Annotated in this window: 44 protein-coding genes (1 of these 44 only partly in view); 28 read left to right on the top strand and 16 right to left on the bottom strand. The window is 57.8% G+C overall.

Annotation, left to right across the window (positions count from 1 at the left end):
- Window positions 1-962, bottom strand: partial view of a histidine kinase gene (locus tag HLUCCO03_RS12245; RefSeq protein WP_027833075.1) — the 5' portion only. It extends 898 nt beyond the left edge of the window; the window shows 962 of its 1,860 coding nt (coding positions 1-962); it begins with the start codon at window positions 960-962; the stop codon falls past the left edge of the window.
- A gap of 171 nt (window positions 963-1,133) precedes the next feature.
- Here HLUCCO03_RS12245 and HLUCCO03_RS12240 point away from each other — a divergent pair, with 171 nt between their 5' ends.
- From HLUCCO03_RS12240 to HLUCCO03_RS12175, 14 genes are all read left to right on the top strand, one after another.
- Entirely contained in the window at window positions 1,134-2,369 is a 1,236-nt protein-coding gene (locus HLUCCO03_RS12240) for a nitrate/nitrite transporter (protein WP_027833074.1), read from the top strand.
- Window positions 2,370-2,543: 174 nt separating this feature from the next.
- Window positions 2,544-6,287, top strand: a complete 3,744-nt coding sequence (locus HLUCCO03_RS12235; protein ID WP_027833073.1) for a nitrate reductase subunit alpha — start codon at window positions 2,544-2,546, stop codon at window positions 6,285-6,287.
- The gene (gene narH, locus HLUCCO03_RS12230; protein WP_027833072.1) at window positions 6,284-7,852 is read left to right on the top strand and encodes a nitrate reductase subunit beta; all 1,569 of its coding nucleotides are present in this window, start codon (window positions 6,284-6,286) and stop codon (window positions 7,850-7,852) included. The genes HLUCCO03_RS12235 and narH overlap by 4 nt, the downstream gene beginning before the upstream one ends.
- Window positions 7,853-7,862: 10 nt before the next feature.
- The gene (gene narJ / locus HLUCCO03_RS12225) at window positions 7,863-8,603 is read left to right on the top strand and encodes a nitrate reductase molybdenum cofactor assembly chaperone (RefSeq protein WP_027833071.1); all 741 of its coding nucleotides are present in this window, start codon (window positions 7,863-7,865) and stop codon (window positions 8,601-8,603) included.
- Between the two features lie 20 nt (window positions 8,604-8,623).
- Window positions 8,624-9,301, top strand: a complete 678-nt coding sequence (gene narI, locus HLUCCO03_RS12220) for a respiratory nitrate reductase subunit gamma (RefSeq protein WP_027833070.1) — start codon at window positions 8,624-8,626, stop codon at window positions 9,299-9,301.
- Window positions 9,302-9,499: 198 nt separating this feature from the next.
- The gene (locus tag HLUCCO03_RS12215; RefSeq protein WP_027833069.1) at window positions 9,500-10,306 is read left to right on the top strand and encodes a peptidylprolyl isomerase; all 807 of its coding nucleotides are present in this window, start codon (window positions 9,500-9,502) and stop codon (window positions 10,304-10,306) included.
- 373 nt (window positions 10,307-10,679) lie between these two features.
- Window positions 10,680-11,429, top strand: a complete 750-nt coding sequence (locus HLUCCO03_RS12210) for a Crp/Fnr family transcriptional regulator (protein ID WP_027833068.1) — start codon at window positions 10,680-10,682, stop codon at window positions 11,427-11,429.
- Window positions 11,430-11,452: 23 nt separating this feature from the next.
- A complete protein-coding gene (locus HLUCCO03_RS12205; protein WP_027833067.1) occupies window positions 11,453-11,854 on the top strand; it encodes a hypothetical protein in 402 nt (133 codons plus the stop codon).
- 158 nt (window positions 11,855-12,012) lie between these two features.
- Complete coding sequence (gene nosR / locus HLUCCO03_RS12200) at window positions 12,013-14,172, top strand: transcriptional regulator NosR (protein WP_027833066.1); 2,160 nt, start codon at window positions 12,013-12,015, stop codon at window positions 14,170-14,172.
- 55 nt (window positions 14,173-14,227) lie between these two features.
- Complete coding sequence (nosZ, locus tag HLUCCO03_RS12195) at window positions 14,228-16,117, top strand: TAT-dependent nitrous-oxide reductase (protein WP_027833065.1); 1,890 nt, start codon at window positions 14,228-14,230, stop codon at window positions 16,115-16,117.
- Window positions 16,118-16,333: 216 nt separating this feature from the next.
- Window positions 16,334-17,599 carry a nitrous oxide reductase family maturation protein NosD gene (locus HLUCCO03_RS12190; RefSeq protein WP_027833064.1) on the top strand — a complete coding sequence of 422 codons (1,266 nt, stop codon included), beginning with the start codon at window positions 16,334-16,336 and terminating at the stop codon, window positions 17,597-17,599.
- Complete coding sequence (locus HLUCCO03_RS12185) at window positions 17,599-18,531, top strand: ABC transporter ATP-binding protein (protein ID WP_027833063.1); 933 nt, start codon at window positions 17,599-17,601, stop codon at window positions 18,529-18,531. Before HLUCCO03_RS12190 ends, HLUCCO03_RS12185 begins: the two co-directional genes overlap by 1 nt.
- Window positions 18,528-19,358, top strand: coding sequence for an ABC transporter permease subunit (locus HLUCCO03_RS12180; RefSeq protein ID WP_027833062.1), 831 nt, complete (start codon window positions 18,528-18,530; stop codon window positions 19,356-19,358). Before HLUCCO03_RS12185 ends, HLUCCO03_RS12180 begins: the two co-directional genes overlap by 4 nt.
- Before the next feature lie 13 nt (window positions 19,359-19,371).
- Window positions 19,372-19,932 (top strand): nitrous oxide reductase accessory protein NosL, encoded by a 561-nt coding sequence (locus HLUCCO03_RS12175; protein ID WP_036197692.1) that lies wholly within the window; start codon window positions 19,372-19,374, stop codon window positions 19,930-19,932.
- Window positions 19,933-20,124: 192 nt separating this feature from the next.
- Here the strand turns inward: HLUCCO03_RS12175 and moaA are convergent, their stop codons facing one another.
- Entirely contained in the window at window positions 20,125-21,117 is a 993-nt protein-coding gene (gene moaA, locus HLUCCO03_RS12170) for a GTP 3',8-cyclase MoaA (protein WP_027833060.1), read from the bottom strand.
- Window positions 21,118-21,275: 158 nt separating this feature from the next.
- Window positions 21,276-23,558 (bottom strand): nitric-oxide reductase large subunit, encoded by a 2,283-nt coding sequence (locus tag HLUCCO03_RS12165; protein WP_027833059.1) that lies wholly within the window; start codon window positions 23,556-23,558, stop codon window positions 21,276-21,278.
- A 280-nt stretch (window positions 23,559-23,838) separates the two neighbouring features.
- On the opposite strand from HLUCCO03_RS12165, the gene HLUCCO03_RS12160 reads away from it, so the two are divergent.
- The 4 genes from HLUCCO03_RS12160 (at window position 23,839) to HLUCCO03_RS12145 (ending at window position 26,945) form a co-directional block, all read left to right on the top strand.
- A complete protein-coding gene (locus HLUCCO03_RS12160) occupies window positions 23,839-24,054 on the top strand; it encodes a hypothetical protein (RefSeq protein WP_027833058.1) in 216 nt (71 codons plus the stop codon).
- A gap of 52 nt (window positions 24,055-24,106) precedes the next feature.
- A complete protein-coding gene (locus tag HLUCCO03_RS12155) occupies window positions 24,107-24,475 on the top strand; it encodes a YbaN family protein (RefSeq protein ID WP_027833057.1) in 369 nt (122 codons plus the stop codon).
- A gap of 29 nt (window positions 24,476-24,504) precedes the next feature.
- Window positions 24,505-24,942, top strand: coding sequence for an Rrf2 family transcriptional regulator (locus HLUCCO03_RS12150; protein WP_027833056.1), 438 nt, complete (start codon window positions 24,505-24,507; stop codon window positions 24,940-24,942).
- Window positions 24,943-25,100: 158 nt separating this feature from the next.
- On the top strand, window positions 25,101-26,945 hold the full coding sequence (locus HLUCCO03_RS12145; RefSeq protein ID WP_027833055.1) for a diguanylate cyclase: 1,845 nt from the start codon (window positions 25,101-25,103) through the stop codon (window positions 26,943-26,945).
- On the opposite strand, the gene HLUCCO03_RS12140 is transcribed toward HLUCCO03_RS12145, so the two are convergent.
- Complete coding sequence (locus HLUCCO03_RS12140; protein ID WP_036197689.1) at window positions 26,936-28,033, bottom strand: acyl-CoA desaturase; 1,098 nt, start codon at window positions 28,031-28,033, stop codon at window positions 26,936-26,938. The two genes, HLUCCO03_RS12145 and HLUCCO03_RS12140, sit on opposite strands and share 10 nt — an antisense overlap.
- A 68-nt stretch (window positions 28,034-28,101) precedes the next feature.
- The gene (locus HLUCCO03_RS12135; RefSeq protein ID WP_027833054.1) at window positions 28,102-29,202 is read right to left on the bottom strand and encodes a ferredoxin reductase; all 1,101 of its coding nucleotides are present in this window, start codon (window positions 29,200-29,202) and stop codon (window positions 28,102-28,104) included.
- A gap of 182 nt (window positions 29,203-29,384) precedes the next feature.
- Here HLUCCO03_RS12135 and HLUCCO03_RS12130 point away from each other — a divergent pair, with 182 nt between their 5' ends.
- Complete coding sequence (locus HLUCCO03_RS12130; RefSeq protein WP_027833053.1) at window positions 29,385-30,011, top strand: TetR family transcriptional regulator; 627 nt, start codon at window positions 29,385-29,387, stop codon at window positions 30,009-30,011.
- Between the two features lie 57 nt (window positions 30,012-30,068).
- On the opposite strand, the gene HLUCCO03_RS12125 is transcribed toward HLUCCO03_RS12130, so the two are convergent.
- Window positions 30,069-31,538 carry a wax ester/triacylglycerol synthase family O-acyltransferase gene (locus tag HLUCCO03_RS12125; RefSeq protein ID WP_027833052.1) on the bottom strand — a complete coding sequence of 490 codons (1,470 nt, stop codon included), beginning with the start codon at window positions 31,536-31,538 and terminating at the stop codon, window positions 30,069-30,071.
- 269 nt (window positions 31,539-31,807) lie between these two features.
- Between HLUCCO03_RS12125 and HLUCCO03_RS12120 the strand changes: the two genes are divergently transcribed.
- The 5 genes from HLUCCO03_RS12120 (at window position 31,808) to HLUCCO03_RS12100 (ending at window position 37,421) form a co-directional block, all read left to right on the top strand.
- The gene (locus HLUCCO03_RS12120) at window positions 31,808-32,710 is read left to right on the top strand and encodes a bile acid:sodium symporter family protein (RefSeq protein ID WP_027833051.1); all 903 of its coding nucleotides are present in this window, start codon (window positions 31,808-31,810) and stop codon (window positions 32,708-32,710) included.
- Window positions 32,711-32,728: 18 nt separating this feature from the next.
- Window positions 32,729-33,109, top strand: coding sequence for a CidA/LrgA family protein (locus tag HLUCCO03_RS12115; protein WP_027833050.1), 381 nt, complete (start codon window positions 32,729-32,731; stop codon window positions 33,107-33,109).
- Window positions 33,102-33,827: an LrgB family protein gene (locus tag HLUCCO03_RS12110; RefSeq protein WP_027833049.1), complete on the top strand. Its 726-nt coding sequence runs from the start codon at window positions 33,102-33,104 to the stop codon at window positions 33,825-33,827. The genes HLUCCO03_RS12115 and HLUCCO03_RS12110 overlap by 8 nt, the downstream gene beginning before the upstream one ends.
- A gap of 148 nt (window positions 33,828-33,975) precedes the next feature.
- Complete coding sequence (locus tag HLUCCO03_RS12105) at window positions 33,976-36,024, top strand: TonB-dependent receptor (RefSeq protein ID WP_027833048.1); 2,049 nt, start codon at window positions 33,976-33,978, stop codon at window positions 36,022-36,024.
- A gap of 38 nt (window positions 36,025-36,062) precedes the next feature.
- The gene (locus HLUCCO03_RS12100; RefSeq protein ID WP_027833047.1) at window positions 36,063-37,421 is read left to right on the top strand and encodes a TrpB-like pyridoxal phosphate-dependent enzyme; all 1,359 of its coding nucleotides are present in this window, start codon (window positions 36,063-36,065) and stop codon (window positions 37,419-37,421) included.
- Here HLUCCO03_RS12100 and HLUCCO03_RS12095 read toward each other — a convergent pair whose 3' ends face one another.
- The 5 genes from HLUCCO03_RS12095 to tmpT form a co-directional block, all read right to left on the bottom strand.
- Window positions 37,422-39,353 (bottom strand): alkaline phosphatase D family protein, encoded by a 1,932-nt coding sequence (locus tag HLUCCO03_RS12095; protein WP_027833046.1) that lies wholly within the window; start codon window positions 39,351-39,353, stop codon window positions 37,422-37,424.
- Window positions 39,350-40,894, bottom strand: a complete 1,545-nt coding sequence (locus HLUCCO03_RS12090; protein WP_027833045.1) for a SpoVR family protein — start codon at window positions 40,892-40,894, stop codon at window positions 39,350-39,352. The genes HLUCCO03_RS12095 and HLUCCO03_RS12090 overlap by 4 nt, the downstream gene beginning before the upstream one ends.
- Window positions 40,891-42,180 carry a YeaH/YhbH family protein gene (locus HLUCCO03_RS12085; protein WP_292016708.1) on the bottom strand — a complete coding sequence of 430 codons (1,290 nt, stop codon included), beginning with the start codon at window positions 42,178-42,180 and terminating at the stop codon, window positions 40,891-40,893. Before HLUCCO03_RS12085 ends, HLUCCO03_RS12090 begins: the two co-directional genes overlap by 4 nt.
- 39 nt (window positions 42,181-42,219) lie before the next feature.
- Window positions 42,220-44,142 carry a PrkA family serine protein kinase gene (locus HLUCCO03_RS12080; protein WP_027833043.1) on the bottom strand — a complete coding sequence of 641 codons (1,923 nt, stop codon included), beginning with the start codon at window positions 44,140-44,142 and terminating at the stop codon, window positions 42,220-42,222.
- A 318-nt stretch (window positions 44,143-44,460) separates the two neighbouring features.
- A complete protein-coding gene (tmpT, locus tag HLUCCO03_RS12075; RefSeq protein WP_027833042.1) occupies window positions 44,461-45,114 on the bottom strand; it encodes a thiopurine S-methyltransferase in 654 nt (217 codons plus the stop codon).
- A 278-nt stretch (window positions 45,115-45,392) separates the two neighbouring features.
- Here tmpT and HLUCCO03_RS12070 point away from each other — a divergent pair, with 278 nt between their 5' ends.
- Both HLUCCO03_RS12070 and HLUCCO03_RS12065 read left to right on the top strand, forming a co-directional pair.
- Window positions 45,393-46,331, top strand: coding sequence for a D-2-hydroxyacid dehydrogenase (locus HLUCCO03_RS12070; RefSeq protein ID WP_027833041.1), 939 nt, complete (start codon window positions 45,393-45,395; stop codon window positions 46,329-46,331).
- A gap of 99 nt (window positions 46,332-46,430) precedes the next feature.
- Window positions 46,431-47,753, top strand: coding sequence for a YihY/virulence factor BrkB family protein (locus tag HLUCCO03_RS12065; protein WP_027833040.1), 1,323 nt, complete (start codon window positions 46,431-46,433; stop codon window positions 47,751-47,753).
- Here the strand turns inward: HLUCCO03_RS12065 and HLUCCO03_RS12060 are convergent.
- The 4 genes from HLUCCO03_RS12060 to HLUCCO03_RS12045 form a co-directional block, all read right to left on the bottom strand.
- On the bottom strand, window positions 47,750-48,790 hold the full coding sequence (locus HLUCCO03_RS12060) for an HDOD domain-containing protein (RefSeq protein WP_027833039.1): 1,041 nt from the start codon (window positions 48,788-48,790) through the stop codon (window positions 47,750-47,752). The genes HLUCCO03_RS12065 and HLUCCO03_RS12060 overlap by 4 nt on opposite strands.
- Before the next feature lie 124 nt (window positions 48,791-48,914).
- Entirely contained in the window at window positions 48,915-50,144 is a 1,230-nt protein-coding gene (locus tag HLUCCO03_RS12055; RefSeq protein ID WP_027833038.1) for a DUF445 domain-containing protein, read from the bottom strand.
- A 256-nt stretch (window positions 50,145-50,400) separates the two neighbouring features.
- Window positions 50,401-51,135 (bottom strand): 16S rRNA (uracil(1498)-N(3))-methyltransferase, encoded by a 735-nt coding sequence (locus HLUCCO03_RS12050; protein ID WP_027833037.1) that lies wholly within the window; start codon window positions 51,133-51,135, stop codon window positions 50,401-50,403.
- 11 nt (window positions 51,136-51,146) lie between these two features.
- A complete protein-coding gene (locus HLUCCO03_RS12045) occupies window positions 51,147-52,499 on the bottom strand; it encodes an adenosylmethionine--8-amino-7-oxononanoate transaminase (protein ID WP_027833036.1) in 1,353 nt (450 codons plus the stop codon).
- A gap of 170 nt (window positions 52,500-52,669) precedes the next feature.
- Between HLUCCO03_RS12045 and HLUCCO03_RS12040 the strand changes: the two genes are divergently transcribed.
- Window positions 52,670-53,158, top strand: coding sequence for a DUF2505 domain-containing protein (locus HLUCCO03_RS12040; RefSeq protein ID WP_027833035.1), 489 nt, complete (start codon window positions 52,670-52,672; stop codon window positions 53,156-53,158).
- Here the strand turns inward: HLUCCO03_RS12040 and HLUCCO03_RS12035 are convergent.
- Window positions 53,153-56,392: a type I restriction endonuclease subunit R gene (locus tag HLUCCO03_RS12035; protein ID WP_027833034.1), complete on the bottom strand. Its 3,240-nt coding sequence runs from the start codon at window positions 56,390-56,392 to the stop codon at window positions 53,153-53,155. The genes HLUCCO03_RS12040 and HLUCCO03_RS12035 overlap by 6 nt on opposite strands.
- Window positions 56,393-56,637: 245 nt before the next feature.
- On the opposite strand from HLUCCO03_RS12035, the gene HLUCCO03_RS12030 reads away from it, so the two are divergent.
- Entirely contained in the window at window positions 56,638-57,444 is an 807-nt protein-coding gene (locus HLUCCO03_RS12030; protein WP_027833033.1) for an AraC family transcriptional regulator, read from the top strand.
- Window positions 57,445-57,671 lie beyond the last annotated feature (227 nt).

Here is a 57,671-nt window from a genome sequence, read left to right as displayed (position 1 = left end):
CAATAGAAGGGCCGCTCTTTCGTGGAGGTGGTGATGGCTTCCACGGGCTCGCTGGAATTCCTGTCGTGGAGGAACAGCCGGATCGGGCCGATGCCCAGGAGCTGTTCCAGCTCCTGCAGCATGGGGATAGCCCCGCTGCAAAGATCGTGATTGGCGAACAGGGAACGGCTGGAAGAGTGGAGCAGTTCAAGGGCGGCGTGGCTTTTCTCCAGTTCACGGGTTTTTGCCATCGCATCTTCCCTCAGCTCGTGATAGCTGAGCGCTAACTGACTGGTCATCTGGTCAAAGGCGCTACCGAGCTGAGACAGCTCATCCGAACCTTTCAGATTGGCCTTGCGGGAGAAATCCCGCTCGCCGACCGCCACAGCGATATCCACCAGCTTGCGGAGTGGGCGCAGTACCCGCTTCTTGATGTCCAGAAACAGCCCGAAAATGATCAGTATCGAGAAAACCAGGCTGATTATCTGAATCAGGTGCAACAGGTCGACACGAGCCTCAGTCCGATGCTCCAGCATGTTGACCAGTTCGTCCACTTTCGTTACGTAGCGCTCTGTAGTCGTTATCAGGTCTTCCGTTACCCGTGTGCTGTCTGGTGCATGGGCAATCAGTGCCGGCCGGAGTTCCTCCTGCCACAGCGATTCCATGGCCGTATGTTGTTGCGTCAGCGGGTGGTCATCGGCAGCGGGGATTGCCCTGATAAACCCCGGATGAGCCATGCGTGCCTCATAGGCATCGAGCCTGGCCATAAACGTATCGGCATGGTTGTCTGCGGGGTCTGCGGCGGAGCGGGCAAGAAGCTCGTAAGCACCCATGCGCAGCGAACCGGCCACATTGATGGCTGTCGCATTACCCTCGATGCTGCGTGAAACACCAAGGGTAGTGGCCATGCTGACCATGGCCGTCAGGGCAACGGCGCCAACAACGATGGCGATACGCTTAACCAGGGGGCTATTACGTGTCATCTGATCTCTTAGCTGGGAGTAGCAAATGTGGCGGCAATTCTGACGGTTTTCCCCCGGAATGTACCTCCTTGAGGATAGTCAATTACCCCGATAGTCGATCTCCCATCATAGTCTTTGACCCTTTACAGGGCAAAGCTGGAAACTGGAAATTGGTTTCTGGTGGGCAATCCGATGCAGCTTTCTTCCATGGATGATAACGACAGACTGACATCTCTGGCAGTGGTGCTTCCACTGGCAGTGGTTGGCTTTGTTATTTCTGCCGGGTGCTGGACCATCTTTGCCGTGGCGGGCGCCCATCTGAGAAATGCCCTGGCTCTGGGTAGCCTGGAATTTGGCCTGTTATTGGCCATGCCCATGGCTGCGGGTGCCTTGTTGGCGGTACCAGCCGGCATCGCGGCCCAGAAATCAGGGGCCAGGCGAATCATGATTGCCTGCCTGTTCGGCCTCGCCGTCTGTATGGCGTTGTTGCTGGTAGTGGAAACCTTGACGGGGTATCTGCTTGTAGCCGCAGGCCTGGGCCTTGCTGGCGGATTCTACAGCGCTGGCCTTCAGTTTGTGACCTGCCACGCATCGGCCCGGCATATGGGGCTGGTATTGGGCATATTCGGCGCAGGGGTGACCGGTGCCGGATTGAACTACTATCTCGTTCCCCTGATCATGCAGGCCTTCTCCTGGGAGGGTGTGCCGCTTGCCTATCTTATTGTGCTTTTATTGGTGGCGTCCCTGTTGCTGTTACTGACCGAGGACTCGGATGCCCGCGGCGATCCCGATGTTGAAACCAGCGCCCGGGCATTATTGCGCCGCCTTGACAGCCCCCGGGTATGGCGACAGTATTTGTATTTCGGCGTCGTGGCGGGGAGCTTCTTCTCCCTGGCCCTGTGGTTACCCGACTTCATGTCTTCCCGCTTTCTGTTGACCATGGAGACCGGCGCCCGCCTGGCCCTGTGGTTTGTGATCCCTGGCGCCCTGGCCCAGATTGCGGGGGGAGGGCTGTCAGACCGTTACGGAGCTGGCCCGGTGGTAGTGCGGTCGCTGGGAGGCTCTCTGGTGGCCTTGTTTGTGCTGTCATATCCGCCGATGACACTGTTCGTTCAGGGAATCGAGTCTGTGATCGCGGTGGAGGTTGCACTGCCGCTCTTCCTGGAAGCTTTCTTCATCGTATTGCTTGGTATAGCTCTGGGCTCGGCCATGGGGGGGCTGCAACGGTTGGTGATCGGGGAAAACCGGGAGGCAGCTGCGTTCGCTGCCGGATTGTTGCTTTTCACTGCCTGCCTGGTGGCTTTCCTGCTGCCGGTGCTTTTTGGTGCCGTGATCCACTGGGTTGGTGTGGGTACGGCCATGTTCATGATTCTATTCCTGCTGCTGGCGGCCAGCCTGCTTTATTTCGCTCATGACAACCGTCGTTAGGAGCGTCAGGCCCTGTTACACAAGGGTGTATAGGCGCACTACCACCTCGGTGGTAGAACCCGGTTATGACGGGGTAACCACGCAGATTTCAGGGTTTTTCTCCCACACAATGGTCTCAAATCGGAGCCGTATCAGAACACCGATCCGGTAGACGGGCAGATGGAGAGAGAGACCATGAGTCATTTGATCGACAAACTGAATTACTTCAGGAAAACGCGTGAGCCGTTCGCCAACGGCCACGGCGAAACCCACGAAGTCAGCCGCGAGTGGGAAGACAGCTACCGCCAGCGCTGGCAGCACGACAAGGTTGTGCGTTCCACCCATGGCGTCAACTGCACCGGCTCCTGCAGCTGGAAGATCTACGTCAAGAACGGTCTGGTCACCTGGGAAACCCAGCAGACCGACTATCCCCGCACCCGTCCGGATCTGCCCAACCACGAGCCCCGCGGCTGCCCCCGTGGTGCCAGCTATTCCTGGTACATGTACAGCGCCAACCGCCTGAAGTATCCGCTTATGCGCAAGCATCTGATGAAGCTCTGGCGTTCCGCGAAGATGCAGCACAACGATCCGGTGGACGCCTGGGCTTCCATCGTGGAAGACCCCAAGAAAACCGCCGAGTACAAGCCTCGCCGTGGCATGGGCGGTTTTGTTCGCTCCAGCTGGGATGAAGTCAACGAGCTGATCGCGGCATCCAACGTCTACACCGCCAAGCAGTATGGCCCTGACCGCATCATCGGCTTCTCGCCGATTCCCGCCATGTCCATGGTGTCCTACGCCGCCGGCAGCCGTTACCTGTCCATGATCGGTGGCGTGTGCATGAGCTTCTACGACTGGTACTGCGACCTGCCACCGGCTTCCCCGCAGACCTGGGGCGAGCAGACCGACGTGCCCGAGTCCGCCGACTGGTACAACTCCGGCTACATCATCGCCTGGGGCTCCAACGTACCCCAGACCCGTACCCCGGACGCCCACTTCTTCACCGAAGTGCGTTACAAGGGCACCAAGACCGTTGCCATTACTCCGGACTACGCGGAAGTTTCCAAGCTGTCTGATGAGTGGCTGAACCCCAAGCAGGGCACCGACGCCGCTCTGGGCATGGCCATGGGCCACGTGATTCTGAAGGAATTCCACGTTGACAAGCCCAGCGAGTACTTTACCGACTACGTACGCCGCTACACCGACATGCCCTACCTGGTCATGCTGGAAGAGAAGGACGATGGCAGCTACGTGCCGGGCCGCTTCCTGCGTGCCAGTGACCTGGTGGATGGCCTCGGGGAAGAGAACAACCCCGAGTGGAAAACCATTGCCATCGACGAGAAAACCAACCAGCTGACCGCACCCAACGGCTCCATCGGCTATCGCTGGGGTGAGAAGGGCAAGTGGAACCTCAAGCAGACTGCAAGCAGCAACGATGTTGAGCTGCAGCTGTCCATGGTCGAAAAGCACGACGACGTCGTTGATGTGGCCTTCCCGTACTTTGGCGGTATCGAGCACGACCACTTCAAGCATGTCGAGATCAAGGACATCCTCAAGCACAAGCTGGGCTCCCGCAAGGTTCAGCTGGCGGATGGTTCCGAAGGTCGCGTGGTCACCGTTTATGACCTGATGGTTGCCAACTACGGCATCAGCCGTGGCCTGGGGGATGACGACGGCGCCACTTCCTACGACGAAGTGAAGCCCTACACCCCGGCCTGGCAGGAAAAAATCACCGGCGTCCCCGCCGACAAGGTAATCCGTATTGCCCGTGAATTCGCCGACAACGCCGACAAGACCAAAGGCCGTTCCATGGTCATCGTCGGTGCCGGTATGAACCACTGGTACCACATGGACATGAACTACCGTGGCCTGATCAACATGCTGATCCTATGTGGCTGTATCGGCCAGAGCGGTGGCGGCTGGGCCCACTATGTCGGCCAGGAGAAACTGCGCCCGCAGACCGGCTGGCAGCCCCTGGCCTTCGGCCTGGACTGGCAGCGCCCACCACGCCACATGAACTCCACCTCCTTCTTCTACGCCCACTCCGGCCAGTGGCGCTACGAGAAACTGGGTGTGGACGAGATCCTGTCGCCGCTGGCGGACAAGTCCAAATTCGGTGGCAGCCTGATTGACTACAACGTACGTGCCGAGCGCATGGGCTGGTTGCCGTCCGCACCGCAGCTGAACCGCAATCCGTTGGGTATTGCCGCGGAAGCCGAGAAAGCGGGTATGGAAGTCTCCGATTACGTGGCCCAGTCCATGAAAGACGGCTCCCTGGCGTTCGCCAGCGAAGACCCGGAAGCCAAGCAGAACTGCCCGCGCAACCTGTTTGTGTGGCGCTCAAACCTGCTGGGTTCCTCCGGCAAGGGCCACGAGTACATGCTCAAGTACCTGTTGGGTACCAAGAGCGGCCTGCAGGGCAAGGACCTTGGCGAACAGGGCGGTGCCAAACCCACCGAAGTGAAATGGCACGACGAGGCGCCGGAAGGCAAGCTCGACCTGCTGGTCACCCTGGACTTCCGCATGTCCACCACCTGTCTGTATTCCGACATCGTTCTGCCGACCGCCACCTGGTACGAGAAGAACGACCTGAATACCTCGGACATGCACCCGTTCATTCACCCGCTGACCGCCGCCACTGATCCGGCCTGGGAAGCGCGTAGCGACTGGGAAATCTACAAGGGCATTGCCAAGGCGTTCTCCAAAGCCACCGAGGGTCACCTGGGTGTCGAGAAAGACGTGGTCACCCTGCCGCTGCTCCACGATGCGCCGGCGGAACTGGGCCAGGCCTTTGATGTGAAGGACTGGAAGCGGGGCGAGTGCGAGCTGATTCCGGGCAAGACGGCGCCCAACTTCATCACCGTTGAGCGTGACTACCCGAATACCTATGCACGCTTTACCTCCCTTGGGCCGCTGATGGACAAGCTGGGTAACGGTGGCAAGGGCATCAACTGGAACACCGAGAAGGAAGTGAACTTCCTGAAGGAGCTGAACTACACCCATATCGGCGGTGCCAACGACGGCCGGCCGAAGATCGAATCCGCCATCGATGCGGCCGAGGTGATTCTGACCCTGGCGCCGGAAACCAACGGCCAGGTTGCCGTGAAAGCCTGGGCGGCGCTGTCGGAAATGACCGGCCTGGATCACACACACCTGGCGAAGAACAAGGAAGAGGAAAAGATCCGCTTCCGGGACATCGTGGCGCAGCCGCGCAAGATCATCTCCAGCCCGACCTGGTCTGGCCTGGAAGACGAGCATGTGTCCTACAACGCCGGCTACACCAACGTCCACGAGCTGATCCCCTGGCGCACCCTGACCGGCCGTCAGCAGTTCTACCAGGACCATGAGTGGATGCGCGCCTTCGGTGAGAGCCTGCTGGTGTACCGTCCGCCCATCAACACCAAGACGGTCAGCAGCATGCTGAACCAGCGCAGCAACGGTAACGCCGAGAAAGCGCTGAACTGGATCACGCCGCACCAGAAGTGGGGCATCCACAGCACCTACAGCGATAACCTGCTGATGCTGACCCTGTCCCGCGGTGGCCCGATTGTGTGGCTGAGTGAGGACGATGCCAAAGAGCTGGCTATCGAGGACAACGACTGGATCGAACTGTTCAACGCCAACGGCGCCATTGCGGCCCGGGCGGTGGTGAGCCAGCGGGTCATGCCCGGCATGGTGATGATGTACCACGCCCAGGAGCGGATTGTGAACATTCCGGGCTCGGAAATAACCGGTACTCGTGGCGGTATTCACAACTCGGTCACCCGGGTATGTCCGAAACCGACCCACATGATCGGCGGTTACGCCCAGTATTCCTACGGCTTCAACTACTACGGCACCGTAGGTTCCAACCGCGACGAGTTCGTGGTGGTGCGCAAGATGCACAACATCGACTGGCTCGATGGCGAAGGCAATGACACTGTTCAGGAGGCTGTAAAATGAAAATCCGTTCCCAAGTCGGCATGGTACTGAACCTGGACAAGTGCATTGGTTGTCACACCTGTTCAGTGACCTGCAAAAACGTATGGACCAGCCGTGAAGGCATGGAGTACGCCTGGTTCAACAACGTCGAAACCAAGCCCGGTATCGGCTACCCGAAAGAGTGGGAGAACCAGGACAAGTGGAAGGGCGGCTGGATGCGCGACAGCTCCGGCAAGATCCGTCCGAAAATCGGCGGGCGTTTCCGGGTGTTGGCGAACATCTTCGCCAACCCGGACCTGCCGGAAATCGATGACTATTACGAGCCGTTTGATTTCGATTATCAGCACCTGCACACCGCCGGCGACAGCAAGCACCAGCCGGTTGCACGGCCGCGCTCGCTGATTTCCGGCCAGCGCATGCAGAAAATCGAATGGGGCCCGAACTGGGAAGAGATTCTCGGTACCGAATTTGCCAAGCGCCGCAAGGACAAGAACTTTGACCAGGTGCAGGCAGATATCTACGGCCAGTTCGAGAACACCTTCATGATGTACCTGCCGCGCCTGTGCGAGCACTGCCTTAACCCGGCCTGTGTCGCCAGCTGCCCGAGTGGTGCCATCTACAAGCGTGAAGAAGACGGTATCGTCCTGATCGACCAGGACAAGTGCCGCGGCTGGCGGATGTGTGTCTCCGGCTGCCCGTACAAGAAGATCTACTTCAACTGGAAGACTGGCAAGTCCGAGAAGTGCATCTTCTGCTACCCGCGGATCGAAGCGGGGCTGCCGACCGTCTGCTCCGAGACCTGTGTTGGCCGGATTCGCTACCTGGGCGTGCTGCTGTATGACGCAGACCGCATCGAGGAAGTGGCCAGCACACCGGGCGAGCACGAGCTGTACGAAAAGCAGCTGGAAATCTTCCTGGACCCGTTCGACCCGAAAGTGATCGAGCAGGCGAAGAAAGACGGCATCCCGATGAACGTCATCGAAGCCGCCCAGCAAAGCCCGGTGTACAAGATGGCCGTGGACTGGAAACTGGCCCTGCCGCTGCACCCGGAATACCGCACCCTGCCCATGGTCTGGTACGTGCCGCCCCTGAGCCCGATCCAGTCTGCGGCGGAAGCCGGCAAGGTCGAATTTGACGGCATCCTGCCGAAGATCGAAAGCCTGCGGATTCCGGTCAAGTACCTGGCCAATCTGTTGACAGCTGGCGATGAGAAGCCGGTTGTTCGTGCCCTCAAGCGGATCATGGCCATGCGCCTGTACAAGCGCGCGGAAACCGTGGAAGGCAAGGAAGACCTGCGGGCACTGCAGGAAGCCGGGCTAACCAAAGCCCAGGCTGACGAAATGTACCGTTACCTGGCCATTGCCAACTACGAGGACCGCTTCGTGATCCCCACCAGCCATCGCGAGCTGGCGAAGGAAGCTTTTCCGGACGCCCACGGCGAGCGCGGCGGTTGCGGGTTCAGCTTCGGCGACGGTTGCAACGGCGACAGCGAGTTCAACATGTTCGGTGGCCGCAATCAGACCACCAGCATGGTTCAGAAACTGTCTACCGTGAAACAGGTTGACCCGAAGCAGCTACAGGAATAAGGAGGCCGACATGCAACTTTTAAAAGTAATAGCACGGGTGCTCGAGTACCCCACGGACGAACTTCAGGCCTCCAAAGACGCACTGGTAGCAACGGTTCTCGAAGACAACCGGCTGCCAAGGCAGAACAAGGAGCAACTGCTGCGGTGCATAGACCTGGTGTGCGACGGCGATCTGCTGGACATGCAGGAAAACTATGTGGGCACTTTCGACAAGGGCAGGGCAACGTCCCTGCTGCTGTTCGAGCACGTGCACGGTGAATCCCGTGACCGTGGCCAGGCGATGGTGGACCTGATGGAGCAATACCGCGCCAATGGTCTGGAGATCGATGCGAAGGAGCTGCCGGACTACCTGCCGCTGTTCCTGGAGTATCTCTCCACCCGGCCCTGGGAAGAGATCAGGAACTGGCTGGAAGATATTCATCACATCCTCGGGCTTCTGGGCGAAAGGCTGTACCAGCGTGAGAGTGTCTATCACGTGCTTATGGATTCCCTCCTGGTGCTGTCCGGTCGTGAGGCGAACCGCCAGGAGCTGGCACAGATCGTGGCCTCGGAAGAGCGCGATGACACGCCGGAGGCTCTGGACAAGGTGTGGGAAGAAGAAATGGTTAAGTTTGTGGACGATCAGGGCAGTTCCTGCGCAACCGGCGGCGTTGTAGGCCAGCGCCGCCGCGAGCTGGAACAGACCCAGACCATCCACCTGAGTGATCAGCTGATGACGGACGCAACACCCCGTCAGGCGGGGCGCGCCTGACGGCGCAGGAGGAAACGACAATGTCTTACCTGAACACACTGTTATTCGGAGTTTATCCATACATCGCCCTTGCCGTGCTGATCATCGGCACCTGGGCGCGGTACGACCATGGGCAATTCACCTGGAAGGCGCATTCCAGCCAGATGCTTCGCAAGAAAAACATGGTCATGGCCAGCGTGCTGTTCCACGTCGGCGTGCTGGTGATCTTCTTCGGTCACCTGGTGGGTCTGCTGACCCCGCATGCGTTCTATGAACCATTCATGACGCCCGGCACCAAGCAGATTCTTGCCATCGTCGTCGGTGGTATCGCAGGCATCATGGCCATCATCGGAGGCGGCATGCTGGCATGGCGCCGGCTGACTGATCCCCGTGTCAGTGCCAGCAGCACCTTTGCCGACAACATGATCATCATCATTCTGGTGGTACAACTGGTACTGGGCATGCTCACCATCCTGCCCACCATGGGACACCTGGATGGCAGCACCATGCTCAAGTTCTCCGCCTGGGCCCAGGGCATCTTCACCCTGCAGGGTGGTGTCGCGGACTATATCGCCGATGTGCACTGGATCTACAAGACCCACATCTTCCTGGGCCTGACCATCTTCGTGCTCTTCCCGTTCACCCGCCTGGTGCACATGCTCAGCGTGCCGGTGGAGTATTTCGGGCGGAAGTACCAGGTGGTGCGCAAGCGGGCCTGATGGTGTGAATTGAGGTGACGGTGAAGGTGTCGGATTACGCGTGGCGGGGCCACGCTAATCCGACCTACCCGGGCCCGAAACCCCAAGCGTAGGTCGGATTAGGCGCAGCCGTAATCCGACAAGCCCAGCACAATGCCCAAAAAAAGTAGGTCGGATTAGCGAAGCGTAATCCGACAACCAGATCAAAAGGTAACCATCATGCAACTTATCCCCGTCGGCAACGCCGAAAAACCCAGAAACCAGTTCCCGCCGGTGTACGTGGGTGAGACCCTCATCCACGAAGACGACATCGCCCGGGAGATGCAACACCACCCGGCCGAGGAAGTTGCAGAAGCCTGGCACGAAGCCGCCAAAAGCCTCGTCATCCGCGAGCTCCTCCTGCAACAGGCCAGCCGCCTGCAAATGGACGACATCGCCGACGAAGAAGACCGCATCGCCCGCGTACTGGAACAGGAACTCAACGTCCCCGACCCCAGCGAGCAGGACTGCGAGCGCTTCTACGCCGCCAACCCCGGCCGCTTCCGCAGCCCCACACTGATGGCCGTCAGCCACATCCTCCTCGCCGCCGCCCCGGACGACGTCCAGGAACGCATGCGCCAGGAAGAAGCAGGCCGACAGCTATTGACCTCCCTGCTCGACGGCCGCGCCCGCTTCACCGACCTGGCCAAACAATACTCCGCCTGCGAATCCCGCCACCAGGGCGGCAGCCTCGGCCAGATCAGCAAAGGCCAGACCGTCGAAGAATTCGAACGCCCGGTCCTCTCCCTCCAGGAAGGCCTCAACCCGGAACTCATCGAAACCCGCTACGGCTGGCACATTGTACGCGTTGACCAGCGAATCGACGGCGAACAACTGCCCTACGAGCACGTCAAGCCGCAGATACGTCAGTACCTGAGCGAAAGTGTTACCAGACGGGCGTTCCGCCAGTACCTGCAGGTTCTTGCTGCGGAAACTGGTGTGGAAGGCGTAGACCTCGAAATCCCGGACTCACCACTGATGCAGTAAAGCGGCCCCCCTAAACTCTGGAGGCTGGTGGAATCCCCCTTTCCAAAACTGTGCGGAGCCATGGGTGAAGAGCGAATAGCTCTTCACGGGCTGGCCATGGATGGCCAGCCCAGGACCCTCAGCGCGACGCAGGAGCAATAAGCGCTGAGGGGCGGAGCCCAAGCGCCCCATGGATGGGCTTGAGCGTGTTTTGGGAAGGAGGTACCCCATCAGCCTGTGCGCCAGAGCTCATGAAGAAAACCTCTTCTTTGAGGTAAATCAATTACTCCGTAATAACCCCCAAACTACCCCCAACGGGGGAGCGATTTCCTCCCCAACCCCCACTACTATAAAACCAGATATGAAATGCATTAATAATGCAGGGGGCAAAAAAATGGCATTACTACAAACCGCCGAAACACGCTACAGCAAGCCCGTACTGGTTGCCGTCAACAAACCCGTTGAAGACGATGATGCACTGGCACCCATGCGCCAGCATGCACTCTTCTCGTCACTGAGCGACGACGACCTCACCGAACTGTTGCACCAGTCCAGGCGCCTCAGGCTTGGCCATCACCAGTTGCTGTATCGCCAGGACATGCCCGCCCACCACTTCTTCTATGTGGTCTCCGGCAGGCTTCGTCTGTATCGCCTTGATGCCTCCGGTATTGACCGCACGCTGGACAGCATCGCCCCTGGCGACTGTTTTGCCGAAGTCATGATCTACGCCGACCCGGCCCGTTACGCCTGCTACGCCGAGGCACTCAAATCCAGCGAAGTATTGATGATCCCCGTCAAGGTTTACCAGGATCTGCTGGAAAGAAAGCCCGAGTATACCCAGGCGGCACTGCGCCACTATGCCAAGCGCGCCGTTGCACGTTTCCACGACCTGGAAATCATGACCGTACAGAGCGCCCGTGATCGCCTGATCCGTTACCTGATCGATCTGTTGCCCAGTGGTGCGGAGGAGGGCGGAGAAGTAGAGCTGCCACTGCCAAAGTGCCTCGTGGCCTCTCGCCTGGCCATGCAGCCGGAAACATTTTCGCGAATCCTGGCAGAGCTGAAATCCAACGGGCTTGTGCGGGTTAACCGCAGCCGCTTGTTCATCTCTGATCCGGCGCGACTCATCCAGATCAGCCAGTAAGCATGCAAGGCAGGAACCCTGAAATGATCTCCAGTTACACCGATTTACTCAAAGCCGCTGATGCGGAAGCCAATCCCCAGCGCCTGTTATTCGTGTTCTGCCGGGCAGAATTGCCGGACGACGCATCAGAAGCTGAAAAAGCCGCCTTTGCCAATGGGGAGGGGGGCGCCCTGACGCCGGTAGTCTGTGTTGACAAGGCGCTCGATGAAGTCAGTGATTTTGAGGCACTCGTGGAAGAGTCCCGGGAGACAGGGCAGGCCTGGGATGTGGTTTTTGTCGCAGCGATGTCCGGGCGTGGTGGTATGAAGCCATCGTCCGACGAAGCACAACAACCCCTCACCATGATGGTGGAGTCAATCCGCCTCGGCCACATTGGCAACTACCTGCCACTGGACCGGAGTGGCCAGGCCGTTGCTTTGGGGTAGTCCTCATTAAGGGGTATTTCAGACTTTTGTTACGTTGGCTGGTTTTTTATGTATCTGCCTGTTGCCAGTGAGAAATATCAAATCTCCGCAAGCATCGAAATACTAGTATTTCGCCGTTGTTACCGTTCCGTTCATGCAGGTGTCCCCAGGGGGGTGTCGTGAGTTCTCTTCAGCGTGCTGCCATATTGACTCTCGGAGTTTTATGCCTGGGCCTGATCCCGGTGACGGGTGTGCTGGCCGAATCCCCGGAGAAGTATGGGCCGCTGGCTGCCCGGCAGATAATCCAGAAAGCCTTCCCTTCGGTGGACGACATATCTCCCCGGGAGGATAACCGCGCAATCCAGGAGCTTCGCCGAGACGACGAGCTTCTGGGATACGCCTATCAGACCCTGGACTTTGTGCAGACGCCTGCCTATTCCGGCAAACCCCTGAACGCCATTGTGGTGCTGGATACCGAGGGCACCATCAAGGCAACCAGGGTCATTGCCCACGATGAGCCGATTCTTCTGATCGGCATTCCAGAGAGCAAGCTGGATGTATTTACCGATCAGTACACCGGGCTGGCGGCTGACCAGAGAGTCACCGTAGGTGGCCGCTCGTCAGACACGCGGGTATCTGTCGATGGCCTCTCGGGAGCCACGGTTACGGTCATGGTCATCAATGAAGTCATCATGAAAACGGCCCACCGGGTCGGCGCCGAGCTGGGTCTGGTTGAAGGAGGAAGCAGCTCCCGGCCGCCGATGGCGGAACTCCGCACCGGAGAATTCACGGAAAAAAGCTGGGAAGAGCTGACCGGTGACGGTTCAGTGCGTCGTTTATTGGTGACTCGGGGTCAGGCGGACGACGCGTTCAAAGGGACCGAAGCGGAAGGTGTTGATGAAGCCGCACCTGAGGAGCGCGACGATGCGCTGATTGACCTTTATACCGGCTACCTGAACGCCCCCACCATCGGCAAAAATCTGCTGGGCGAAAACCAGTACAAGTGGCTGATGTCCGAGCTGGAAGAGGGGGAGCACGCCATCGCAGTCATGGCCAGTGGCGACTATTCCTTCAAAGGATCCGGCTACGTACGCGGAGGAATTTTTGATCGCATACAGGTGCGTCAGTTTGGCGACACCTTCAACTTTCGCGACCTGGACCATCACCGCTTGAGCGACATCGCTGCCAGCGACATTCCGGAGTTTTCTGAAATGTCGATCTTCATTATTCGCCAGAAGTATGAGTTTGATCCAGGGACACCCTGGTCACTGGAATTGTCGGTCAAGCGCCAGACAGGCCCCCTGGACAGCGAGTTCGAAGTGTTTCCGCTGGAATACCAGTTGCCGGATCAGTATTACACCCGGGCAGAACCTGAAATGACAGAGGAAGAGTGGCTGGAAACCCAGCCCATGTGGGTGCAGGTCTGGTATCAGCGCCAGTTCCAGATCATTGTTCTGGGTATCGGTATTGGTGTGCTCATGTTCATCCTGTTCTTCCAGGACTGGCTGGTCAAGAAACCGAAGATAACCCGCTGGATACGTCATGCATTTCTGACCTATACCCTGTTTTTCATCGGTTGGTATGCCCTGGGCCAGCTGTCCATCGTGAATGTGCTGACCTTTGTGAACAGCCTGATCAGTGGATTCCAGTGGGAAACTTTCCTGGTTGACCCGGTGATATTCATTCTCTGGGCGACGGTCGCCGGTATCGTCCTGCTATGGGGACGGGCCGTCTACTGTGGCTGGCTCTGCCCGTTCGGCGCACTACAGGAACTGGTGAACGAAATTGCCCGCAAGCTCAAGGTGCCCCAGTACACCGTACCGTTTGCTGTTCATGAGCGGCTATGGGCCATCAAGTACATCGTCCTGCTGGTGCTGTTTGGCGTCTCACTGGATTCCCTCGCGACTGCCGAGAAAATGGCTGAAATAGAGCCCTTCAAGACGGCCATCACCCTGCGATTCGACCGCAGCTGGCCCTTCGTTACCTATGCAGTGCTGTTGATCGTGGTGAATCTGTTCACCCGCAAGGTCTTCTGCCGCTACATGTGTCCTCTGGGTGCGGCCCTGGCGCTGCCCACCAAACTGCGGGTATTTGACTGGCTGAAACGCCGCAAGGAATGCGGCCACCCCTGCCGCCTGTGCGAACACGAATGCGAGGTTCAGGCCATTCACCCTGACGGCACCATCAATTACCAGGAGTGTCATTACTGCCTGGACTGCCAGATGACCTACTTCGATGACAAGAAATGCCCACCGTTGATTGTAAAACGCCGTGGCAAACGCCGTGGCCATAACGCACCGGGCCATCCGGAACAGATACCGGTTACCCAGGTGACCTGAGAAAAAGCAGTAAAAAAATGCAATACCGCCATGACCAACAACGGAGTTGGACGCTATGAAAAAAAGAGAAGAACTTGAGAGCAGCGCACCGGAAGAGAGCGGCCTGAGCCGCCGTAAATTCCTTGGTGCAACCGCATTGGCTGGTGCCGTGGGCGCAACGGGCCTTGGTGGCGCCGTGATGACCCGGGAGTCCTGGGCCGCTGCGGTCAAGGACGCACAGAACAAGGTTCACGTGGGCCCCGGTGAACTGGATGAATATTATGGTTTCTGGAGTGGTGGCCACCAGGGCGAGGTTCGTGTCCTGGGCGTGCCCTCGATGCGTGAGCTGATGCGCATTCCGGTGTTCAACGTGGATTCTGCCACCGGCTGGGGTATTACCAATGAAAGCAAGGACGTATTGGGACACGACAACACCTACCTGAACGGTGACTGTCACCACCCTCATATTTCTATGGAAGACGGGCGTTACGACGGCAAGTACCTGTTTATTAACGATAAGGCTAATACCCGGGTAGCGCGTATCCGCCTCGACATCATGAAGACGGATAAAATCACCCATATCCCCAATGTCCAGGCCATTCACGGTCTGCGGTTACAGAAAGTGCCGCGCACCAAGTACGTGTTCTGCAATGCCGAATTCGTGATCCCGCATCCTAATGATGGCAGTGATTACAGCCTGGAAAACAGCTACACCATGTGGAACGCGATCGATGCAGATACCATGGAGATGGCTTGGCAGGTCATCGTTGATGGTAATCTGGATAACATGGATGCTGATTACACTGGCAAATACGCAGCCTCTACTTGCTATAACTCGGAGAAGTCAGCAACCCTCGAAGGCACCATGCGTAATGATCGAGACTGGGTGGTGGTGTTCAACGTTGAACGTATCGAGGCAGCTGTCAAGGCTGGTAAGTTCAAGACCATCGGCGATTCCGAGGTACCTGTCGTGGACGGCCGCGGTGATTCCGAGTTCACCCGCTACATTCCTGTGCCCAAGAACCCGCATGGTCTGAATACTTCTCCGGACGGCAAGTACTTCATCGCCAACGGCAAGCTGTCGCCGACCTGCTCCGTTATCCAGATCGACAAGCTGGATGATCTGTTTGATGACAAGATCGAATTGCGTGACACCATTGTCGCCGAGCCGGAGCTGGGCCTCGGGCCTCTGCACACCACCTTTGATGGCCGTGGCAACGCCTACACCACACTGTTTATCGACAGCCAGGTGTGTAAGTGGAACATCGCAGACGCTATCAAGGATTACAACGGTGAGAAGACCAATTACATCCGTCAGAAGCTGGATGTGCATTATCAGCCAGGGCACAACCATGCGTCACTGACTGAATCCCGCGATGCGGATGGCAAGTGGCTGGTGGTTCTGTCCAAGTTCTCCAAGGACCGCTTCCTGCCAGTAGGGCCTCTACATCCGGAGAATGATCAGCTGATTGATATTTCCGGCGAGGAGATGAAGCTGGTTCACGATGGCCCGGCGTTTGCGGAGCCTCACGACTGTATCCTGATTCGTCGTGATCAGATCAAGACCAAGAAGATCTACGATCGTGACGACCCGTCGTTCGCCAGCGCCCGTGCCCAGGCAGAGAAGGATGGTATCACTCTGGAAGGCGCCAATGAGGTGGTCCGTGACGGCAACAAAGTGCGTGTTTACATGACTTCTGTTGCGCCGCAGTACGGGACGACGGAGTTCAAGGTCAAGGAAGGGGATGAGGTTACGGTGTATGTGACCAACCTGGATTCCATTGAGGATGTGTCTCACGGGTTTGTTATGGTGAACCATGGTGTGAGTATGGAGATCAGTCCGCAGCAGACGGCGTCGGTGACCTTTACGGCGGGTAAGCCGGGGGTTTACTGGTACTACTGCAGTTGGTTCTGTCATGCGCTACACATGGAGATGGGTGGACGCATGTTGGTCGAGAAAGCCTGATTTGGGCTTGATTCTGAGCCGGGACTCCCTCTAAGGGAGTTCCGGCTTGGGAGAAGCAAACCAAGAGGAGACTGCTTTCCAAAACACGCTCAAGCCCGTCCATGGGGCGCTTGAGCTCCGCCATCCATGGCTCCGCACAGTTTTGGAAAGCAGTCTCCTCTTGGCTTGCCGGCCTTGGGTGCCGGCTTCTCACTTTTACCTCAGACAGAGATATTGATGTACCAACTTTTGCGTTATGGAGTGGCCCTGACAGTCGCCCTGTTATCGCTGACCGCGAATGCGGATCTGCAGGAACAGCTTGATGCACTGGAACCCGGTGCTGTCTTTGAGTTGCCTCCCGAGAAACTCTCGTCGCTGGATCTTCGCGTGCCCGATGTGACGGTGTCCTGTCATGCCGATACGGTGATCGACGGCGGGAATGAGGGTAACGCTGTGGATATTCTGGCGGAGAAGGTGACGTTTTCCGGTTGTGAGGTGCGTAACTGGGGGGATGACCTGAACACGCTGGATGCAGGAATTTTTGTGGCCAGGGAGGCTTCCGGGGCGGTGGTTGAAAGGAACCGTCTGTCGGGGCCTGCGTTCGGGATCTGGCTGGATGCAACGAAAGATGTGACGGTCAGGGATAACCGGGTACGGGGGGATGTGAGTATCCGGTCTCAGGATCGGGGTAATGGCATTCATCTTTTCAACACCACCGGAGCGTTGATTGAAGGCAATGACATCAGTCAGACCCGGGATGCGATTTATATTGAGACCGCCAATAACAATGAGATCCGCAACAATCTGATGACGGATCTGCGTTACGGCATTCATTACATGTATTCGATGCACAATCTGCTGGAAGGCAACGTCACCCGGGGCACGCGGACGGGGTATGCGTTGATGCAGAGCAAGTACCTGAAGGTGTTCAACAACCGCTCCGAGAATGACGAGAACTACGGCATTCTGATGAATTTCATCACCAATTCCGAGCTGCGGGGTAATGTGGTCACCGGGGTCTCCCAGGGCCAGACAGCGGGTATTTCGATTTCCGGGGCAGAGGGCAAGGCGGTGTTTATCTATAACTCGCTGCATAACACTTTTGAGAACAATGTGTTCAGGGACAGCAACATCGGGATTCATCTGACGGCGGGATCGGAAGAGAACGAGGTCTTCAGTAATGCGTTCGTGGATAACCAGCGCCAGGTGAAGTATGTGGCCACCCGTACCCAGGAGTGGTCGAAGGAGGGGCGGGGCAATTACTGGAGTGATTACCTGGGATGGGATCGCAACCAGGATGGTATCGGCGATGTGGCCTATGAGCCCAATGACAATGTGGACCGGCTGCTGTGGACCTATCCGGAAGCCAAGGTGCTGATGTTCAGCCCGGCGGTGGATACCCTGCGCTGGGTGCAGGATGCGTTTCCTGTGGTCAAGGCCGCCGGTGTCAGTGATTCACACCCGCTGATGAGCCAGCCTGAATCAATACGACCGGAGTCCTGATGAGCTGTTTCCGTCTTGAAAATGTGAGTTACCGGTACGACAAGGCCCTGGTGCTGAACGGCGTTGATCTGCGCCTGGAGCCCGGGGAAATCCTGGGGCTGTTTGGCCACAACGGCGCCGGCAAAACCACCTGCATCAAGCTGATTCTCGGCTTGATGACACCGAATCAGGGCAAGGTCTCCGTGCTCGATGGCGAGGCCGGGGACCCCCATGTCACCCAGCATATCGGTTACCTGCCAGAGAACGTGATGTTCTACCCCCAGCTCACCGGCCGGGAGATTCTGAACCACTTTGCCCGTCTGAAGGGTGCACCGCTGAAGCAGGTGCCGGAGTTGCTGGAGCAGGTGGGCCTTGGCGATGCCGTGAACGCGCGGGTGAAGACCTATTCCAAAGGCATGCGCCAGCGTCTGGGGCTGGCCCAGGCGTTGCTGGGGAAACCGAAACTGCTGATGCTGGACGAGCCCACAGTGGGGTTGGACCCGGTGGCTACCGCAGACCTGTATCGATTGCTTCGTAAGTTACGGGACGAGGGAACCGGCATTGTGCTTTGTTCCCATGTGCTTCCCGGTGTGGAGCCCTATATTGATCGCGCGGCAATTCTTACCGATGGTGCGGTTAAAGCGGTGGGCGATCTTGCGTCCCTGCGCCGGCAGGCGAATATGCCGGTGACCCTCTCCATCGAACCGGCCAATGGCACAACGGCGCTGGAGCAGGCCATCGCCGGGGCCTCGGCGGGCAACGGGCTGATGATCAAGAAAGGCAACGGGCGCCTGCAGGTGGACGTACGGCCGTCGGAGAAAATGGCACTGATCCAGGCCCTGCTGGACTCCGGTGAAGTGCAGGACCTGGGGATTCATCAACCCACCCTGGAGGACATCTACGTGCACTTTATCGGCTCCGGTGGCCTGGCCCATCGTGGAGGTGCCCAGTGAACAGCATCTGGACCATCGCCCGTAAAGAACTCAGTGACAGCCTGCGCAACCGCTGGTTGATGGCCATTGCCCTGGTTTTTGCCATCCTGGCCCTGGGCATCGCCTGGTTTGGTGCGGCTGCCTCCGGGCAGGTGGGATACGCTTCTACCCCTGCAACCATTGCCAGCCTCGCCAGCCTGGGTATTTTCCTGATTCCCCTGATAGCGCTGCTGCTGGCCTATGACGCCATCGTCGGCGAGGAAGAAGGGGGCACGCTGCTGCTTCTGATGACCTATCCACTGAGCCGCGGCCAGCTGTTGTTCGGAAAGTTTCTCGGCCATGGCCTGACCCTGGCATTCGCCACGCTGATCGGCTTTGGCGTGGCCGGTGTGGCTATCGCCCTGCTGGTGGAAGATGTCGGGGTTGGCGCCCTGGCAGCGGCCATGTTCCGGTTTATCCTCTCCTCCATCCTGCTGGGCTGGGGCTTCATCGCACTGGCCTACATGATCAGTGTACGGGTCAGCGAAAAGCCCATAGCCGCAGGCATGGCCCTGGGCATCTGGTTCTTCTTTGTACTGGTATTCGACCTGATGCTGCTGGGCACCCTGGTGGCCAGCGAGGGCAAACTCAGCCCTGAGCTGTTGCCATGGCTACTGATGCTTAACCCCACCGACATCTATCGCCTGCTCAACATCGTCGCCTTCGGTGACGGTGCCCAACTGAGCGGGGTACTGAGCCTCGGAAAAGACCTGCCCGTCGGTGCCGCCGGACTATGGTTTGCCCTGGTGCTCTGGTTTGTTACCCCTCTTGCCGGCGCGTGGGCTCTGTTCCGCCGCCGCCGAATCTGATCCGGAGATCCTCATGCGTACTGTCAGTTTCAAAGCATTGTCTGCAGCGGCCCTGATGGCCGTGTTTCTCACCGGTTGCTCCGGCTCCGAAGAACAGACCACCGAAAAGCCCGACCCGGTTCATATCGAATCCGGCGACGAATGCCACGTCTGCGGCATGGTCATCCTCGGTTTTCCCGGCCCGAAGGGGGAAGCCATAACCGTCAGGGAGCAGGAGGTGCGTAAGTTCTGTTCAACCCGCGACATGTTCTCCTGGGCACTCCAACCCGAAAACGCCAAACGCGACCATACCCTCTACGTCCACGACATGGCACAAACGGACTGGGAACACCCGGAAGACACCGCTCTGATTGACGCGCGGGAAGCCTTCTTTGTGGTGGGGTCAGAGCGTACTGGAGCCATGGGGCCGACTTTGGCCTCGTTTGCCGAAGAGACGTCGGCGAAAGACTTTGCCAGCGAGTTCGGGGGAGACGTCGTCCAGTTCAAAGATGTAACCATGCAGCATCTGACCGCAGAACAGGGCCATGATACAGACATGGGAATGAATGAAGAGGGGAACAACCACGAACACTAAGGTCGCATAAGCCCGGGAGTGGGTGGGCCCTCCGGGATCGTCAAAATCATGGATGATTTTGTCGAGCGTACAGGGATGTATTCACAGCGTATCCCGGAGGGCCCACCCACTTCCGGGTGTCACCTCCGAGTCAGCAGCTCCGGGCGTGAACTCCGGGCCAGAAGCTCCAGGCGTTACCTCCGAGCCAGACCCTCAGCCGCCAGTCATATTCATAAACCGCAGAATCTGAACATCACCATCCGAAGAAAAGTGATGCCGCTCAGGCTTCAGATCCATGGCATTGATGATGGTTTCACGCAGCTTGTCATCGGTCACCGGATGACCCCGCAGAACCCGGCGCAGATCCACCGAGTGCTCATTGCCAAGACAAAGCAGCAGACGCCCCTCGACAGTCACCCGAACACGATTACAGGTAGAACAGAAATTATGGGAGTGCGGGGAAATAAAACCAACCCGCGTGTCGCTGTCCGGCATCCGGAAATAACGGGCAGGCCCGCCGGAGTCCTCGGGGGTGGGCACCAGTTCATGGTGCCGGGAAATGATATCCCGCACCTCGTCACTGGTACATAGCACCTGGCCGCGATCATGCTCCGAGATTTCACCCAGCGGCATTTCCTCGATAAAGGTAATGTCCACGTTCTTCCTGCGGGCAAATTCAACCAGATCCGGCACCTCGTGATCATTGCCACCCTTCATGACCACCGCATTGAGCTTGATACCCTCAAAACCGGCGTCTCTGGCAGCATCAATACCATCCAGCACCTGGCTCAGCCGACCGGTACGGGTAATGCGGTGAAACCTGTCCGCATCCAGGGAATCCAGGCTGATATTCAGGCGCTTGAGCCCGGCCTTGCGCAAGGGCTCTGCCATGGTGGGCAGCTGGCTGCCGTTCGTGGTCATGGCAAAATCCCGCAGACCGTAGCTGCCAATCTCTTTGACCAGCTCGAGAATGTCCTTGCGCACCAGGGGCTCGCCCCCGGTCAGCCGGATCTTCTCGGTTCCCACGGATACAAACGTTCTCGCCACGCGGGCAATTTCTTCAAGAGTCAGCACTTGCTGGCGGGGCAGGAACGTCATTTCTTCGGCCATGCAATACACGCAGCGGAAATCGCACCGATCGGTAACGGACAGGCGCACATAATTCACGGTGCGGCCAAAACGGTCTGTCAGCGTGTTCTCTGGCATGGATATAATCCTGTTACAGCGGTCTTGTTCGTTTTATCGTCAATTGTAGACCAAGTATCGCAGAATGGATCAATCATTCCGATACCTCCCGCGGGGTAATCCTTCAAGAGAAACAAAAACGGGGCCAGAATTGGCCCCGTTGCGAAAACACAAGCGGATTACGCCTGCTCGCTCACTATTCCCTCCGGCGCAGTTTCTACAGGCTCCAGGTCCGGGAAGAACACCCCTTTCACCACCTGCCAGCTGACAGCCAGGGCACCAACGATAAATACAACGTCGCCAATGGTCCTTATCCAGCGCAGGGTCTGCAGGATATCGCTCTGCATGAAGGCTTCACTGCGGGCATACCACAGGCCCTCGCTGGCGCTGGCCACGAACTGGATGATGCCGACGGGCAGGAGGCTGGTGAACAGCATCAGTACCAGACCAATGTTCAGCCACCAGAAGCCCACTTTCATCAGCCGCTCATCGAAGACGATTCGCGGCCGGATGTAGCGCAGGATCATCAAGGCGAAGCCCAGTGCCAGGAAGCCGTAGACACCGAACAGTGCCGCGTGGGCATGGGTGGGCGTGGTGTTCAGGCCCTGGATGTAATACAGCGCGATGGGCGGGTTGATCATGAACCCGAGTACCCCTGCGCCCAGCATGTTCCAGAAGGCAACAGCCACGAAGAAAATCAGCGGCCAACGGATATTTTCCATCCAGGGCGCGCGGGTTTTCAGTCTCCAGTTCTCCCAGGCCTCGTAACCGAGCACCACCAGCGGCACCACTTCCAGGGCGCTGAAGGTAGCGCCCACCGCCATTACCGGTGTTGTGGTGCCGGAGAAATACAGGTGATGGAAGGTTCCCGGTACACCGCCGAGCATGAACAGGCTGGCGGACGCCAGGCTCGCCGAGGTGGCCACGGTGCGGGACACAAGGCCCATGCTGCAGAAGATAAAGGCCAGCGCAGTGGTAGCGAACACTTCAAAGAAGCCTTCTACCCACAGGTGGACAATCCACCATCGCCAGTATTCCATGATGGAAATATGAGTGCGCTCACCGTAGAAGAACCCGGCACCATAGAACAGGCCGATGGCCACCACCGATGCGGTGAGCAGCGCCAGCAGGTTCTTGTCGCCGGGCTGGCGCAGGGCGGGAACAATGCCGCGAAGCATCAGCACCAGCCAGAACACGATGCCCAGGAATTTGCCGATCTGCCAGAGGCGGCCCAGGTCCACGTACTCGTAACCCTGATGGCCGAGCATGAAGCTGAGGTTGGCCGGCATGATCTGGTTGATGGCGAAGAAGTTGCCGATAAAGGATCCGCCCACCACAGCCACCAGTGCCCAGAACAGCACGTCGACACCCAGTTTCTGGAATTTCGGGTCCTTGCCGCCATTGATGATGGGCGCAAGGAACAGCCCAGCAGCCAGGAAGCCGGTAGCGATCCAGAACATGGCAGCCTGGATGTGCCAGGTGCGCATCAGGGAGTAGGGGAACCATTCAGAAGTGTTGATGCCGTAGAAGCTCTGGCCTTCCACAGTGTAGTGGGCGGTAAAGCCGCCAAGCATCACCTGGAAGGTAAACAGCCCGACCACCAGCACCAGGTATTTCCCCAATGCTTTCTGGGAAGGTGTGAGCCCGACGGAACTGAGAGGGTCCCGGGCGGGAGCTTCCGGTTCCTCATCCTCCTTGCGGAGGAAGGCCCAGGCCCAGATCAGGCCGCCCACACCGGCAATCAGAAGAACCACACTGATTAGTGACCAGACCACGTTTTCAGCGCTCGGCTTGTTGTCGATCAGTGGCTCGTGGGGCCAGTTATTGGTGTAGGTAACATCGCTGCCGGGGCGCTCGGTAGCGGCAGCCCAGGCGGTCCAGAAGAAGAACTCGGTCATCTGCTCACGGCGCTCGGCGCTGGGCAGGGTGTTCTCCTTCATGGCGTAGTTTGAGCGGGTGGACTGCAGCTCCGGCGCATCACTGAACAGCCTGCTGTAATAGTCTGCAGTTTCGGCAATGGCGGCCGTCCTGCGCTCGGAGAGTTGCAGGGTGCTTGTTGCATCGTCGTAAGTGTTGTCTCGGTACTCGGATTTCAGGTCGTACTTCAGGGCATTCTGTTCCTGGCCACTGAGGCTGTGCCAGTCCCGTCCATACTCTTCCTGTGCGGCAATCTCCAGCCAGGTTTCCAGTTCCCGGTGCAGCCAGTCCGCCGTCCAGTCCGGCGCCTGGTAGGCCCCGTGACCCCAGATGGAACCAAGCTGCATACCGCCGACGGATTGCCAGGCTGTCTGGCCGTCGAGAATGCTTTCCTCCGTCATCAGCAGGTCGCCATTGGCAGACACAACCCTGTCGGGAATCGGTGGTGCTTCGCGGTAGACCTCGGCACCGAAATACCCCAGCAGCGTGAAGGTGACCCCCACGATACCAATCAGTAAAAACCAGAGGCGACGGTATTTAGCCATGGTTTGCTCCCCTGCGGTAGTCATCGATAGTGTCCCGTGCAATCTCGCCCAGTGTCAGGTCATGAAGGTTCATAGTGGTCTCCCTGTCATTAAAGAAGCATAAATAATACATCTATAAAAAATAAATGTAACCCTTTTACATTTTTCTTTAGGGGTACCTATTTGAGGTGACCCTGGCCAGGCAGAATAGTCATTGCGAAAGGGATGCAGAGGGTGTTGCCATCTCCGGCAATTGGGTTTATCTTTAATATATATTAAGTATGTATGTTAAGGAGGAGGAATGGACAGGTTGCTTGGTTATGCCAACAGCGCTTTGCTTACCTCTACTGTGGGGCTGCTGGCAACGGTATTACTGGCTTATCCTTTTGCCAGTACCCTGCCGCTTGCAGGACAGATAGCTGCCCATATCGGAACCCTGATATTTGCCACCGGAATCAAGATCGCGTACATCGCCAGGCTGGTGTCACTGAAGCAGTTGGGAAGACCTGTGCACTGATTATCGGTAGAATAGCGACAGATCTCGCAGTGGCTTTCGAGAGAAGATGCCAATGAATTCCTTGTCCGGAAGAACCGGTTTCAGAATCCTTGCGTATACAAGTATCGCATTGGCTGCTATCGGTGTTGTCCTGCCCCTGTTGCCGACCACACCATTCGTTCTGCTTGCTGCCTGGTCGGCCAGTAAAGGGTCACCGGCTTTTGCGGCCTGGCTGGAAAACCATGAGACATTTGGCCCGGCCATAGACAATTGGCGCCGGAAGCGTGCGATCCCTGTCAAGGGAAAGTGGCTGGCCTGTCTGATGCTTTGTGTGAGTTGGTCCGTACTTTTTTTCACTGGTGCGGCACCGGTGGTGCTGGTCGTGACAGGCCTGATGTTTTCCGGTCTCGCCTGTTATCTCTTAACGCGTGCTTCGTGCTGACGACGCATCTGTAGTATTGGAGTTGATGAATGCATATCACCCGTTACACCGACTATTCCCTGCGCGTTCTGATTTACCTCGCAGTGCAGGGTGACGAACTGGCAACCATCCAGGAGATTGCCGACAGCTATGACATCTCCAAGAATCACCTGATGAAGGTGGTACACCAGCTCAACAAGAAGGGTTATATAGAGACCGTTCGGGGCAAAAAGGGTGGCATGCGTTTACACAGGGCGCCGGCAGACATCAACATCGGAATCCTGGTGCGGGAGACCGAGCAGGATCTCAACATCGTTGAATGTTTCTCGTCCAAGAATGCCTGTCGGATCACGCCGGTGTGTGGCCTGAAGTCCATGCTCGGGGAAGCGCTCACGGCCTTCCTTGAAACCCTCGACAAGTACACCCTGGCAGACGTCATCCAGGATCAGCATCGCCCCCAGTTGCTACGTTTGTTGCAGATTGCCTGATTCCCGCCGCAGGTCTTGTCTCCTACGAGCTGCGGCGGGAACAAAAACTTACCGTTTTGAGACATCTTTAAGCATTCCCGCTTAGCCGGATCCGCTAGACTGTCAGTCAGTGAGGCGCAATACCAAGCCCTGATTACGACAACAAAAGGGGACCGGCTTTGCGGTTGTTTGTCATTGTCAATCTTCTGTTTCTGCTGGCTATGCCCGGGGTTGCCTCTGCAAGCAGCGGGATCACGGATCCATTTCCCGTGGTTCTGGATCGGGACAGCGACCGGGTGGACATATCCCGCCATCTTACCTACTACGAAGATGCTTCCGGCGAGTACGGCATTGAGGATATTCTATCGGACTGGCCGGATATCGCGTCTGTTGAACAGCCGGACGAAGCCTACAATTTCGGTTTTACCGACTCTGCATACTGGTTCCATACCCGGATTGAAAACCGCAGCAATCCCAATCAGCGCTGGGTGCTTGAAGGGCTTTATCCGATAATTGACCGCATGGAGGTGTATTTCCTCAGGGAAGACGGTCGAATTGAGCGGCAACAGGCAGGGGATTCCATACCTTTCGCAACCCGTGGCCGCAAACACCACAATATCAATTTCTCGTTCGATCTCCCCCGGGGAGAGGCCACCGATGTCTTTCTCCGGGTCACCACGTCCGGCGCGGTTCAGATGCAGCTGACCCTCTGGGAAAACGAAGCCTTCAGCGCGGCGGATCACCAGGAGCGTTTTATCCTGGGAGTCTACTATGGCCTGCTGTTCTGCATGGCCGCTTTCAATCTGCTTATTTTCGTGTCGATCCGAGACAAGAACTACCTCTGGTACGTGTCCTACATTGTCTTCTATGGGCTTCTCCAGTTTACGCTCAACGGGCTTTCGTTCGAGCATCTCTGGCCCGAGGCCACCTGGTGGAACAACCGGGCGATATCATTCCTGATCGCCATGGGAATGTTCAGCATCCTTGGTTTTTCCAAGTCTTTCCTTGCCCTGAAAGTAAACGCTCCGCGGCTGGAGCGGATATTCGTGGGCTTCATGCTGTTCTTCCCGATAATGGCGCTGGCCTCGCTGTTCTGGCCCGACTATGGGCCGGTCATACGGGTGACCACATTCATGGCATCTGTCTCAGTGCTTTTTATCCTGGTGGCGGGCGCCATCTGCCTGTACCGGAATTTCAAGCCAGCGCGCTATTTCATGATCGCCTGGTCGGCGCTGCTGTCAGGGATGATTCTTTATACCCTGAAGACCTTTGGCCTGATGCCCGCAAACTTTGTTACCGACTATGCGATTCAAATTGGTTCTGCCTTCGAGGTGATCCTGCTGTCGCTGGCACTGGCTGACCGGATGCGCCTGTTGATGCTGGAGAACCAGCAGATTCAGGAAGATATGACACACCGCCTGGAGCAGCGGGTTTCCGAGCGAACATCGGAGCTGGAAGTGGCGAACCGCCAACTGGAGGCCCTCAGTTCAACGGACGGCCTGACAGGTGTATTCAACCGCCGTTATTTCGATGAGCGGCTGTGCGAGGAAACTGCCCGATGCAGTCGCAGTGGGCCGTTGTCCCTGCTGATGGTTGATGTGGACAGGTTCAAGGACCTGAATGATTCCCTGGGACACCAGGCAGGGGATGACTGTCTCAGAAAGATTGCCGACGCCATTTCTGCCAGTGTAAACCGGGGGGCGGACATTGTGGCCCGTTATGGAGGGGAGGAGTTTGCGGTGATTCTTCCCGATACGGATTCAAAGGGCGCACGCTGTATGGCAGAGCGTATCCGCCGCCGGGTTGATGAAGCCCTCAGGTTTTGCTGGAACGACAAACCGGTGCCGGTAACCGTGAGCATCGGTGTGGCCACAGCGGCCGCGCGTCAACGTTTTGAGCCTGCCGAGTTGATAGGCGCGGCCGATGAAGCTTTGTATGAAGCCAAACAGGGCGGGCGCAATACCCTGAAGTACAGGGATTGCGCCAGTGCCACTGCCGGAGAGATTTCCTCCGATCAGGGCTGAGTTGCCGGGTTACTGAATTCCGGCAGCAGTCTGTTCCGCATCCGGTCCGGCAGTGAATACCCGAGTATCCGCTTCAGAACTGTGGAGTATTGTTTGGCAAAGGTCCCGGTGTTGTAGGGAATGCCATGTTTCCTGCACACCGCCTGCACCTGTTCCGAGATCTCCGGGTAACGGTGGGCCGGCAGGTCCGGAAAGATGTGATGCTCTACCTGATAGCTCAGGTGGCCACTGAGCACATGCACCCACTTGCCGCCGGTGAAGTTGCTCGAACCGGTGAGCTGGCGCAGGTACCAGTGCCCCTTGCTCTCGCCTTCGCATTCCTCTTCGGTGAACGTTTCCGCATCCTGGGTGAAGTGGCCACAGAAAATCACCGTGGATGACCACAGGTTGCGGATCAGGTTGGCGCCGATGTTTCCGGCCAGTACCACCGGTGCGACCGGGAAGGTGACCAGTGGAAAGAATACATAGTCCTTGAAGGCCTGGCGGCCACCTTTACGGAAAAAATCCTTCAGGAACGGAATCTTCTCACGCACCGAAATTTCCCGCCGGCGTATGCGCTCGGACTCCAGTTCGTGAAGCCCCACGCCCCACTGGAAGAACACGCTCAGCAGCACGTAATTGATAAACTGCAGGCTGTGGGCCGGCTTCCACTTGTCGTCATCGCTCAGGCGCAACAGGGCGTAGCCGTAGTCACGGTCCTTGCCGATGATGTTGGTGTAGGTGTGGTGCTCATAGTTGTGGGTGCGGCGCCAGGAATCGCCGGTACACACGGTGTCCCACTCATAGGTCTGCGAATGCAGTGAGGGGTCGTTCATCCAGTCGTACTGGCCGTGCATGACGTTGTGGCCGATTTCCATATTCTCGATGATTTTGGAAATGCCCAGCGCTGCAGTGGCGGCCACAAACACTGGCGGAATGAATCCGAAGGGCATCAGTACCCGCCCACCAACTTCCAGAGTGCGGTGCAGTCGTACAATTTTTCGGATGTAACGGGCATCCCGTTCACCCAGGTCGGCAAGCACCTGGTCACGGATGGTGTCCAGATCCTGTTCCAGTTCTTTGAGCTGTGTTTCGTTCATTTTCTTCATGGTGTGCTCCTTGCAGAATCGTCAGACGGCTCTGCGAATAATGGGTTCAGGCCTTGTGGGCGAGCCGGTCAGATATCGATGGACACCGGCCCGCGGGGTACAGAGACACAAAGCTGAATGCTTTCATCACCCGGCCCGGAGGCTTTTCCGGTCAGGCGGTTGACCACGGTGCCGCTGGTCTTGCGGCAGCTGCACTGGTGGCAGATACCCATACGGCAGCCGTAGCGGGGTGACAGCTTTGCCGCTTCGGCGATCTCCAGCAGCACTGCATCGCCCTCGGATGAGACATCCAGGTTGCTGCGCTCGAAGTGCACGGCGCCACCAAGGCTGTCGGTATCCAGCGTCGCCGCCGGCGCCGAGAAAAAGGTGCTGTGAACCCGGTCTTCGCTGATGCCCCTGCGGTACAGAAGGTCATTCGCCAGGTCCATCAGGCCTTTCGGGCCACAGAGGTAGCAGCGTCTGGCAGGCAGGCCGGGTACGTCAGCCAGGTGATCCTCGCAGAGTAACTGCGGCTCGGACTCGTCGGTGGTAAAGATCTTCAGCGTGAATGCGGGCCAGCGAGCCGCCAGGGCACGCAGTTTCTCGGCGGCGATAATGTCCGCCTGGGTACGCACGTAATAGAGCAGCGTCACCGGCGAGCGATAGTCCGACGCCGCCATGGTTTCCAGCTGGCTCAACACCGGGGTAATACCGCTGCCGCCGGCAATGTACAGGGCCGGCTCCTCGGGATTCGGGATACGGAAGTCTCCGAAGGCGTCGCCAAGGCCCACTACGGCGCCCGGCTCAAGGTGATCGTGCATCCAGTTGGTTACCAGCCCTCCGGGCAAGCGCTTGATGGTCAGGGTGACCGTGCCATCGGTCTGCCACTGTAATGGTGAGCTGGAGAGGCTGAAGGTCCGGTTGCGGCGCACGCCATCAATATCCACGCTGATGTTGACATGCTGGCCGGCCTCGAAACCTTTCCAGCGCCCGGCAGGTGCCACCACAAAGGTTTTGGTATCGGAGGTTTCGTTATAGATTGCCGCAACCCGGGCAGGGGTGTACTGCTTCACCCACATGGGATTGACCCGCTCCAGCAGGGGATCAAAAAAGGCAGCCGGGTCGTCCCGGTTAAAAAGCTGCCGGCCCAGCCAGTGCAGTGTTGATGACTTTTCCAGTACGGCTATCATAATCGCGCTCCTGTGTACTGATGTGTACAAGTGTTCACTAATGTGTACGACTGTACACTTGGGCAGGGGGGCGGGCAATCAGTGTTTTCATCCTGGCCCAATATGACAGGTTCAGGTTATTTTTTTCGACTGGATGTGTACACTTGTTGTCTTGTAATCAACATGTGAGCTTTCGTGGGGCCATGGCAGAGAGAAAACGACCCAAGCCGGGGGAAACCCGTGAGAAACTGATGAACGCGGCGCTGACCTTGGTGGGCAAGGGCCGGCACTTTGCCAGCCTGGGCATTCGGGAGGTCACACGGCAGGCCGGAGTGGTGCCGACATCCTTCTACCGGCATTTCCGCAATATGGACGACCTGGGCCTGCAGCTGGTGGATGAGCTGGGGCTGGTGCTCAGGCGCATGATGCGGGAGGCCCGGGCCAATGTCCTGCAGGCGGACAAGCTGATTGATGAGTCCGTGGGAATCTTCATTACCCACGCCCAGAACAATCGTGCTTTTTTCATGTTCATGGCCCAGGGGCTGGCGGGGGAAAGCCGGGCAGTGCAGGAAGGTATTCGCAGCGAAATGCGATTTTTTGCCAGCGAACTGGCCAACGACCTGCGCCGGCTGAAGCTGGCCGATCACCTGAGCGATGCCGACCTGGACCTGACCTGTGACCTGGTGGTGCGCAGTGTGGCCTTCAGCCTGACCGACATCCTGACCATATCACCGGATGATGAATACCAGGAGGAGCAGGTCAGAAAGCGAACCGCCCGCTTCCTGCAGCTGATTTTTGTCGGTGCTGCTAACTGGAAAAGCCAGCCCTGACTGGCATCGTCCCGCATGCCTCTCCAATTACTGGTTTATTCTCTTCAGGTTTTTGATTCAGTTTTTTTTTCGGGGTGCTCTTCGGGCCCTGGTGGCCGACCTGGCTTTTCCTGCGGGTGCGGATTTGCCGGGCGGTGGCAGAATCAGGCTTTCAAGCTCATCCAAGGCTTCACCGGTATAGACCGCCAGTTTCTGCATGCTGGGCAAGGTGTCGCGGCAACCCGTGAAGCCGAAGTTCAGGGAACCGGAGTAGCTCAGGCAGGTGATGTTCAGTGCACCGCCATGGGCGATCAGCGACACCGGGTACATGGCCTCAAGCCGCGCGCCTTCATAGTAGAGCGTCTCCTCGGGCCCCGGCACATTGGAAATGGTCACGTTGAAAACCGGCCGCATGCGCCCGCCCATTCCCGACATCAATTGCAGGATGTAGGGCGACATCAGCAGCATGGTGTACTGGGTCAGTGCCTTGCGGGGCAGCTTCTGCAGGTGCTGTTTTGCCCGCCGGGTGGATTGCTTGATATGCGACAGCCGTGTCAGCGGGTCCGCTTCATTGGTTGCCAGAGAGGCAATCATGAAGCTGATCTGCGTGCCCGTGCCCTGGTCGTCAGAAGGGCGGATATTCACCGGAATTCCCGCTGTCAGTGGGGTCTCCGGCAGGCCATCCTGTTCCAGCAGGAAGCGGCGCAGGGCCGTGCCGCACAGATACAGTACGATGTCATTGAGGGAGGCATTGGAGGCCTGGCTCAGCTTTTTTATGCGTTCCAGCTGATAGTGCTGAGTTGCGAACCGCCGCTGCCCGGTCACCCGGTGGTTGAGGGCAGACAGCGGCCCCGCGAAGGGTGCCGTCAGGCCTTCCTCCGGGTGCCGGGCGGAATGAATCAGGCGGTTCATGGCGTCCCACAGGCGTGGGGCCATATCGGCCTGCAGTTTCAGAGCGTCTTTGGCCTGGGAAAGTGCGGCGGTAATACTGGCTTCGTCGTCGGTTTTGCTGCCCCGGGTGCGGTCTGGACGTACTGACCAGGGTGGCAGCATGTTGATTTCGTGCGGGTCCTTGCTCAGCACCCGCTGCATCAGCCGGACACCACTGATGCCATCAATCATCGAATGGTGCATCTTGGTGTACAGCGCAAAGCGGTTATTTTCCAGCCCCTCGATAATATGGCATTCCCACAGCGGCCGGGAAAAATCCAGGGGGTTGGAGTGCAGTCGTGACACCAGGATACCCAGTTCCCGTTCACTGCCGGGACGGGGCAGCGCCGAATGACGTACGTGATAATCCAGGTCCAGCTTTTTGTCGACCTTCCAGGAGGGGGCTATCAGTCGCCCCAGAAAACCGGAAAATGCCAGCTTGTAACACCAGGGCGGTGCGACGTCAGCATCCGCTTTCATGCGGGCAAGCATGTCTCTGAGAAAGGTTTCCGGTGCACCTTCCGGAAGCGAAAAAATCTGCAGGTTGCCAACGTGCATCGGGGTGTCTTCTGACTCCACCGCCAGCCAGGATGCGTCCAGTGTTCCCAGGCGTTTCATTCATCGTCCTCTTGCGTTTTTTTATGCCAAACTGCATGTCGTGATATGCGTTTGGGTTCGCATAGTTGTTGTCCGCAAGTATACGCAACAACAGGGATAATCACACGATGAACGAAGCGAAAGGTTTCACTTTTTTGCGGTGGCATAACCCGGAAACCCGGGGTCTTGCATTACATGTTGTTGCGAATCCGGGTTCACTGCTTTGGTTTTGCTTGTGGTATTTTCTTTAGCTGGCTAACTTCATTAAAACAACAATCCCTGGAGGCACTGTGGAGTCCAGTCCCCTGATTTCCGCCGGGCTGCCGATCGCCCTGTTTATAATCATGATCGGTATCGGAATGACCCTGACTGTGAGGGACTTCAGGCAGGTGGCGGTCTACCCCAAAGGCATGATTGTGGGAACCATTGCCCAGATACTGCTGATGCCCCTGATTGCCTTTGCACTGGCCTCCATGCTTGATCTTCCGGCCGCCATTGCGGTGGGTCTTGTGATTATTGCCGCCTGTCCCGGTGGTACGACGTCCAACCTGTTCGTGTTACTGGCACGGGGAAATATCGCCCTGTCGATTGTGCTGACAGTGACGGCCAGCCTCATTACCATCATCACTCTGCCGATCCTTACAAACTATGCCCTGCAGCTGTATGCGGGAACGGAAGAATCCATCACGTTGCCGGTAGGCCGCACAGTGGGCATGCTGATTGGTATCGTGTTGTTCCCGGTGGCGGTAGGTATGGTATTTCGTACCCGGGCGCCGGAATTGTCCCGCCGGGCTGAAAGCGCGGTAAGCGTATTCGGAGGCGTGGTTCTGGCACTGCTGGTTGTGGGACTGGTCTGGGGCGTCCGTGACCAGATCTGGGATCTGCTCCGCCAGGCGGGCCCGGCAACGCTGTTACTGAATCTGGCGGGCATCTTCCTCGGCCTCCTGGCAGGCAGGGTGGCCGGGTTAACACAGCGTGAATCCATCGCAGTCGCTGTCGAGCTGGGCATCAAGAACAGTACCATTGCCTTGCTGGTGACCCTGACGCTGCTGGAGTCCAGCGCCATGTCGATTCCTGCAGCGGTTTACGGGGTGCTAATGTTTCCGATCGGTTTCCTGCTGGCCGCCTATGGCCGGAAAATCATTCCCGCCCCGATCATTGCGAAGCCACCACCCGGGACCACGGTCGGGTAGATACAAAGGAGCAACACCATGAATTTTCTCAACGGGATGACGCTGCTGCTGGTCTATCAACTGGTGGGTGAAGTCACCGTTCGCCTGTTAGCCGTGCCTATTCCCGGGCCGGTGCTGGGCATGGTCATGCTCTTCCTGACCCTGATGATCCGGGGCCGGACGCCGGAACCACTGCAGAATGCGTCATCCGCATTATTGAGCCATCTGTCCCTGCTGTTTGTCCCGGCCGGGGTTGGCATGATGGCCCATTTTAGCCGCATCGCCGACGAATGGCTGCCGATCACGCTGACCCTGCTTCTCTCCACCATTATTACCATGGTTGCCACCGCCGGCATCATGCAGGTGACCACCCGATGGTTTGTCCGGCCTGAAAAGGGGGGAGGGCAAGGTAATGAATGAGCCAGCCATCAGGGATATCTGGGTTTATCTTTCCGCATCACCGCTGCTGGGGCTGACCATCACGCTGGTGGCCTACGGGCTTGCCTATCGCCTGTACCTGAAGGCTCACTCGAACCCCCTGGCCAATCCGGTGGTTACGTCGGTGGCACTGCTGATTGCCTTTCTTCTGGCCACCGGCACGGAATACGACGAGTACTTTGAAGGCGGGCAGTTCGTCCACTTTCTGCTGGGCCCGGCGACCGTTGCGCTCGCGGTTCCCCTGTATCAGCAGTTTTCCCGCCTGCGTCAGCTCTGGTTGCCGGTGACGATATCCCTGGTAAGCGGTGTGGTCATTGCCGCTGGCAGTTCCATTGCCCTGGCGTGGTTGCTTGGCGGGTCGCGGGAAATCCAGATGTCCCTGGCACCGAAATCCGCGACCGCTCCGGTGGCCATGGGTATTGCAGAAACCATCGGTGGCATTCCCTCGTTGACTGCCGTCCTGGTGGTGGCGACGGGTATTGTCGGCGCGGTACTCGGCACCAAGCTGTTTGAGTGGATGCGCATCACCGACGACAGTGTCAAAGGCATTGCCATGGGGGTGGCCTCCCACGGCATCGGTACCGCACGGGCGTTTCAGGTCAGTTCCCAGATGGGTGCTTTTTCCGGCCTGGCCATGGCGCTTTCTGCCTTTGCCACGGCCCTGATAGTCCCCTGGCTGGTGGACCTGATTGGTATCTAGAAACGCATCCGTTTGGTGCAGCACCAAAGTGTGACTCCGGGAGGTTCAAAATCTCATACAAACCCGTACTAACCTCGTATTCAATTTACAGGGTAACCATCGAATAAAAGTTCAGGGGGTAGGGGTGATCATTCAAAGGACGTTGGTAGTGGCCTGTTCCGTGCTGGTGGCCATGGGCGCATCAGCCATGGCTCGCGCACAGGATAACAGTGAGCCTGATGAAACCGTCATCGAGGTCACATCGCCCCGGTTGGTGAGGGATCTTTACGAAACCCCTGCTGCAGTCTCCGTCACAGACACCCCGGACATTCAGGAGGGCCAGCAGCGGCTGCAGCTGGATGAATCCCTGGATACGGTTCCCGGCCTGTTTTTCCAGAACCGCTATAACTTTGCCCAGAACCTTCGTCTTTCCACCCGGGGGTTCGGTGCCCGGTCGCCTTTTGGCATACGGGGTATCCGTATACAGGTTGATGGCATTCCCTACACCTTGCCGGATGGCCAGTCCCAGATTGACGCCGTGGATCTGGATTCCGCCCGGCGCATCGAGGTGATTCGCGGGCCCTCGTCGGTTCAGTATGGAAATGCGTCCGGCGGCGTGATTGACATCACCACTGCCCGTGGAGACGACCAGCCGCCTGGCGCGCGGCTACGCCAAGATGTGGGAAGTGATGATTATTACAAGACCACAGCCCAGGCCAACGGTACCCGGGGTGATACAAGTGGAATCGCCACCCTGTCATGGCTTGGCTATAACGGTTACCGTGAACAGAGTGAGGTGGAGAAGGGCCTGTTCAATGGCCGCCTCTCCCATGAATGGAGCGATGGCCAGCGGCTGACGGCCACCCTTAACATGCTGCATACGCCACAAGCCGAGGACCCCGGTGGCCTCACCGCGGAGCAGGTGGAAGCGGACCGCAGCCAGGCCACGCCGCTGGCCAAACGGCTTGATGCCGGGCAGGAAGTTGACCAGCAAACGCTCGGGCTGCTTTATGAAACCCCCGCCGTTGGCGCCGGGGAGCTGACCGTCAGCACCTTCTTCACCCGCCGTGATTTCAGGCAACAACTACCCTTTCCCGGCCCCAGCCTGATTGCCTACGACCGACAATTCTACGGCATCAGCACGGATTATCAGCAAGACAGCGAGCTCGCAGGGCGGCCACTGACCTGGGTGGTAGGTGCGGATCTGCACCGCCAGTCCGACGATCGTCGCCGCTACGCGGTGGCTTTCAGCGGCGATGTCACAGGACAGACCCAGGAGGAAACCCAGAATGCCACCACAGCGGCAGTGTTCGCTCAGGGCGATCTGGCCATGACTGATCGCTTCAACCTGTCTGTCGGCACCCGTTTTGACCGCCTCAGGCTGTCCGTGGACGACGACAGACTGGATGACGGGGACGATTCCGGCAGCCGCACCTATGAGGAGTTCAGCGGGTTTGCCGGTATCAGTTACCGGCTTGCCCCTCGCCAGCAATTGTATGCAACCATCGGCACGGCGTTCGAGTCTCCCACCTTTACCGAATTTGCCAATCCTGATGGTAGCGGTGGGTTCAATCCCGACATCGAGCCGCAACAGGCCCTTAACCGGGAGATAGGCATGCGGGGCAGCGTCGGGCAGGGGCTGAGTTATGATCTGGCGCTGTTTTCAATCCGGGTGGACGATGAAATCCTGCCTTTCGAGTCAGACAACCGCACCTTCTACGAAAATGCCGGGCGCACGGAGCGCAACGGCGTGGAGCTTGGTGTGAACTGGGACATGTCCTACAGCTGGCGGGTAACCAGCGCCCTAACTCTTGCGGATTACAAGCTGAGGGATTTCGACGATGAACAGGGTAATGATGCCGATGGCAACCGGCTCCCTGGCCTGCCTCGTGAGCAGTGGGTTACGGAAGTGGAATGGCGTGGCGCCGACCAGCGGTTTGCTGCGCTGGAATGGCAGTATGTAGGCGATCTTTACGCTGAAAACAGCAACCAGACCAAAGTCAGTGACTATTGGTTGCTGGGAGTCCGGGTCGGTGACACCCTCCGCCTCGGTCGCCAGAGTCTCAACCTGTACGGTGGTGTCCGCAACCTGCTGGATGAGGACTACTTCAGTAATATCCGCATCAATGCCAATGCGGACAGGCCCGTGGAAGAGCGGGGGTACTTCGAGCCTGCACCGGGAAGAACTTTTTATGCCGGCCTGGAATGGGTATTCTGACAGGCGATAACAACACGAATCTCAGGGTACCCTTAATCATGCAAACCAAGTTTCTTCTCGAAGAAAGCCAGATGCCGAAGTACTGGTACAACCTGCAGGCAGATTTTCCGGAGCCGCTGCCGGCAGTGCTGCACCCCGGGACGCAGCAGCCGGTCGGGCCCTCTGATCTCGAGCCGCTGTTTCCCATGTCGCTGATTGAACAGGAAGTGACCACCGAGCGGGAAATCGAAATTCCCGAACCGGTGCGGGATGTCTACAAACTCTGGCGCCCGGCGCCTTTGTACCGGGCCCACCGGCTCGAGAAAGCGCTTGGCACACCCGCCAAGATTTTCTACAAGTACGAGGGGGTGAGCCCGGCGGGCAGTCACAAGCCCAATACGGCGATTCCCCAGGCATTCTATAATCGCGAAGCCGGCATTCGCACGCTCACCACCGAAACCGGTGCCGGCCAGTGGGGCACGTCGCTGTCGTTCGCCGGCTCGCTGTTTGATATGGACGTGACCGTATTCCAGGTGCGGGTTTCCTACAACCAGAAGCCCTATCGCCGGGCAGTGATGGAAACCTACGGTGCCAAATGTGTGGCCTCACCCTCGGAGCTGACAGAATTCGGGCGCAAGGTGCTGGCGGAGACACCGGACCACAACGGCAGCCTCGGCATCGCCATTTCCGAGGCGGTGGAACTGGCGGTCCAGGATCCGAACACCAAGTACGCGCTGGGGTCCGTGCTCAATCATGTATTGCTGCACCAGAGCATCATTGGCCTGGAGTCCATGCAGCAGATGGAAATGGCGGACTGCTGGCCGGATGTCATCGTTGGCTGCACCGGTGGCGGCTCCAACTTTGCCGGCATTGCGTTCCCGTTCATGGGCCATGCGCTGCGCGGCGGGCAGAAATCACGGATTGTGGCGGTGGAACCGTCAGCCTGTCCGACCCTGACCCGAGGCAAGTACGCCTATGATTACGGCGATACCGCGCACATGACGCCGCTTACCAAGATGCACACCCTGGGGTCAGGCTTCACTCCGCCGGGCTTCCATGCCGGGGGGCTGCGCTATCACGGCATGGCACCCATGGTGTCCCATGCCAAGGAACTGGGGCTGTTTGAGGCGGTGTCCTACACCCAGCGTGAGTGCTTCGAAGCGGGTGTTCTGTTTGCGAAGAACGAGGGTATCGTGCCGGCTCCGGAGGCCAATCATGCGGTCAAGGGTGCGATCGACGAAGCCCTGCGCTGCAAGCGAGAAGGCAAGGAAGAGGTGATTCTGTTCAACCTCTGCGGCCATGGCCATTTCGATATGGCAGCCTATACCTCCTACTTCGCCGGAGAACTGAGCGACCACGAATACGACGAACAGGAACTGGCCATGGCCCTGTCGGGTCTGCCCTCGGTCAATGCCTGATCAGTCGTCATTGATCCGCTGCTGAAAAACCGTACCCCCGCCTCCGGAGTCCAGTTGCCGGATGGCGGTGGGTTCGCCTTCATCATTCAGTCTCACCTCTCCGATGCCTGCACCATTCCAGAGCCGTTCACCGGCCTCGCGGCCTTCGGGCAGTCTGGGGGAAATCCACATGCGCCGCCTCTTGGTGAACCAGTTCAGGGGAGACCAGGGAGCGAACAGCCAGCGATTGAGGCGGTCCAGCCACTCCAACAGGGAATTGGGGAATTCATTCTTGATGCCGCTGCTGGTGATCTGCCAGACATGGGGACCGTTCTGCTCGTGGCGCAGCCGCACGTCATAGGCGAACGAATAGTGGACATCCCCTGAGAGAATTACGAAATGTCGTGGCGTCCGGGGGTGGCCGAAGATATTCAGCAACACATTGGCGGCGCCCCGGTGTGCCATCCAGTTTTCTGCGTCCACCAGCAGGGGCTTGCCGAAGAAGGTGAAAACCCGCTGGATAATCTCGATCAGCTTCACCCCGAACATGGGGGCTGGCGATACCACCACCACAGCGTCCTCGCCCAGGATTTCGTGCTGGAAATCGGTCAGTGATTCCCAGTCCATCAGGCCGGACGGATGGCTACGGCGGATTTCACTGCGCCAGCGATGGGTGCGGGTGTCCAGTACCACCAGCCTGGGTGAGGTGGGCAGGCTGTAATGCCAGTGGTGGAAGTGAAACAGCCGGTCGATCAGCTCGTCCTGGCCGGCCTTGTCCAGTTCGTGTTGTCGGTTGCTGGACTCGAACAGTTTCTGGCAATGTTCGATCAGTTCCCGGAAATGCGTTGGCTGGTTGCCCCAGCCCTGGCACAAAAGATACCCCAGCAGGGCATTGCCGATGATGCGCCGGGAAAAGGGGTGTTCGTAGGCGGTGGTTTCCCACAGGGCCGAGAGGTTCCAGTCATCCGTAACGTCATGATCATCAAAGATCATGTACACGGGGACGTTGGCCAAGGCGCGCGCTGCCCGGGGCAGGCTTCTGCGGAAGTCGTCGATGGCGGCCTGTTCTTTCCGGTAGCGCGCCAGCTCGTCCGGGTCATCCACCGGTTCGGCGTCGGTGACCAGGGCCCATGGTTCCGGCGACCACACCAGCAGATACATGGCCATCACCTCGGCAAAGGAGATCAGGTGATTGCCGGCATTGGCGGTGGTGAAAACGGGCTTCCGGACGCCGCCGAAGAAACGCTCGGTCAGGTCTTCGTTGAATTCGGATTCCGGCAACAGTTTATCCCGATGGTAATAGGCATCCGCCATCGAGGTAAGTTCTCTGCTGTGACTGATTGAGGCGCCTTCCAGTATTTCCTGGTACAGGCCCAACTGGTGAATGACGCACTGGATGGCATGCAGCATGGGGCCGGCCACGTCATCGACGTAGACCTGATCACCGGTCATCAGCAGCAGGGCGGGAACCTCTTCCAGCTGTTCCGCCTTGTGCAGTTCCTCGTCCACACGGACCAGCCCGTCCCGGGCGGGATGGTGCGGCCTTCGGCAGGAGCCATGGAGTATGCGGTCCAGTTTCGATTTGAGGGTGAAGCCCGGGCGCTCCCGTCCTTCAGGGCAAAGATGTGGAGCCCAGTCGCGGATCCACCGGGCTGTGTCCGGTTGGTCGCTGGTAAGCCCCAGGTCGTAGTCCAGCCGGATATCCCGGGGAAGGGTGGGGTCCGGTGCGATGGTCAGCAGGTTCAGCCAGGCGCGGGTGCCAATCCTCAACTGAACAACCTCTGACTCGGCCGCCGTGCGGTCCAGTAGCGGCTGCTCTCCGTTAAAGATCCGCACAGCCAGCGAAACTGGCTCCCGTGTGACCAGCCATAGAACGATCGAGTCCGGTGAGGAGTGACGTAGAACCGGGCCGGCGAGTACCGGCCCGAATTTACCCCCGGGCTCCAGACTCAGTCCTCCTCAAGTTCCCTTGGCGGGCAGTGGGCTTCGTCCACTAACTGGCCGTCGTCCACACTTTCCAGGTGCACATCAAAGCCCCACAACCGGTGCACATGGCGCAGTACTTCATCGGTGTCGTCACCCAGGGGGACCCGGTCCACGGGAATGTGCCTCAGGGTCAGCGAACGATCACCCCGCACATCGACATTCCACACCTGGATATTGGGCTCGCGATAACTGAGGTTGTACTGGCGCGCCAGTTTTTCCCTCAGCGTGCGGTAACCGGGGTCGTCGTGGATGGCGGTGATCCGGTATACGTCTTCTTCGTCATCGTTCTGGATGGCGAAGAATTTCATATCACGCATGACCTTGGGTGACAGGAACTGCTGGATAAAGCTCTCATCCTTGAAGTTCCTCATGGCGAAATGCAGGGTTTCCACCCAGTCGGTACCGGCAATATCCGGGAACCACTCCCGGTCCTCGTCAGTCGGGTTTTCGCAGATACGCCGCAGGTCCGTGAAGATCGAGAAGCCCAGGGTGTACGGATTGATGCCCGAGTACCAGGGGCTGTCAAAAGGCGGCTGGTAGACCACCGCGGAATGGCTTTGCAGGAACTCCAGCATAAAGCCGTCGTTCACCAGGCCCTTGTCGTACATGCGGTGCAGCAGTGTGTAGTGCCAGAAGGTGGCCCAGCCCTCGTTCATGACCTGGGTCTGGCGCTGCGGGTAGAAATACTGCGCCAGCTTGCGCACGATACGGATGATCTCCCGCTGCCACGTTTCCAGTAGCGGCGCGTTCTTTTCAATAAAGTAGAGAATATTTTCCTGCGGCTCTTCCGGGTAACGCTGCCGGCGTTTGACGGTGTCTTCGTCCTCGCCCATTTTCGGAATGGTTCGCCACAGGTCATTCAGCCGGCGTTGCTGGTACTCCTCCCGCTCCTTTTGCCGGCGGGCCTCTTCGGCCGCGGAAATGGGCGCGGGGCGTTTGTAACGGTCCACCCCATAGTTCATCAATGCATGGCAGGAATCCAGGATTTGCTCAACCGCGTCCAGCCCGTAGCGTTCCTCGCATTCGGCCACGTAATCCCGAGCAAACACCAGGTAGTCAATAATTGCGCTGGCATCGGTCCAGGTGCGGAACAGGTAATTGCCCTTGAAGAACGAGTTGTGGCCGTAGGAGGCATGGGCAATCACCAGGGCCTGCATGGGCAGGGTGTTCTCTTCCATCAGGTAGGCGATGCAGGGGTTGGAGTTGATGACAATCTCGTACGCCAGCCCCATCTGCCCCCGCTGGTAGCCCTTGGAAGTGGACAGGAACTGCTTGCCAAACGACCAGTGGTGGTAACCCACCGGCATACCCACGGAGCTGTAGGCATCCATCATCTGTTCGGCACTGATCACTTCCACCTGGTTGGGGTAGGTGTCCAGCCCGAACTCCGCCGCGCATTTGGCAATTTCCTCGTCGTATTTTTCCAGCAGAGGAAACGTCCACTCCGAACTGGTGGAAATCGGTTCCCGGGTTCTCGGCTCGTTGGGTCTGTCGATGGTGTCGGTCATGCGGCTTTCCTCTCGAACAACTGGCGGAAGACCGGATAGATCTCACCTGGGTCGGCGATCTGCTGCAGGGCGAAGCTCTGGGGGAATCGCTCCTGGATCTTCTCGTATTCGTACCACAGCATCTGGTGATCCTGGGGCGTGATCTCCACATAGGCGTAGTACTGCACCAGCGGCAGGATGCTGTCGGCCAGAAGTTTGCTGCAAATGGGGGAGTCATCGTTCCAGTTGTCGCCGTCCGAGGCCTGGGCTGCGTAGATGTTCCACTCCGCGGGGGAATAGCGGGATTCGATAATCTTGTGCATCAGCTTCAGGGCACTGGAAACAATGGTGCCCCCGGTTTCCCGTGAATAGAAGAACTCTTCCTCGTCCACTTCCTTGGCACTGGTGTGGTGGCGGATGAAGACCACTTCGATCTTCTTGTAGTTCTTCTTGAGGAACAGGTACAACAGAATAAAGAAGCGCTTGGCAATATCCTTGTGCATCTGGGTCATGGACCCGGACACATCCATCAGGCAGAACATCACAGCACTGGTGGCTGGTTGTGGCTTCTTCAGATGCTGGCGGTACCGCAGGTCGATCTCGTCAATGAAGGGAATACGCCGTACATTGGCCCGGAGCTCTGCAATTTCGTCCTCCAGTGCCTTGATCTGATCCTCATGGCTGAATGCCGGGTCCAGGTCTTCCGGGGCCTCTTTCAGGGCGGCCAGCTGTTTTTCCAGATCGCGGATCTTCTTCTTGCGGGCACCACCAAGGCCCAATCGCCGGGCATGAGCGCCTCGCAACGAGCGCACCACATCCAGTTTGGCGGGAACCCCCTGCGTGGAGAAACCAGAGCGAACGTACTTGAACGCCTCGGTATCTTTCAGTTTCTTGCGGGCAAGGTTGGGCAGCTCCAGGTCATCGAACAGAAAATCCAGGAACTCTTCCTGGGTAATCTGGAAGGCAAACTCGTCCATGCCTTCGCCGTCGGGGCTGGCCTGGCCCTGACCCTGGCCTCCGCCGCCACCACCCTGAGGCTTGGGAACGGTATCGCCAGCAACAAACTCCTTGTTGCCCGGGTGGACAACCTCCCGTTTGCCGCCCTGGCCGTGATGGAAAATCGGCTCGTCGGTATCCCGGGATGGAATACTGACGTTTTCGCCGCGCTCTATGTCGGTAATGGAACGGCGATGAACCGCGTCCGCCACCGCCTTCTTGATGTGGTGGCGGTAGCGGCGCAGGAACCGTTCCCGGTTCACCGCACTTTTGTTTTTCCCGTTCAGTCGCCGGTCGACTACGTGGGTCATACCCATAGTTTCACTCCAGTTCAGCGCATGTGGGCTGACTTATTGAGACTTACGAACCCGCAGGTACCATTCCGCAAGGAGGCGGACCTGTTTCTCCGTGTAGCCTCGATCGACCATACGCTCGACGAACTGCTTGTGTTTGTTCTGATCTTCCTGGCTGGCCTTCGGATTGAAGGAGATAACCGGCAGCAGATCCTCCGTGTTGGAGAACATTTTCTTCTCGATCACGCTGCGCAGTTTTTCATAGCTGAGCCAGGACGGGTTTCGACCCTGGTTGTTCGCCCGTGCCCGCAGCACGAAGTTGACCACTTCGTTGCGGAAATCCTTCGGATTGCTGATACCTGCCGGCTTTTCGATCTTCTCCAGCTCGTCATTGATGGACGAGCGGTCGAGGATCTCGCCGGTTTCCGGATCGCGGTATTCCTGGTCCTGAATCCAGAAGTCCGCATAGGTTACATAGCGGTCGAACAGGTTCTGACCATACTCGCTGTAGCTTTCCAGGTACGCGGTCTGGATTTCCTTGCCGATGAATTCCACATAATGGGGCGCCAGGAACTCCTTGATGAACCGCAGGTAGCGGTCCTGGGTTTCTGCCTGGAACTGCTCCTGTTCGATCTGTTTTTCAAGCACATACAGCAGGTGGACCGGGTTGGCGGCGACTTCGGTGGTATCGAAGTTGAACACTTTCGACAGGATCTTGAACGCAAAGCGGGTCGACAGCCCGTCCATGCCCTCATTCACCCCGGCGGCATCCCGGTATTCCTGGATCGACTTGGCCTTGGGGTCGGTATCCTTGATGTTCTGGCCATCGTAGACACGCATCTTGGAGAAAATGCTGGAATTTTCCGGCTCCTTGAGCCGTGACAGAATCGAGAACTGGGCCAGCATGTCGAGCGTGTCCGGGGCACAGGGCGCGCCGGACAGGGAACTGTCGCGCAGCAGCTTGCGGTAGATATCAATCTCTTCGGTAACACGCAGGCAATAGGGCACCTTGACGATGTAGACCCGGTCCAGGAAGGCCTCGTTATGCTTGTTGTTGCGGAACGTCTGCCACTCGGACTCGTTGGAGTGGGCCAAAATAATGCCGTCGAAAGGCACGGAACCCATGCCCTCCGTGGTGTTGTAGTTGCCTTCCTGGGTAGCGGTCAGCAGCGGGTGCAGTACCTTGATGGGAGCCTTGAACATCTCCACGAATTCCATCAGGCCCTGGTTGGCCTTGCACAGGCCACCGCTGAAGCTGTAGGCGTCCGGGTCATCCTGGGAATAATCCTCCAGCATGCGGATGTTCACCTTGCCGACCAGCGCCGAAATGTCCTGGTTATTGTCATCCCCGGGCTCGGTCTTGGATACGCCGACTTGGTCCAGAACCGACGGGTACATCTTCACTACCCGGAACTGGCTGATATCGCCGCCGTATTCATGCAGGCGTTTCACCGCCCAGGGCGACATGATGGACTTGAGGTAGCGTGGCGGAATGCCGTACTCCTCTTCCAGGATGGCAGCATCTTCCGCCGGGTCGAAAAGGCCCAGGGGCGACTCGTTCACCGGTGAGCCTTTAATGGCATAGAAGGGGACTTTCTGCATCAGCGACTTGAGCTTTTCAGCCAGTGAAGACTTACCGCCACCAACGGGGCCGAGCAGGTAAAGGATCTGTTTCTTCTCTTCCAGGCCCTGTGCGGCATGGCGGAAGAAGGAGACAATGTTCTCAACCGCTTCTTCCATGCCATAGAACTCGGCAAACTCCGGATAGCGCTTGATAACCTTGTTGGAAAAAATACGGGACAGCCGGGAGTCGCGGGATGTATCGACATGCTCCGGCTCACCAATTGCCAACAACATCCGTTCGGCGGCGGTGGCATACGCCGCTGGGTCCTTTTTGCAGATCTCCAGGTATTCCTCAAGAGTGTATTCCTCCTCCTGAGTTGCTTCATACCGGTCTTTGAAGTGCTGCATGATGCTCATAGATGGCCCCTCGCTTGCTCGCTTAATCTGTGAAGAGACTGCTCTCAATTCACTTAAAATCCCCGTTGCTATTGGCTCCGCCTTTCTCGGCGGTGATTATGGTTATGGGTGGAAGTATAGGGAGTACCGGACCGGATTACGCTGTCGCGTTTATGTCGGTCTGGTTACTTTGAGCTTAGTTCAAGCTTCGGGACTTGGACAGGGGGAGATAGGTTAAGGTTCATTAAATTGTGTATCGGAAAGAGGGGCGGATGTATCTGTGCGCGGGGGAAAGTGCAAGGTTCGACTTTCCCCCGGGGCTGGCTGTTACGGATGCTGTCAGAGTTTTCTGAGGCGGAAAACGCTCTCGGTAGCACCGTCCAGGCCCCTGCGTTTGGTGAAGGGGTGGTCTTTGGCCAGGGTGTTCGTCAGGATGTGTTCGATGTCGTAATCGCCAGCGTAAAGTTCCCGGACTTCGTCATCGCTGACATTGAACGGAGGGCCCTTGATCTCGGTGGCGTAATCCAGGGTAATCAGCAGGATCCGGGTGCCTTCCGGGATGATGGCGGTCAGGTGTTCGACGTAATCCTTGCGCATGTGAGGGGGCAGGGCAATCAGTGCGGCACGGTCATAAACCAGGCTGACGTGTTTCAGGTCGTCTGGCACCAGCTGGAAAAAATCCCCACACCAGAGTTCCAGGTCGTCGTGTTTGAATGTGATGAAGGGCTCGCCCGGGTGAACTTTGGCTTTTTCGCCGCCTTCCTCGAAGAAGTCCTTGCAGGCGATTTCACTGAGTTCCACGCCTATGACGGGGTGGCCGCGGTCGTGGAGCCACCACATGTCGTGGGCCTTGCCGCACAGGGGGACGAAGACGGTGCCGGTGCCTTTGCCGGCCAGTTCGGGCCAGTGGTCGTAGAGGTATTTGTTGACGGTGCCCTCGTGGAAGCCAATTTCTTTTTTGGCCCAGCGTTCGTGCCAGAATTCGTGTTCCATTGCTTTCACCTTTCGCTGATTGGCGGATGGGTTCAGTCTAACTTAATCTTGGGGGCTATTGGCTGCTATTGGAAGTCTGGCTTGGTGCGGGGCATCTTCGGGACGATGCGTCACAGACACGCCGTGAACCCATCCCTGGGGGCTCGGCATTGCCATCCATGGCAATGCACGGTCTGTGACACATCGCCCCGAAGATACCTCAAACCCGGGGTGCAAACCTCCACGGGGATCAGCCATAGAACTGACTAAATACTGTTGAAATGGATAAGGACCGACGAATGAAAGCCGTATTTCTGGATGCAGACACACTGGGCAATGATGTGGACCTTTCGCCCATAGAGGCAGTGACGGGGGAGATGACGAAGTACCCGCGAACGTCGCCGGAGCAGGTGCAGGAGCGTATCCGGGGATTTGATACGGTGCTGGTGAACAAGGTGGTGTTGTCGCGGGAGCATTTTGAGGCCTGTCCGGAGCTGAAGACGGTTGCGGTGGTGGCCACGGGGCTGAATAACATTGATCAGGCCGCGGCGAAGGAGTGCGGGGTGCGGGTGATGAATGTGACCAATTACGGGCGTTCCACGGTGGCGCAGCACACCATGGCGCTGATGCTGGCGCTGGCGACGCGGTTGCTGGATTACGACAGGGATGTGCGGGCCGGGCGCTGGGGGCAGAGTTCGATGTTCTGTCTGATGGACCACCCGATTATGGAGCTGGAAGGGCGTACGCTGGGGGTTGTGGGGTACGGCGATCTGGGCCAGGGGGTCGTGGAACGGGCCAAGGCGTTCGGCATGAAGATTCTGCTGGGGGCCCGGCCGGGGCAGCCGGCGGGTGAGGTGGACGGTTTTGCCCGGATTCCCATGGATGAGCTGCTGCCACAGGTGGATGTGCTGTCACTGCATTGCCTGCTGACAGACGAGACACGGCATATGATCGGAGCCCGCGAACTCAAGATGATGAAAAAGGAGGCACTGCTGATCAACACCAGCCGTGGCGGCCTGGTGGACGAACAGGCCCTGGCGGATGCCTTGAGAGCGGGGATCATCGGCGGTGCCGGTTTTGATGTGCTGACGGAGGAACCGCCTCGTAACGGCAATCCCTTGCTGGCGGACGATATTCCCAACCTGATTGTGACGCCGCATTCGGCGTGGGCAAGCCGGGAAGCACGGCAGCGGATTGTGGAGATTACTGCTGGCAATCTGGCCCGTGCGGCGGATTAGGAACAAAAGCCTCGCAAATGTCTGGCAATCGGCCATACTCTGTTGAGAATTGGTATCTGACTGATAACCTGTACAAAACTCTGGCAAACAGGACGTTGTGTGGCTTCTGTTCAATTCAAAGACCGGCTCCAGGCCGCTGAAACCTGGATTCTGGCCAATCCCAACCCGCCGCAAAGCTGGCCATGGACCTGGCTCTACAAAACCGGCCGTACCGCCTACGCGCTGGTGCGGGATATCATTGCCGGTAACCTGACCCTGCATGCCATGAGCCTGGTGTATACCACGCTACTGAGTATCGTACCGTTGCTGGCGTTGAGTTTTTCTGTACTCAAGGCGCTGGGGGTTCACCAGCGCATGGAGCCTTTCCTCTACCAGTTTTTCGAACCCATGGGGCCGCAGGGCATGCAGCTTGCCGAGCAGATTCTGGGCTTCGTGGACAACATGAAGGTCGGGGTGCTCGGTTCGGTGGGCCTGGCACTACTGGTCTACACCGTGATCTCGCTGGTCCAGAAAATCGAGCGCTCCTTCAACATGATCTGGCGGGTGCCGGATATGCGTTCCATGGCCCAGCGTTTCAGCAACTATCTCAGCGTGATCATGATTGGCCCACTGTTGATGGTGTCGGCCATAGGCATCAGCGCCACCATTTTCTCCTCGGCATTCGTGCAGGCGTTGATGGAAGTGGAACCGCTGGGGTCGGCGATTATCTTCGCCACGCGTTTCACGCCTTTCATGCTGGTGGTTTGTGCATTCACCTTTGTGTATGTGTTTATTCCCAACACCAGGGTAAAGCTCCGCTATGCCCTGATAGGTGGCCTGATAGCCGGCATCTCGTGGCAGGCGGCGGGCATGCTGTTCGCCTCTTTTGTCGCGGGTTCCGCCAAGTACGCAGCGATCTATTCCAGTTTCGCCATCGGCATCATCCTGCTGATCTGGCTATACCTGAACTGGATTATCTTGCTGCTGGGTTCAAGTATCGCATTTTATCTGCAGAATCCCGGTGCGGTGGCCAAGCGCAGCCAGGTCAGGATGTCGCCGGAACTGCTTGAAAAAACCGGTCTGGCGCTGATGTGGCTGGTAGCAAAACCTTTCAGTGAAGGGCGGCCTGCTCCCCAGCAGGAGGAAATTGAGCAGAAACTCCGGGTGCCCGGGGAAGTGACCCGGGGAGTCAGCGACAAGCTGATTCGTGCGCGCCTGTTGGCGCTGGCGGGTCGCAACGGTGATTGCCTGGTGCCTGCGCAGTCGCTGGACCGGATTACCATCGGGGGCGTTCTGGACGCTATTCGCCATGATGAGGACCGGGTGGTTGACCGCCTGCCTTACCTGGTTCCCCGGCGCCTTCTGGCCCAGGCACCGGAAGACGAATCCGTTACCTTCGCTGAATTGTTGAGGCAGGAAGAGGAAGAAAGGAACAAAAGCTAGGCGCGGGCTTTGGCGCCAGCTTCCAGAACATCAAGGATGATTCTGCGTACCCGCGTAAACTGCTCACCGGAGATGTGAATGATACGCAGCACATCTTCCTCGGGCATATTGCGCTGGTGTGCATGGCGCAGTACCTCCCGGGTGCCCACGATAATACCGTCGTTCAGCGGGCTGTGAGTCTGCTTTGGCGCGGGGCGCTCTGCCGCCAGTAACTGGGCATGGTACTTGGGCGGAAGGTTCCACTCGTTTGCCAGCAGTTGCGATGTGGCCCACTGGTAGCGGGACAGGGCGGCATGTATCAGTGAAGGGGGTGGTTCCGTCATTCCCGGTTCCAACCGGCAAATCCGCTGCAACTCCCTTCTGAGGGTAATATACGAAAGCGCTGGCAGTAGTCCTGCCATGAAATAGACGCTGGAATCCTGGCCCTGGATTTTGGCAATCAGCTCGGCGCTTCGGGCGCAGGTCAGTCCCCAGCGCCACACCCGCTGGGCAAAAAGCGCTTCCCGGCTGTTTCTTGCCGCCATCATTGGCCGCATGATCGCAGCTGAGATAACGTTGCGAATCCCGTCAAGGCCCAACACAAAAACCGCCTGATCAACGGAATCAATGGTCTGGTCGCCGGGCCTGAAATAGGGGCTGTTGGCAATCTGTAGCAGCTGGTCTGTCAGCGCCGCATCGTTGAGGATGATTTCGGTCAGATGGTTCCGGTCCGATTTGTCATCGGAGAGTGCCCGCATCAGCATTGGCAGGGTCATCGGCTGGCGGGGTAATTCTTCCAGCTCCTGACTGGTAATCCGTTTGTGCAGCGTGTCCAGAATGTCGTCCCATTGCCCGGGTTCTGATCGCAAGGCGGCAGGAGGCGAATCCAGCAGCCAGCAGAACAGATGCTCTTCCAGCTGGTCAACAAGTGCCGGGTCTGTCGCCAGGCTGTCTTCAATTGAACTGGCGGGGTTGAGCAGGCGGGATTCAGGTGCTGACAGGGTTACCGGTTTGTGGGACGTGAATAATCCTGAAATCCAGGAAATGAAGCCTGGCATCCGATGCCTCCGGGAAAGAATAGTCGCCGGGAAATACATACCCGTATGTCCGGAGTATAGAGGCCGGCAGTCATTATGCCCAGCGTAAACTGGCATAGAACCGGAGGTTTTTCTGCATCGGATGTCAGAGAATCGAGCCGCCAAACACAAAGATCAGTTGGCAGATACCGGCTGCGAACCCGAGGAAAGCGCCCACCAGGATCAGTTTGATCTCATCTTCCTGGAAGCAGGGGCGCAGAAGGTCCTGGAACTCCTCTGACGAAAGGGCAATCATGCGTTCAACCATGATGCTCTCCACCGCTCTTGCCCGGTCTGTTTCGAAGACGGGGTTGTTGAACGAGGTTTGGGAGATCTCGATGGCCTTCTGGCCCACCTGGTTCTTCAGGGTGGCGAACCCTGTGGGGCCGAATGCCATCTGGGTCAGGGCCTTGCCCATGCCGGCGGTTTCGTCCACGAGTGGTTTGATGTGTTTCTTGACCATGTTTCGGGCCCGATCGCCTTTCGGGCCTTCCAGAATGGCGTTGATGATGTTTCCTACGGTGAGGATCTCGTGGGTCACGATGTGGCAGAAGGATTCGGCCACTTCCTGCTGGCGTTTGAGGAACAGCCCCTGAAGCCGGAGCGGTCCGATTTTTTTCTCATGCAACGGGCGGAAAATCACGTTCAGCGCAATCCAGTTGGTGGCCCAGCCCACCAGCAGGCCGAAGAAGGGCAGCACCCACCAGTTCTGGTAGAAGTACCAGACGCCCATCTGCACAAGGCCGAACAGGAAGCCGAAGTAGAAGCCGGAGTTGATGATAAAGCGGAATTCCACTTCGCCACATTCGATAAATATGCGGTTCAGCAGCCGTTTGTCTTTTGCCAGCCGTTCGATAACCATGCTTTTTATGTCCAGTAGGGCTTCGATGTTATCCGCGACATCGCCCACCAGGTTGTCCACCAGCTGGGGCGTGGATTTGCGTACCCGGTCGTAGACCATGTTTCTGGCGGAGGCTGGCAGGTTTTCCCAGAAGGTGGGGTATTCCTTGAGCATCAGTTCGTCGACGTATTCTTCGGTGCGGGGTTCGACGGTGTAGATGATGTGGGCGGCGAGTACCTGGGGATCTATCTGCTGGAAGATTTCCTGGACGGTGCCAATCTTGGAGATGGTGGCGTCGACGCTGATGGCGGCCATTTTGCGGGCCTTGGAGGGGATGATGCCTTGCCAGCCCAGCAAGGGGGGCTTGCCTATGAATTCCAGCGGGTAGAAGGTCATTTTGATGGCCAGCCAGTTGGTGGTCCAGCCGATCAGGGCGGCAATAACCGGGATACTGAGGTATTGCCAGAATTCTGGGTTGCTTAGCAGGCTTGTCATCCGGTGTTCGCTTTTTGTGTTCTGGAGTTTGCTGCATTACGGGGAGGCGTTTCCAAAACACGCTCAAGCACATCCATGTGGCGCTTGGGCTCCGCCATCCATGGCTCCGCACAGTTTTGGAAACGCCTCCCCGTAATGCAGCCCCGACTACGAAGCTGTCCTCGACGCTTTTTTCTCGACAAGGATCATGTTGTCAGACAATGCTTCTGTCAATGACTTACCTGCCGGCCTGAGACGGCGGCACGGTCGGAAGTTATCAGCTTCCGATGTCTCCCCAAAGCCACTGACACAGGGCCATAGCCGCCACTGGCGCAGTTTCGGTTCTGAGGACCCGCGGGCCCAGGGCGACCGGCAGGAAGCCGGCGGTTTCGGCGGCGTTGATTTCTTCCGGGCTTAGGCCGCCTTCGGGGCCGATCATCAGGGCGATGCAGGCGGGTTTGGCCAGGGTGTTCAGGGACTGTTCGGTGCGGTGGTGGAGGACCAGGCGCAGGTCGCAGTCACCGGTGTGTTCGAACCAGTCCGCCAGGGGCATCACTGGCAATATCTCGGGCACCCGGGCGCGGCCGCATTGTTCGGCGGCGCTGGTGGCGATGGATTGCCAGTGGCGCAGGCGTTTGTCCTCCCGGTCGCCCCTGAGTTTTACCTCGCAGCGTTCGGTGGTCAGGGGCACGATGCGGGTGACGCCCATTTCCACGGCTTTCTGCACGGCGTAGTCCATGCGGTCGCCCTTGGAGAGGGTCTGGCCCAGGACGATGTCGAGGGGGGATTCGGTGGTGTTTGCCACGGGGCTGCCCACTTCGACCGCAACCCGTTTTTTACCGGATTCGGTGATTATGGCGGGGTAGTCGTTGCCGTCGCCGTTGAACAGCAGCAGGTCCTGCCCCGGCTGCATGCGCAGTACGCGGCCGACGTGTTGCGCTGCGTTGTCGTCCAGTTCGGCGCTGCCCCCCTCGCGGAGGGGGGAGTCTGTGTAGATGCGGGGAATTCGCATGGTGGTTTCTGTCAGTCCCGTACTGCGATTTCGATGCCTTCGGTGGCAACTTGCGCCAGGTGGCGGATCTGTTCTTCGGTGATCACGTAAGGTGGCATAAAATAGACCACGTTACCCAGGGGGCGCAACAGCGACTGGCGGGTAAGCGCATGCTGGTAAACCCGGATGCCGCGGCGTTCCTGCCAGGGGAAGGGTTCTTTGGTGGCCTTGTTCTTTACCATTTCCACCGCCAGGGTCATGCCGTGCTGGCGGATATCGCCGACGTTGGGGTGGTCCGCCAGGTGGGCCACGGAGTCTGCCATGCAGGCGCTCAGGCGCTTGTTGTTCTCGATCACGTTGTCGTTCCGGAAGATGTCCAGGGTGGCCAGGGCCACCGCGCAGCCGATGGGGTTGCCGGTGTAGCTGTGGCTGTGCAGGAAGGCCTTCAGGGTTTCGTAGTCGTCGTAGAAGGCGTTGTAGACGTTATCGGTAGTGAGTACAACAGACAGCGGCAGGTAGCCGGCGGTCAGGCCCTTGGAGAGGCACATGAAGTCCGGGGTGATGCCGGATTGTTCGCAGGCGAACAGGGTACCGGTACGGCCAAAGCCCACGGCGATTTCATCGGCAATCAGGTGAACGCCGTAGCGGTCGCAGGCTTCCCGCAGCCTGGTGTGGTAGACGGGGTGATGCATGCGCATGCCGCCTGCACACTGGATCAGGGGCTCCACCACCACGGCGCAGATTTCATCGTGTTTTTCAGCCAGCAACCTGTCCATGGCTTCAAACTGGCGCAGGGCGTATTCCTCGTCCGTCTCGCCCGGTTCCTTGTTAAAGGCGTCCGGCGACGGCGCGGTGAGCACCTCCATCAGCAACGGCTGGTAGGTGTCCTTGTAGAGGGACACATCGCCAAGCGCCAGGGCGCCCAGGGTTTCCCCGTGATAGCTGTTGCTCAGGTTGACGAAGTTTTTCTTGCCCGGCTTGCCGTGGTTTTTCCAGTAATGGAAGCTCATCTTGAGCGCCGCTTCGATGGCAGAAGAACCATTGTCGGCATAGAAACACTTGTTGAGGCCTTCAGGAGTCACTTCAATAAGGCGCTCGGACAGGTTAACCACCGGCTCATGGGTAAATCCTGCCAGGATGACATGCTCAAGCTGGCCGATCTGTTCCTGGATGGCGGCATTGATCCTGGGGTTGGAGTGGCCGAACAGGTTGACCCACCAGGAGCTTACCGCGTCGATATAGCGGTTGTTCTCGAAATCCTCCAGCCATACACCCTCGCCCCGCTTGATCGGAACCAGTGGCAAAGTACCTTCGTGGTCTTTCATCTGGGTACAGGGATGCCACACGGATTTAAGGCCGCGGGCGACGAGGTCAGCATTGCGCATGATAAATCTCCGTCGGACGCTCAGGTTGTGAATGCTCGGCTGTTAACCTGTGCGGATATTACAGTTAACGGCGGCTGCTGGCCACTATGCCATCTGCCTTTGACTCATGGGCCAATGCCGACCGGCATGGCGGGCTCCAGAATGGCCTGAAACCATTCTGGAGACGACTGATGCAAGTGGAAATTGAGCATCCTTACAATGCCGGCCTGGAGCAGGTGCTGGGGGCTTTTTTCGATGAAGGCCATATCCAGGCGAAGAACGAGCGGCTGGGTTCCCGCAACGTGCGGGTACCGGAACTGACCCGTGACGAACAGTCCGCCAAGGTGGTGGTGGAGCGGGAGATGATGGCGTCCACCGACGTACCGGGCATTCTTTCCAGCTTTCACAAGGAGTGGAATCGGGTGCGCCAGGAAGAACACTGGTTCCGCAAGGACGACGGCGAATGGCACTGTGAATTCCGGGTGCGGATCGAAGGGGTACCGGCGAAGATCAAGGGTAACATGCGCCTTCAGGGCACAGACCAGGCGTGCATCAATTACGTTACCCTGAACGTCCTGTGCGAAGTGCCTTTACTGGGCAAGAAAATTGCGCGGTTTCTGGCGGATGATTCCCATACCAAGATCGAGAAAGAGTACAGGATCACCCGCCAGTTGTTATGAGGTGGAGGGATGGTATTTCTTGAAGTTTTCTGCCTGTTCAAAGATTTCCCTGTAGACCTCATCCCGGTCAATGGGAGGATAGCCATGCTTCCCTAGCAACAGTATGAGGTCCACCTTCAGTTCGGCCTTGATGTCTTCTCGTTGGTTCCAGTCCGTATATTTAATCTTATCGTCCACCACAGCCTTCACCGCTTCAGAAAGGGGGAGAAGCTTCTCTTCGGGGTAGGTGAAGTCATATTTGGCTGCCAGGCCCTTGAGGATGTCGTAAAAGGCTTTGACTTCCAGGTCGATCCCCAGCTCCTTAAAGGAGCCAACTTCATGTTTCAGGGCCTGAATCATGCCCATGTAGCGCTCGATAATCTCGTCGGTGAAATCCTCTACAACCTCTCCCCTCAGCACGTCTGCTTCTTTTCGTTCGTTGTATTTCTCTACCAGCGCCTGAAGCTGCTTCGAGAAGTCGACACCGCGAGCTTTATTGACCCGCTTGAAATCCTCGATGGCCTTCGCCAGCAATTGCTGCAACAGTTTGATTTTGGTGTTGGGCAGCTTGATCTTCTCGATCTTGGCCAGATAGTCATCGTCAAAAATGTTCCGCGCCTCGGCACCATCCTCGCCGAGCCTGAAAATCTCCTCCACGCCATCGGCTTTCAGGGCCTCCGTCATCATCTCCCGCACCTTCGCGTTCATCTGGGCGGTGTCAGGTGCATGGCCTCGGGTCAGTTTGAACACAATGGAGCGAACGGCCAGATAGAAATGAATACGGTCCCGCTCGGCCTGGGTTACACGCTCTGAGCCACTGCAAATGTCATAGGCCGCTTTCAGGCGTTTCACCAAAGCCATAAAGCGTTTTTCGATCTTGTCGGTAAGTTGGGCGAACTCGGCGGCCTGGTTCAGGCAGTTCAGCTGTTGCACCGGGCTACCCTCGTAATACGGGCGGGCATCAAACTTGTGAAACAGTTTGCCAAGCAGGTCCAGGTGGTCTTTCACCACAGTGATCGATTGTTCGATTTCTTCGATGTTCTGCTGGTCGGCCTTGTTGTAGTGGGCCAGGGCAAGGTTCATCTGCTTCTTGATGCCGATGTAGTCCACCACCAGGCCTTTGCGTTTTCCCTCGAATTTGCGGTTGACCCGGGAAATGGTCTGGATCAGGTTGTGGCGCTGAATGGGCTTGTCGATGTAGAGGGTATCCAGGAAAGGCACATCAAAACCGGTGAGCCACATATCCACCACAATGGCGATCTTGAAATTGGACTTGGCGCTCTTGAACTGGCGGTCCAACTCCTTGCGATAGTCCGCTGTGCCGAGCATGTCCCAGAGTGCTTTGGGATCATCCTTGCCCCGGGTCATGATCAGTTTGACCCGCTCCATGGGCTTGATCTCTTTGCGGTTCTTTTCAGAAAGGTTGGCCCCGGGTTCACACATCATCACCTCATTCCACTGGGGCCGAAGCGCAATCAGTTCCTGCCAGAAGTTGTAGGCGATCTCTCGCTTGCTGCACACGAACATCGCCTTGCCTTTAACGGTTGCCCCTTCGTTCACCCGTCGCTCATAGTGGTGCACAAAGTCTTTCGCCAGAGCTCGCAAACGGTCCGGATCACCCAGAATCACACTCATGTTGGCGCTGGCTTTCTTGCTTTCTTCGATCTGGTAGTCGCTGGCGCCGTCTTCCGCACACTGGTCGTAGTAGGCCTCGATTTCCTGCAATTTTTCATTGTCGAGAATCACCCGGGCGGCCCGGCCTTCATACACAATGGGTACGGTGATTTCGTCCTTCACCGATTCGGTCATGGTGTAGCTGTCCACCACCTCGCCAAAGACATCCAGGGTGGCGTCAACGGGGGTGCCGGTGAAGCCGACATAGGTGGCGTTTGGCAATGAATCGTGCAGGTATTTGGCAAAGCCGAAGGTACGCCTGACACCGTTCTCCGTTACCCGGATCTTCTGGTCCAGGTTGATCTGGCTGCGGTGGGCCTCATCGGAAATGCAGATCACGTTGTAGCGATCTGTGAGCAGTTCGGTGTCTTCCGTGAACTTGTGAATCGTGGTCAGAAAAACCCCGCCACTGGTGCGCCCCTTCAGCAGTTCCCGCAAATGACTGCGGCTTTCCACACTGATCACCGTCTGGTCACCGATGTATTCCTTGGCGTTGGTGAACTGGCCCGAGAGCTGGTCGTCCAGATCGGTTCTGTCCGTGATCAGCACAATGGTGGGGCTTTCAAAATCCACGCTTTTCATCAGTAGGCGGGTGAGAAACAGCATGGTAAAGCTCTTGCCGCAGCCGGTGGCCCCGAAATAGGTGCCGCCTTTGCCGTCACCCTCCGGCTTACGGTGCTCCAGAATGTTCTGGAACAGCTTGCCGGCGGCATAGAACTGCGGGTACCGGCAAACGATTTTCTCTTCCCGGTGGGATTTGTCCGGGAAGTAGATGAAATGCCGGATGACGTCGCGCAGCCGGTTGTGGTCGAACAACCCCTGAATCATCGTGTGCAGCGCATTGATGCCATCCTGCTCGATGGATTCGTTACCGGTCACCTTGCGCCAGGTATAAAAGTACTCGTAGGGCGCGAACAGTGAGCCAAGGCGAGAGTTAACACCATCGCTGATCACACACAGCGCGTTGTACTTCATCAGTTCCGGAATATCACGAGCGTAACGAACGGTGAGCTGCTTCCAGGCATCGTGGATGGTGGCGTTCTCACGGGTTGCGCTCTTGAACTCGAACACCACCAGCGGCAGACCGTTGATGTAGAGAATGGCATCGGGAATGCGCTTCTCCAGCCCTTCAATCTCCAATTGGTTGACCACCCGATAGATATTGCCGCCGGTATGGTAGCCCTCACCATCGTCCGCGACGAACGTGTCCACATCTCCAGGCTCTGGCTGGCGCTGTTCAGGCAGCCCTGCGTAGTCCAGCAACTGAATGTAGAGGTCTTTTTGCGTGTGATCTTCCCGTTTCAGCAAAAAGCCGTCGGCCACCCATTTGTGAATGGTTTTATTGGAGGAATAAAGGTCAGCAGCAGAAAGCGTGTCCAGCCGGTGGATGATCGTGGTGATTTCATGGTCGGTGATGCCGTCGGAGGCGTATCGGCAGGCCAGAAAAGAACGCAGGTCGTCACGGATCAGAACATCGCTGGGGGATCGGGAAAGGGAAGGGCCGGGTGTATACGGAAACCCCTGCTCACCTAGCAGGGTGATGATAGCCTGTTCCAGTTTGTCCTCGGTGAACTTGGGCATTCCCTATCCTTACTGCGCGATCTGGCGTCCCGGGGTGGCTTATCCGTAGGATTTATTAGCATGTTACCGGATTGTAGTCATTTTTTGCCTGCTCGACGGTATCACATTGTGAGATCGGGTAATTTGGCCTCTCAACTGTTTGTGTATAGGATAAGGCGAAGCCTCCTGGAAGCTAGGAATGCTCCCATCGGCATACTGGTACAAGGCCCACGTAAAAAGCGCAGTTTCAGACAGGGAAGTAATAAATGTCATCACAGATCCGAAGGGGTGACTGGGTGAGACGCGGGGAAAAGGCGGCTTCTCTGGATCGCCTCGAAGCCTATTTTGTGGGCACCGGTTACACCCCCCATCGCCACGACACCTATGCAATCGGCCATACACTTTCGGGAGTTCACAACTTCCGCTATCGGGGAAGTTTGCGAAATAGTCTTCCCGGCGGAACGATTGCCATTTATCCCGACGAACTCCACGACGGAGAGGCGGGAACTGATGAAGGCTTCAGATACCGAATAATGTACGTCGAACCCGCCTTGCTTCAAGAGGTGTTGGGCGGAAGGCCCTTGCCTTATATTCCAGGTGGGCTTTCTCAGGATCCACGCTTGATGGCCGCCTCCAGTGCGCTTCTGCAGAATTTGGATCAACCCTTGGATTACCTGGAGGAAGCGGACTGCATATTCGATCTGGCGCAAGCATTGGCTGCAGCCGCAGGTAATCCCATGAAACGCAAGAAGCTGAATATTGCCGCTGCTCAGCGGGCTAGAGAATTTATGCATGACTCATTGAACGCAGCAATCACAATGGATGAACTCGAGGCTGTTACTGGCCGGGATCGCTGGGGGCTCGCCAGGGACTTCCGCAGCCTTTTTGGTACAAGCCCCTACCGCTACTTAACCATGCGCCGGCTGGATAAAGCTCGTGAACTGATGCAGTGCGGTTCATCGCTTGCAGAAGTTGCCGTTACGGTTGGTTTTAGTGATCAGAGCCATTTTACCAATCACTTCACGCGGGCCTACGGCATAACCCCGGCTCGGTGGCTCAGAATGCTTCGCTGAACCAACGCAGAATTCTGTGATCCTCTCCTCATTTCAAAACCCCTTTTCTGCACGATCTTTCAAGATTATGGCCCGCACTCAGTTCTATGCTGGCAACTGAATAGCCGGATGCCTTGAACTTTTTAACATTGATTATGTTGGGCCTGGCACAAGGATTTGTGCTCAAAAAGAGCGCAAATAAGAGCACGGAGATAGTTCTGTGCTTAGTGCAAATCCATAAAGAAAAG

The sequence above is a fragment of the Marinobacter sp. HL-58 genome (assembly GCF_001314605.1).
GTDB lineage: Bacteria > Pseudomonadota > Gammaproteobacteria > Pseudomonadales > Oleiphilaceae > Marinobacter.
Note: the sequence above shows the minus strand (reverse complement) of the source record. Positions and strands in the feature narration are given on the sequence as shown.

What these genes read in the sequence shown, in the direction of transcription:
- HLUCCO03_RS12240 (WP_027833074.1), top strand. Translation starts at nt 1,134, where the DNA reads ATGCAGCTTTCTTCCATGGATGATAACGACAGACTGACATCTCTGGCA.
- HLUCCO03_RS12235 (WP_027833073.1), top strand. Translation starts at nt 2,544, where the DNA reads ATGAGTCATTTGATCGACAAACTGAATTACTTCAGGAAAACGCGTGAG.
- narH (WP_027833072.1), top strand. Translation starts at nt 6,284, where the DNA reads ATGAAAATCCGTTCCCAAGTCGGCATGGTACTGAACCTGGACAAGTGC.
- narJ (WP_027833071.1), top strand. Translation starts at nt 7,863, where the DNA reads ATGCAACTTTTAAAAGTAATAGCACGGGTGCTCGAGTACCCCACGGAC.
- narI (WP_027833070.1), top strand. Translation starts at nt 8,624, where the DNA reads ATGTCTTACCTGAACACACTGTTATTCGGAGTTTATCCATACATCGCC.
- HLUCCO03_RS12215 (WP_027833069.1), top strand. Translation starts at nt 9,500, where the DNA reads ATGCAACTTATCCCCGTCGGCAACGCCGAAAAACCCAGAAACCAGTTC.
- HLUCCO03_RS12210 (WP_027833068.1), top strand. Translation starts at nt 10,680, where the DNA reads ATGGCATTACTACAAACCGCCGAAACACGCTACAGCAAGCCCGTACTG.
- HLUCCO03_RS12205 (WP_027833067.1), top strand. Translation starts at nt 11,453, where the DNA reads ATGATCTCCAGTTACACCGATTTACTCAAAGCCGCTGATGCGGAAGCC.
- nosZ (WP_027833065.1), top strand. Translation starts at nt 14,228, where the DNA reads ATGAAAAAAAGAGAAGAACTTGAGAGCAGCGCACCGGAAGAGAGCGGC.
- HLUCCO03_RS12190 (WP_027833064.1), top strand. Translation starts at nt 16,334, where the DNA reads ATGTACCAACTTTTGCGTTATGGAGTGGCCCTGACAGTCGCCCTGTTA.
- HLUCCO03_RS12185 (WP_027833063.1), top strand. Translation starts at nt 17,599, where the DNA reads ATGAGCTGTTTCCGTCTTGAAAATGTGAGTTACCGGTACGACAAGGCC.
- HLUCCO03_RS12175 (WP_036197692.1), top strand. Translation starts at nt 19,372, where the DNA reads ATGCGTACTGTCAGTTTCAAAGCATTGTCTGCAGCGGCCCTGATGGCC.
- moaA (WP_027833060.1), bottom strand. Translation starts at nt 21,117, where the DNA reads ATGCCAGAGAACACGCTGACAGACCGTTTTGGCCGCACCGTGAATTAT.
- HLUCCO03_RS12165 (WP_027833059.1), bottom strand. Translation starts at nt 23,558, where the DNA reads ATGGCTAAATACCGTCGCCTCTGGTTTTTACTGATTGGTATCGTGGGG.
- HLUCCO03_RS12160 (WP_027833058.1), top strand. Translation starts at nt 23,839, where the DNA reads ATGGACAGGTTGCTTGGTTATGCCAACAGCGCTTTGCTTACCTCTACT.
- HLUCCO03_RS12155 (WP_027833057.1), top strand. Translation starts at nt 24,107, where the DNA reads ATGAATTCCTTGTCCGGAAGAACCGGTTTCAGAATCCTTGCGTATACA.
- HLUCCO03_RS12150 (WP_027833056.1), top strand. Translation starts at nt 24,505, where the DNA reads ATGCATATCACCCGTTACACCGACTATTCCCTGCGCGTTCTGATTTAC.
- HLUCCO03_RS12140 (WP_036197689.1), bottom strand. Translation starts at nt 28,033, where the DNA reads ATGAAGAAAATGAACGAAACACAGCTCAAAGAACTGGAACAGGATCTG.
- HLUCCO03_RS12135 (WP_027833054.1), bottom strand. Translation starts at nt 29,202, where the DNA reads ATGATAGCCGTACTGGAAAAGTCATCAACACTGCACTGGCTGGGCCGG.
- HLUCCO03_RS12130 (WP_027833053.1), top strand. Translation starts at nt 29,385, where the DNA reads ATGGCAGAGAGAAAACGACCCAAGCCGGGGGAAACCCGTGAGAAACTG.
- HLUCCO03_RS12125 (WP_027833052.1), bottom strand. Translation starts at nt 31,538, where the DNA reads ATGAAACGCCTGGGAACACTGGACGCATCCTGGCTGGCGGTGGAGTCA.
- HLUCCO03_RS12115 (WP_027833050.1), top strand. Translation starts at nt 32,729, where the DNA reads ATGAATTTTCTCAACGGGATGACGCTGCTGCTGGTCTATCAACTGGTG.
- HLUCCO03_RS12110 (WP_027833049.1), top strand. Translation starts at nt 33,102, where the DNA reads ATGAATGAGCCAGCCATCAGGGATATCTGGGTTTATCTTTCCGCATCA.
- HLUCCO03_RS12100 (WP_027833047.1), top strand. Translation starts at nt 36,063, where the DNA reads ATGCAAACCAAGTTTCTTCTCGAAGAAAGCCAGATGCCGAAGTACTGG.
- HLUCCO03_RS12090 (WP_027833045.1), bottom strand. Translation starts at nt 40,894, where the DNA reads ATGACCGACACCATCGACAGACCCAACGAGCCGAGAACCCGGGAACCG.
- HLUCCO03_RS12085 (WP_292016708.1), bottom strand. Translation starts at nt 42,180, where the DNA reads ATGACCCACGTAGTCGACCGGCGACTGAACGGGAAAAACAAAAGTGCG.
- HLUCCO03_RS12080 (WP_027833043.1), bottom strand. Translation starts at nt 44,142, where the DNA reads ATGAGCATCATGCAGCACTTCAAAGACCGGTATGAAGCAACTCAGGAG.
- tmpT (WP_027833042.1), bottom strand. Translation starts at nt 45,114, where the DNA reads ATGGAACACGAATTCTGGCACGAACGCTGGGCCAAAAAAGAAATTGGC.
- HLUCCO03_RS12070 (WP_027833041.1), top strand. Translation starts at nt 45,393, where the DNA reads ATGAAAGCCGTATTTCTGGATGCAGACACACTGGGCAATGATGTGGAC.
- HLUCCO03_RS12060 (WP_027833039.1), bottom strand. Translation starts at nt 48,790, where the DNA reads ATGCCAGGCTTCATTTCCTGGATTTCAGGATTATTCACGTCCCACAAA.
- HLUCCO03_RS12055 (WP_027833038.1), bottom strand. Translation starts at nt 50,144, where the DNA reads ATGACAAGCCTGCTAAGCAACCCAGAATTCTGGCAATACCTCAGTATC.
- HLUCCO03_RS12050 (WP_027833037.1), bottom strand. Translation starts at nt 51,135, where the DNA reads ATGCGAATTCCCCGCATCTACACAGACTCCCCCCTCCGCGAGGGGGGC.
- HLUCCO03_RS12045 (WP_027833036.1), bottom strand. Translation starts at nt 52,499, where the DNA reads ATGCGCAATGCTGACCTCGTCGCCCGCGGCCTTAAATCCGTGTGGCAT.
- HLUCCO03_RS12040 (WP_027833035.1), top strand. Translation starts at nt 52,670, where the DNA reads ATGCAAGTGGAAATTGAGCATCCTTACAATGCCGGCCTGGAGCAGGTG.
- HLUCCO03_RS12035 (WP_027833034.1), bottom strand. Translation starts at nt 56,392, where the DNA reads ATGCCCAAGTTCACCGAGGACAAACTGGAACAGGCTATCATCACCCTG.
- HLUCCO03_RS12030 (WP_027833033.1), top strand. Translation starts at nt 56,638, where the DNA reads ATGTCATCACAGATCCGAAGGGGTGACTGGGTGAGACGCGGGGAAAAG.